At 67.1% G+C, this 48,373-nt stretch carries 45 protein-coding genes and 1 tRNA gene; 35 read left to right on the top strand and 11 right to left on the bottom strand.

Translation table 11 applies throughout. The features are described from left to right. The 8 genes from V6M37_RS10975 to V6M37_RS10940 form a co-directional block, all read left to right on the top strand. Window positions 1-342, top strand: a 342-nt coding sequence (locus V6M37_RS10975) for a flagellar hook-length control protein FliK (protein ID WP_332673174.1), incomplete at its 5' end; no start/stop codon positions are given. A gap of 6 nt (window positions 343-348) precedes the next feature. Beyond that, window positions 349-813, top strand: coding sequence for a hypothetical protein (locus V6M37_RS10970; RefSeq protein WP_332673173.1), 465 nt, complete (start codon window positions 349-351; stop codon window positions 811-813). A 2-nt stretch (window positions 814-815) separates the two neighbouring features. Continuing rightward, window positions 816-1,532, top strand: coding sequence for a FliA/WhiG family RNA polymerase sigma factor (locus tag V6M37_RS10965; RefSeq protein WP_332673171.1), 717 nt, complete (start codon window positions 816-818; stop codon window positions 1,530-1,532). Between the two features lie 12 nt (window positions 1,533-1,544). Next, a complete protein-coding gene (gene motA / locus V6M37_RS10960) occupies window positions 1,545-2,414 on the top strand; it encodes a flagellar motor stator protein MotA (protein WP_332673169.1) in 870 nt (289 codons plus the stop codon). Between the two features lie 4 nt (window positions 2,415-2,418). Continuing rightward, window positions 2,419-3,432: a flagellar motor protein MotB gene (locus tag V6M37_RS10955; protein ID WP_332673167.1), complete on the top strand. Its 1,014-nt coding sequence runs from the start codon at window positions 2,419-2,421 to the stop codon at window positions 3,430-3,432. 43 nt (window positions 3,433-3,475) lie between these two features. Further along, complete coding sequence (gene flgM / locus V6M37_RS10950; RefSeq protein WP_332673166.1) at window positions 3,476-3,757, top strand: flagellar biosynthesis anti-sigma factor FlgM; 282 nt, start codon at window positions 3,476-3,478, stop codon at window positions 3,755-3,757. Continuing rightward, a complete protein-coding gene (gene flgN / locus V6M37_RS10945; protein WP_332673164.1) occupies window positions 3,754-4,176 on the top strand; it encodes a flagellar export chaperone FlgN in 423 nt (140 codons plus the stop codon). The genes flgM and flgN overlap by 4 nt, the downstream gene beginning before the upstream one ends. Continuing rightward, complete coding sequence (locus tag V6M37_RS10940) at window positions 4,163-4,969, top strand: glucosaminidase domain-containing protein (protein ID WP_332673162.1); 807 nt, start codon at window positions 4,163-4,165, stop codon at window positions 4,967-4,969. Before flgN ends, V6M37_RS10940 begins: the two co-directional genes overlap by 14 nt. Here the strand turns inward: V6M37_RS10940 and flgA are convergent. Then, window positions 4,954-5,673 carry a flagellar basal body P-ring formation chaperone FlgA gene (gene flgA / locus V6M37_RS10935; protein WP_332673160.1) on the bottom strand — a complete coding sequence of 240 codons (720 nt, stop codon included), beginning with the start codon at window positions 5,671-5,673 and terminating at the stop codon, window positions 4,954-4,956. The two genes, V6M37_RS10940 and flgA, sit on opposite strands and share 16 nt — an antisense overlap. Here flgA and flgB point away from each other — a divergent pair. The 12 genes from flgB to V6M37_RS10875 are packed head-to-tail and all read left to right on the top strand — an operon-like array spanning window position 5,672 to window position 15,454. Beyond that, window positions 5,672-6,037: a flagellar basal body rod protein FlgB gene (flgB, locus tag V6M37_RS10930; RefSeq protein ID WP_332673158.1), complete on the top strand. Its 366-nt coding sequence runs from the start codon at window positions 5,672-5,674 to the stop codon at window positions 6,035-6,037. The two genes, flgA and flgB, sit on opposite strands and share 2 nt — an antisense overlap. Continuing rightward, complete coding sequence (gene flgC, locus V6M37_RS10925) at window positions 6,037-6,465, top strand: flagellar basal body rod protein FlgC (RefSeq protein WP_332673156.1); 429 nt, start codon at window positions 6,037-6,039, stop codon at window positions 6,463-6,465. Before flgB ends, flgC begins: the two co-directional genes overlap by 1 nt. Window positions 6,466-6,470: 5 nt before the next feature. Next, entirely contained in the window at window positions 6,471-7,133 is a 663-nt protein-coding gene (locus tag V6M37_RS10920; protein WP_332673153.1) for a flagellar hook capping FlgD N-terminal domain-containing protein, read from the top strand. 13 nt (window positions 7,134-7,146) lie between these two features. Then, window positions 7,147-8,355 carry a flagellar hook protein FlgE gene (locus tag V6M37_RS10915; RefSeq protein WP_332673151.1) on the top strand — a complete coding sequence of 403 codons (1,209 nt, stop codon included), beginning with the start codon at window positions 7,147-7,149 and terminating at the stop codon, window positions 8,353-8,355. Window positions 8,356-8,365: 10 nt separating this feature from the next. Beyond that, window positions 8,366-9,091, top strand: a complete 726-nt coding sequence (locus tag V6M37_RS10910) for a flagellar basal body rod protein FlgF (protein ID WP_332673149.1) — start codon at window positions 8,366-8,368, stop codon at window positions 9,089-9,091. A 33-nt stretch (window positions 9,092-9,124) separates the two neighbouring features. Continuing rightward, window positions 9,125-9,913, top strand: coding sequence for a flagellar basal-body rod protein FlgG (flgG, locus tag V6M37_RS10905; RefSeq protein ID WP_332673147.1), 789 nt, complete (start codon window positions 9,125-9,127; stop codon window positions 9,911-9,913). 2 nt (window positions 9,914-9,915) lie between these two features. After that, window positions 9,916-10,569 (top strand): flagellar basal body L-ring protein FlgH, encoded by a 654-nt coding sequence (gene flgH, locus V6M37_RS10900; RefSeq protein WP_332673145.1) that lies wholly within the window; start codon window positions 9,916-9,918, stop codon window positions 10,567-10,569. Between the two features lie 10 nt (window positions 10,570-10,579). Beyond that, a complete protein-coding gene (locus V6M37_RS10895; RefSeq protein ID WP_332673143.1) occupies window positions 10,580-11,686 on the top strand; it encodes a flagellar basal body P-ring protein FlgI in 1,107 nt (368 codons plus the stop codon). A 13-nt stretch (window positions 11,687-11,699) separates the two neighbouring features. Continuing rightward, entirely contained in the window at window positions 11,700-12,065 is a 366-nt protein-coding gene (locus V6M37_RS10890) for a hypothetical protein (protein WP_332673141.1), read from the top strand. Between the two features lie 52 nt (window positions 12,066-12,117). Further along, window positions 12,118-13,497, top strand: coding sequence for a flagellar hook-associated protein FlgK (gene flgK / locus V6M37_RS10885; RefSeq protein WP_332673139.1), 1,380 nt, complete (start codon window positions 12,118-12,120; stop codon window positions 13,495-13,497). 10 nt (window positions 13,498-13,507) lie between these two features. Continuing rightward, entirely contained in the window at window positions 13,508-14,419 is a 912-nt protein-coding gene (locus V6M37_RS10880) for a flagellin N-terminal helical domain-containing protein (RefSeq protein ID WP_332673137.1), read from the top strand. A gap of 15 nt (window positions 14,420-14,434) precedes the next feature. Continuing rightward, window positions 14,435-15,454 carry a hypothetical protein gene (locus V6M37_RS10875; RefSeq protein ID WP_332673135.1) on the top strand — a complete coding sequence of 340 codons (1,020 nt, stop codon included), beginning with the start codon at window positions 14,435-14,437 and terminating at the stop codon, window positions 15,452-15,454. Window positions 15,455-15,471: 17 nt separating this feature from the next. Here the strand turns inward: V6M37_RS10875 and V6M37_RS10870 are convergent, their stop codons facing one another. Continuing rightward, window positions 15,472-16,878, bottom strand: coding sequence for a PhoH family protein (locus V6M37_RS10870; RefSeq protein WP_332673134.1), 1,407 nt, complete (start codon window positions 16,876-16,878; stop codon window positions 15,472-15,474). A 276-nt stretch (window positions 16,879-17,154) separates the two neighbouring features. Between V6M37_RS10870 and V6M37_RS10865 the strand changes: the two genes are divergently transcribed. Next, window positions 17,155-19,443 (top strand): sensor domain-containing diguanylate cyclase, encoded by a 2,289-nt coding sequence (locus V6M37_RS10865; RefSeq protein ID WP_332673133.1) that lies wholly within the window; start codon window positions 17,155-17,157, stop codon window positions 19,441-19,443. Between the two features lie 36 nt (window positions 19,444-19,479). Here the strand turns inward: V6M37_RS10865 and V6M37_RS10860 are convergent, their stop codons facing one another. Both V6M37_RS10860 and V6M37_RS10855 read right to left on the bottom strand, forming a co-directional pair. Beyond that, window positions 19,480-19,947: a peroxiredoxin gene (locus V6M37_RS10860; protein ID WP_332673131.1), complete on the bottom strand. Its 468-nt coding sequence runs from the start codon at window positions 19,945-19,947 to the stop codon at window positions 19,480-19,482. Window positions 19,948-20,029: 82 nt separating this feature from the next. Then, window positions 20,030-20,404 (bottom strand): Mth938-like domain-containing protein, encoded by a 375-nt coding sequence (locus V6M37_RS10855; RefSeq protein ID WP_332673129.1) that lies wholly within the window; start codon window positions 20,402-20,404, stop codon window positions 20,030-20,032. Between the two features lie 162 nt (window positions 20,405-20,566). Here V6M37_RS10855 and V6M37_RS10850 point away from each other — a divergent pair, with 162 nt between their 5' ends. From V6M37_RS10850 to V6M37_RS10825, 6 genes are all read left to right on the top strand, one after another. After that, window positions 20,567-21,868: a pyridoxal phosphate-dependent aminotransferase gene (locus V6M37_RS10850; protein ID WP_332673126.1), complete on the top strand. Its 1,302-nt coding sequence runs from the start codon at window positions 20,567-20,569 to the stop codon at window positions 21,866-21,868. Window positions 21,869-21,932: 64 nt separating this feature from the next. Beyond that, window positions 21,933-23,243 carry a homoserine dehydrogenase gene (locus V6M37_RS10845; RefSeq protein ID WP_332673124.1) on the top strand — a complete coding sequence of 437 codons (1,311 nt, stop codon included), beginning with the start codon at window positions 21,933-21,935 and terminating at the stop codon, window positions 23,241-23,243. Window positions 23,244-23,412: 169 nt separating this feature from the next. Further along, the gene (locus tag V6M37_RS10840; RefSeq protein ID WP_332673122.1) at window positions 23,413-24,669 is read left to right on the top strand and encodes an alpha-hydroxy acid oxidase; all 1,257 of its coding nucleotides are present in this window, start codon (window positions 23,413-23,415) and stop codon (window positions 24,667-24,669) included. A gap of 82 nt (window positions 24,670-24,751) precedes the next feature. Next, window positions 24,752-26,269, top strand: coding sequence for a methyl-accepting chemotaxis protein (locus V6M37_RS10835; RefSeq protein ID WP_332673120.1), 1,518 nt, complete (start codon window positions 24,752-24,754; stop codon window positions 26,267-26,269). Window positions 26,270-26,406: 137 nt separating this feature from the next. Continuing rightward, window positions 26,407-27,858, top strand: coding sequence for a threonine synthase (gene thrC, locus V6M37_RS10830; protein ID WP_332673118.1), 1,452 nt, complete (start codon window positions 26,407-26,409; stop codon window positions 27,856-27,858). Window positions 27,859-28,003: 145 nt separating this feature from the next. Continuing rightward, window positions 28,004-28,957 (top strand): cation diffusion facilitator family transporter, encoded by a 954-nt coding sequence (locus V6M37_RS10825; protein WP_332673116.1) that lies wholly within the window; start codon window positions 28,004-28,006, stop codon window positions 28,955-28,957. A 59-nt stretch (window positions 28,958-29,016) separates the two neighbouring features. Here the strand turns inward: V6M37_RS10825 and nadC are convergent, their stop codons facing one another. The 7 genes from nadC to V6M37_RS10790 form a co-directional block, all read right to left on the bottom strand. Next, a complete protein-coding gene (nadC, locus tag V6M37_RS10820) occupies window positions 29,017-29,865 on the bottom strand; it encodes a carboxylating nicotinate-nucleotide diphosphorylase (protein ID WP_332673114.1) in 849 nt (282 codons plus the stop codon). Between the two features lie 125 nt (window positions 29,866-29,990). Then, window positions 29,991-30,884: a DMT family transporter gene (locus V6M37_RS10815; RefSeq protein WP_332673111.1), complete on the bottom strand. Its 894-nt coding sequence runs from the start codon at window positions 30,882-30,884 to the stop codon at window positions 29,991-29,993. Window positions 30,885-31,123: 239 nt separating this feature from the next. Beyond that, window positions 31,124-32,374 carry an HD-GYP domain-containing protein gene (locus tag V6M37_RS10810; RefSeq protein ID WP_332673110.1) on the bottom strand — a complete coding sequence of 417 codons (1,251 nt, stop codon included), beginning with the start codon at window positions 32,372-32,374 and terminating at the stop codon, window positions 31,124-31,126. A 77-nt stretch (window positions 32,375-32,451) separates the two neighbouring features. After that, on the bottom strand, window positions 32,452-33,957 hold the full coding sequence (locus V6M37_RS10805; RefSeq protein WP_332673109.1) for an NAD(P)H-hydrate dehydratase: 1,506 nt from the start codon (window positions 33,955-33,957) through the stop codon (window positions 32,452-32,454). A gap of 122 nt (window positions 33,958-34,079) precedes the next feature. Continuing rightward, window positions 34,080-35,618, bottom strand: a complete 1,539-nt coding sequence (locus V6M37_RS10800; RefSeq protein WP_332673107.1) for a SpoVR family protein — start codon at window positions 35,616-35,618, stop codon at window positions 34,080-34,082. After that, a complete protein-coding gene (locus V6M37_RS10795) occupies window positions 35,615-36,880 on the bottom strand; it encodes a YeaH/YhbH family protein (protein ID WP_332673104.1) in 1,266 nt (421 codons plus the stop codon). The genes V6M37_RS10800 and V6M37_RS10795 overlap by 4 nt, the downstream gene beginning before the upstream one ends. Before the next feature lie 60 nt (window positions 36,881-36,940). Next, window positions 36,941-38,863: a PrkA family serine protein kinase gene (locus V6M37_RS10790; protein ID WP_332673102.1), complete on the bottom strand. Its 1,923-nt coding sequence runs from the start codon at window positions 38,861-38,863 to the stop codon at window positions 36,941-36,943. A gap of 338 nt (window positions 38,864-39,201) precedes the next feature. On the opposite strand from V6M37_RS10790, the gene tig reads away from it, so the two are divergent. From tig to V6M37_RS10750, 8 genes are all read left to right on the top strand, one after another. Continuing rightward, window positions 39,202-40,506, top strand: a complete 1,305-nt coding sequence (gene tig, locus V6M37_RS10785; RefSeq protein ID WP_332673101.1) for a trigger factor — start codon at window positions 39,202-39,204, stop codon at window positions 40,504-40,506. Between the two features lie 18 nt (window positions 40,507-40,524). After that, window positions 40,525-41,160 carry an ATP-dependent Clp endopeptidase proteolytic subunit ClpP gene (gene clpP / locus V6M37_RS10780; protein WP_332673098.1) on the top strand — a complete coding sequence of 212 codons (636 nt, stop codon included), beginning with the start codon at window positions 40,525-40,527 and terminating at the stop codon, window positions 41,158-41,160. 17 nt (window positions 41,161-41,177) lie between these two features. After that, window positions 41,178-42,446, top strand: coding sequence for an ATP-dependent Clp protease ATP-binding subunit ClpX (gene clpX, locus V6M37_RS10775; protein ID WP_332673096.1), 1,269 nt, complete (start codon window positions 41,178-41,180; stop codon window positions 42,444-42,446). A gap of 92 nt (window positions 42,447-42,538) precedes the next feature. Continuing rightward, a complete protein-coding gene (gene lon / locus V6M37_RS10770) occupies window positions 42,539-44,965 on the top strand; it encodes an endopeptidase La (protein WP_332673095.1) in 2,427 nt (808 codons plus the stop codon). 180 nt (window positions 44,966-45,145) lie between these two features. Continuing rightward, window positions 45,146-45,221, top strand: a tRNA-Val gene (locus tag V6M37_RS10765). A gap of 418 nt (window positions 45,222-45,639) precedes the next feature. Beyond that, window positions 45,640-45,867, top strand: coding sequence for a DUF2795 domain-containing protein (locus V6M37_RS10760; RefSeq protein ID WP_332673093.1), 228 nt, complete (start codon window positions 45,640-45,642; stop codon window positions 45,865-45,867). A gap of 1 nt (window position 45,868) precedes the next feature. After that, complete coding sequence (locus V6M37_RS10755; protein ID WP_332673176.1) at window positions 45,869-47,332, top strand: DUF4254 domain-containing protein; 1,464 nt, start codon at window positions 45,869-45,871, stop codon at window positions 47,330-47,332. Then, window positions 47,329-48,373, top strand: a 1,045-nt coding sequence (locus tag V6M37_RS10750) for a glycosyltransferase family 9 protein (protein ID WP_332673092.1), incomplete at its 3' end; no start/stop codon positions are given. The genes V6M37_RS10755 and V6M37_RS10750, both read left to right, overlap by 4 nt.

Here is a 48,373-nt window from a genome sequence, read left to right as displayed (position 1 = left end):
GTCGAACTCGGCCGTGGTGGCGAGCGCGCGGTGATCCGGCTCGACCCGCCAATGATGGGTCGCATCGAGATCGTGATCCGTCACGACGGCGGATCGCTGCAGGTGCACTTGACCGCGACGCACGGCGAGGTGCTGCGTCAGCTGCAGGGCATCGGCGAGACGCTGCGTCAGGACCTCGTGCAGCGTCACTTCGGCGACGTCTCGGTCGCGGTGTTCGACGCCTCGCAGGACGGCGGCGGGCGAGCGCGACGCCAGCGCGGCGACGAGGCGGAGCGCGAGCCTGGGCGCGCGCTCGGCGACGACGCGACGCGCACCTTCGCACTGGATTCGGATCGGGAGTAAGGGGATATGAAGAAGGCGAAACGAATCGCCGTGGTGCTCGCGGGCGCGCTGCTGATGGCCGCGGCCGGCGCGGGCGGCGCATGGTGGCTGCTGAAGTCGTCCGTGCCGGCGCTGTCGGCCGAGGGGGCCGAGGAGCCGGTGCGTGACGCGCACGAGTACAAGTACCTGGATCTCGAGAAGGTCGTCGTCATGCTGCGCGGCAGCGCCGGTGAGCCGCTGTCGCACTACATGGCGATGGACCTTGTGTTCAAGACGCCAATCGAGCACGAGAAGCTCGTCCGCCAGCACCTGCCGCTGCTGCGCACCATCGCGGTGAAGGTGATGTCGGCCTACACCATGGAGAAGGCGACGCTGATGTCCGTCGAGCAGTTCGCCGCCGACATCAACGCTGCGTACGTCGCGAGCTACGCGGCCGAACGCGCATCGATGCCGTTCGCCGAGGCGATGATCGGCAAGTTGATCATCGAGTGATCATGGATCTGCAGACGGGCTACGCCGAAGTCCAGCAAGCGGCAATCGGGCTGCACGCGGCCGACGAGCAGCGCCACCTGCTCGCGTACGTGCCGCTCGTCAAGCGGATCGTGCGCCAGCTCGGGGCGCAGTGCGGCGGCGCGATCGACCGCGAGGACATGGAGCAGATCGGCCTCGTCGGCCTGCTCGACGCGCTGCGCCGCTACGGCGTGCCCGACGAGCGCTTCGGCGCGTACGCGGCGACGCGCGTGCGCGGCGCGATCCTCGACGAGCTGCGCCGCCAGGACTGGCGTCCGCGCGCGGTGCGCCAGCAAAGCCACAGGAATCGCGACGCGGTGCGCGAGCTCACGCGCCGGCTCGGGCGCGAACCGGCCGAGGCCGAGATCATGCAGGCGCTCGGCATGAGCGCGGAGGCGTACCAGGCGTACCAGCTCGCCGAGAACGCCGAGTTGCTCGCGAGCTTCGACGAGCTCGTGCAGGAGATCGGCAACATCGCGTCCGACACGCCGACGCCCGAAACGCTGTTCGTGCGCCGGCGCACGATCGAGCAGGCGCTCGTCGCGCTCGACGAACGCGAGCAGCGCGTCGTGCAGCTGTACTACGAGTTCGAGCTGAGCCTAGCCGAGATCGCGGCCGTCCTCGGACTCACCGAGGCGCGCGTGTGCCAGATCAACAAGGGAGCGCTGCGCAAGATGAACGCGCTCCTGCGGAACGCCTGAAGGACCCGGAGCATGCAACAAATCCTCGGTATTGCGATCGTTCTCGGCTGCGTGTTCGGCGGCTTCATGCTGATGGGCGGCACCTTCGAAGTCATCTGGGAGCCGGTCGAGCTGATGATCATCGCCGGCGCGGGCCTCGGGGCGATCGTGCTCGGCAACCCGCGCCACGTGTTGAACGAGATGGTGATCCAGCTTCGCAAGGTCGTACTGCGCAAGCGCCAGAGCTCGGAGTTCCAGCGCCAGCTGCTGCTGTTGATGTACGAGCTCCTGCGCACCGCCGGCGGCGGCCTCAAGGCGCTCGACTCGCACGTCGAGGAGCCGCACGCCAGCCCGCTGTTCCAGCGTTATCCGTTCGTGCTCGACGAGCCGAAGCTGCTCGCATTCATCGTCGACAACTTCCGCCTGATGGCGATGGGCAAGATCAGTGGGCACGAGCTCGAAGGCGTGCTCGAGCAGGAGCTCGAAGCGATTCACGAAGAGCTCAATCAGCCTTCGCGCTCGCTGCACCGGATCGCCGAGGCGATGCCCGGCTTCGGCATCCTCGCCGCGGTGCTCGGCATCGTCATGGCGATGAACTCGGTCGGCGACGGCATCGGGGCCGCGGATATTGCGTCCAAGGTCGCCGCGGCGATGATCGGCACGTTCATCGGCATCTTCTTCTGCTACGGCGTGCTCGACCCGATCAGCAACGTCATGAAGCAGATCGTCAAGCAGGAGATGTCGAACCTGGAATGCGTCAAGGTCGTCATCGTCACGCACGTCTCCGGCAAGCCCGCGCTGCTCGCGATCGACGCCGGCCGCCGTCTGGTGCAGCTCAACATCAAGCCGAGTTTCGCGCAGCTCGAGGCGTGGATCGACGCGCTGCAGCAGCAGGGGGCGTGACGCCATGGCATCGGCACTCGGCAAGAACGCGAAGGACCACGACGCCGTCGTCAAGCGCGTATCGCGCAAGCACGACCAGGACGACCAAGGCGGCAGCTGGAAGGTCGCGTTCGCCGACTTCTGCCTCGCGCTGATGTGCCTGTTCCTAGTGCTGTGGGTGCTCGCCGCCCGCGACAAGGAGGAGCTGCAGCATTCGCTGCGTGACGCCGGCGGGAACATGGTGCACGAAGGCGCGGGCAAGATGCCCGAGCGCATGGGCGGGCCACGCGGCAGTCTGATCTCGCGCGAGCCGATGCCGAGCCACGGCGACACGCTTGCGGCGCGCAAGACGCCGGCAAATAGCAGCGAGCTCGTCGTCCCGGACCAGAACGGCGCGCGGCTCGCGAAGACGCGCTACGAGACCGCGGCCGACATGGGCGAGCTCGCGCGCGTGATCGCCTATCTCAGCGAGAAGGCCGGGCTCGCCGCGAACATGCAGACGATCGTCACGCCGTACGGGCTGCGCGTGATGGTGCATGACACCGACGGCCGGGGGATGTTCGAGCGCGGCAGCGCCGAGCCGACCCAGCATTTCGCGCGGCTGCTGCGCGACATGGGTCCGCTGTTCGCGCAGATCGACAACCAGCTGCTCGTCGTCGGGCATACCGACTCGCTGCAGTACGCCGGTGGCGACCGCGCGGCGTACTCGAACTGGACGCTGTCGTCGAATCGAGCGATGGCCGCGCGCACGCAGCTGATGCTCGGCGGCATGCCGCCGAGCAGCGTGCTGCAGGTCGTCGGCATGGCGGACCGCGGCCCGCTCGATGCGGGCGACACCGCCGCGTCGAAGAACCGGCGCATCGAGATGTTGATCCTGACGAGCGGTCAGGCGGCGATCGTCGCCGAGATGTTCGGCACGCCGGGCGAGACCGTGCCGCTGATCGAGGGCGTCGTCGACTCGGCGCTGCCCGATCGTGGCGCGATCGAATGGCTCCGCGGCAAGCTGCGCGCGGTCGGGGTCGGCCTCGACCGGCAATAGCGGGGCGCGCAAACAGATGAGAACGAGAGCAAGGGGCGAAAGGATGAAGATCACCGGAACGTACGGCAGCGAACTGCCGGCGGTCGCGCCGACCACGAAGGCGGCGCCCACCGACGCGCCCGCTGCGGCCCAGGCGGGAGCGGGCGCGAGCGGCGCGCTGCAGTCGGCGGTGCTGCAACCGGCGCTCGACGCGCTGCGTGAGCTGCCCGCGATCGATCATGCAAAAGTCGCCGCGCTGCGCGACGCGCTCGCGCGTGGCGAGATCGCGTTCGATGCAGCGAAGCTCGCCGGCCTGATCGAGCGCCATCACGGGGGTCGTGGATGACGCGCAAGGACGCGCTCGATGCGATCCTCGCGGGCGTCGTCGCCGACGTCGCCGCCTACCGTGCACTGCGCGAGCTGCTCGATGCGCAGTTCGACGCGGCGCTGCGCCACGATAGCGCGCGGATTGCCGGCGTCGGCGACCGGATCACGGCGCTCGCCTCGACGATGCACGCGCGGCGCGCCGAGCGCGTGGGGCTTGCGGCGCGCCTCGTCGGACGCGCCGTCGAGAAGCCGGACGCGGTGTTCGCGCTGATGCCGGCGCCCGCGCGCGAGTACGCCGAGTCGTCGTGGCGCGAGCTCGAACTGCGCGTGCGCGAGTGCAGGGAGCTCAACGAGCGCAACTGCCGACTGTTGATGGACCAGCACGAGATCATGCGGCGCGTGCTCGACGGCGAGGCCGAGACCTATGCTCCGGCCTGAGTTCGCATCCCTCGCGGCGCCCGCGCCGGCCCAACCCGAGCGCATCGCCTCGCCGGTGCTGCCGGGCGTCGGCCGCGGTTTTTCGGCGCTGCTGCATGACGTGAGCGGCGAAGTGACCGAGTTCATCGAGTACGGTTCGCCCGATCTCGGGCTGAGCGCGTCCGGCCAAGCGTGGCGGATGCGCGCGCGTGCGCCGGCGCAACTGCCCGAGGATGCGGCTCCATCGACCGCCGCCGCGGTGCGCATGCTCGGCCTCGACCCTGTCGACCGCGCCGATCGTCCGACCGGGTCACGCGCGACGGCCGCGGGGATCGGCGCGCCGACCGGTGACGCGAAGCGCGACGCGTTCCTCGCAGCGATCGCGCCGTGGGCGAACGAGGCCGCGTCGCGGCTCGGCGTCGCGCCCGAGCTCGTCGCCGCGCAGGCCGCGCTCGAGTCGGGATGGGGGCAGCGGCCGGTGCGCGGGGGCGACGGTGCGGACTCGCACAACCTCTTCGGCATCAAGGCCGGTGCACAGTGGCGCGGCGCGGTCGCCGAGGCGGTTACGACCGAGTTCGACGACGGCGGCGCGGCGCGGCGCAGCGAGCGCTTTCGCAGCTACCCGGACCACGGGAGTGCGTTTCGCGACTTCACGCAGCTGCTGCTCGACAACCCCCGCTACCGCGACGCGCTCGGCGCGGGCGACGACGCGGTCGCATATGCCGAGGCGCTCGCGCGTGGCGGCTACGCGACCGATCCGGACTACGCCGACAAGCTCGCGCGCATCGCGGCGAGCCTTCAGCGGGGGAAATGAGGCATGACGTCGGTCGCAAGCTCCGCGGGTTCGACGGTGTCGCGCGCGGTCACGCGCGCGCGGATGACGCGGCCGGTCCGCGCGTTGCGCACGTCGATGACGTCGCCGTCGCGGCCGCTCGCGAGCGCCTCGCCGCCCGTCGTCACGAGCACCGTGCCGTTCTTCGCGACGATGCTGACTTCCGCACCGCGGCGCACGAGCAGCGGCTCGGCGAGCGAGCGCGGCTCGACGACCTGCCCGGCGCGCAGCGCCCGCCGGCTCGACTTGCCTACCACGGCGTCGAGGTCCGAGGTCGCCGCGTCGAGCGCGCGCAGCGCGTGCCGCGCGAGCGCGACTTCGCCCGCGCCGATCGGTTGTCCGGCGGGCACGCGCGCGGTCGCGACGACGACGCGAGCGGCAAGTTCGGCGCGCACGACGAATTCTTCGCGGCGGTCCGGCGCGGACGCGCAGCGCGCCGCGAACTTCATGCGGGTCAGATGCCGCGTGTCGAGCGGCTCGATCTCGAGCGGCCCGTCACACACGGGCGCGTCGGCGCGGACGACGCGCAGCGCGAGCTCGAGGTCGTCGAGACCGGCCGTGGTCGCAGCGTCGAGCAGGTGCGCACGCGCGGCGCGTTCGAGCGCGTCGTCGTCGGCCGCCTGCGCCGGCGTGCCGAGCGTAGCGAGCGCGAACAGGAATCCGAACAATCTGGAAGGTGAGGGCATGGCAATCAATTTCGACAAGGCGCTCGGGATACACGCGGACGCGCTGAAACTGCGCGCCGAGCGCACGAAGGTTCTCGCGTCGAACATCGCGAACGACAGCACGCCTGGCTACCAGGCGCGCGACATCGACTTCGCGGCGACGCTGCGGCGCGTCGCGGCCGGGGGCGACGCGAGTGACGGGCTCCTGCTCGACACCGGCGCGGACCGGCTGTACCGCGTGCCGCACAACCCATCGCAGGACGGCAACACCGTCGAGATCGGCGTCGAGCAGGCGGCATTTTCGCAGAACGCGTCCGATTTCCAGACGAGTTTGACCTTTCTGAACATGAAGCTCAAGGGCCTCGCGAAGGCGATCGAGGGGTAATGAAAATGGGATTTCGGAACATAGCGGAGATCGCCGGCTCGGCGATGGCGGCGCAGACCGTGCGCCTCAATACGGTCGCAAGCAACCTCGCGAATGCGCAGACGGCCGCCGGCAGCGAGGTCGAAGCGTACCGCGCGAGGAAGCCGGTGTTCGCGTCGGTCTACGAGACCGTCGCATTCGAGGAGTCGGGCGGCGGCGCACGCGTGCAGGTGCTCGATGTCGTCGAGAGCACCGAGCCGCTGCGCCGCGCGTACGAGCCCGACAACCCGCTGGCGAACGAGGAGGGCATCGTGTTCTATCCGAACGTCAATTCCGTCGCGGAGATGACCGACATGATGGCTGCATCGCGTGCCTTCGAGACGAGCGTCGAGGTGCTCGGCCGGACGCGCGCGATGCAGCAGGCGCTGCTGCGGCTCGGTCAGGATTGAGCGTGATGCAGACGAACCTGAACACGCAGGGGCAGGCCGGCCCCGCACCGGCCGCCGCGGTCGCGGCGAACGTCGCAAACGGCACGCCGTCGGAGCTCTTCACGACGCTTCTGGTTGCGCAGATCCGCAACCAGAACCCGCTTGAGCCGACCGATCCGAGCGAATTCGTCGGCCAGCTCACGCAGTTGTCGCAGATGGAGGCGCTGCAGAAGCTCGTCGCGCACGGCAACGCGAGCGCGTCGATGCTCGAGAGCCTGCAGTTGACCGCGCTCGGCGCGCAGGTCGGCTCGCGCATCGCGGTGCGCAGCGGCGGTGTCGCCGTCGGCGCGGAGCGCATTGAAGGCCGCGTCATGCTGGAGTCGGGCGCCGCGCGCGTGACGCTCGTGCTGCAGAGCCCCGGTGGCCCGGAGCACCGCATCGAGCTCGGCACGCACGGCGCCGGGGAAGTCGCATTCGCGATCGAGCCCGGACGCGTGCCACCGGGCGCGTATGCGATGCGCGTCGAGACCGACGGCGGCGACGCGCCACAGATCGACGTCTTCGGCGAGCTGCGCAGTGTGAAGGTGTCGCCGAACGGGGGCGTCGCGCTCGACGTCGGCGGCCTCGGCGCGGTGCCCGCATCGCAGATCACCGGCTTCAACGGCCGCAAATCCGAACAATCCAGCTGAAAAGGAAACCTTCATGAGTTTTGAAATCGCCCTGTCCGGCATCAATGCGATCAACTCGCAGCTGGACACGATCAGCAACAACATCGCGAACACCGGCACGTACGGCTTCAAGTCGAGCCGCGCGAACTTCGCGTCGATGTACGCGGGTGCGCAGCCCACCGGCACCGAAGTCGGCTCGCTGACGCAGAGCATCGACATCGGCGGCGGCGTCGTGACAACGGGGCGCGGGCTCGACGCCGCGATTCAGGGGCGCGGCTTCTTCGTCACGCGCGACAGCTCCGGCGCCACACTCTTCACGCGCGTCGGCATCTTCGCGGTCGACAAGGAAGGCTTCGTCGTCGACGGCTTCGGCCGCAAGGTGCAGGGCTACGCGGCAGCCCAGGCCGGCGCGCTCGGCGCGATGGGCGACATCACCGTGCCGACCGGGCAGATCCCCGCGAGTGCGAGCGGCAGCGTCAAGTACGTCGGCAACCTCTCCGCGGACTGGACGGCGCCGGCGATCGCGGCGTTCGATCCGACCGTTCCGCAGTCGTTCAACGCCTCGACGGTCACGGTCGCCTACGACTCGCTCGGCGCGCAGCACACGGTGACGCAATACTTCGTGCGCGGCGCGACGAACGAGGTGAACGTTTATCTCAGCTTCGACGGCGCGCCCGTTTCGGTCGACGCAGGGGGACAACCGCTGCCGACGGCGACGCTCGCGTTCGGCAGCGACGGCCAGCTCGTGTCGCCGGTCGGCGCGGTGCCGGTCGCGCTCGGCACGCCCGCCGGCGCGGATCCGCTGACCGTCGCGATCGATTACACCGGCACGACGCAGTTCGCCGGCGAGGCGACGACGACCGTCAACGCGGCCGACGGCTACGCGTCCGGGACGCTGATCGGCGTGCAGCTCTCGGAGGACGGCGCGGTCATGGCGCAGTACAGCAACGGCCAGAAGGTGCGCGCCGCGACGATCGCGCTCGCGACCTTCCCGAGCGAGAACGCGCTCGTGCCGGCCAGCGACACGAGCTGGACGGTGTCGAACGCGTCCGGCGACGCGCTGTACTTCGCGCCGGGCAGCGGCATGGCCGGAAAGCTCACGCCGGGCGCGCTCGAGCAGTCGAACGTCGACATGACGTCCGAGCTGGTCACGCTGATGTCCGCGCAGCGCAATTACCAGGCGAACACGAAAGTCATCTCGACCGAGAACGAGATGGTGCAGACGCTGATGCAGGCGCTGTAAGGAGCGGCCGATGGACGCGCTGATCTACACCGTCATGAGCGGCGCCGAGCGCGCCTTGCGCGCGCAGCAGGTGCACGCGAACAACCTCGCGAACCTCGAGACCGGCGGCTTCCGCACCGACCTCGAGCTCGCGACGAGCACCGCAGTCGCCGGCGCCGGTTACGACACGCGCCACCTCGCCGCGATGCAGGCGAACGCGGTATCGGACGCGCAGGGCACGCTGCGCCAGACCGGCCGCGAGCTCGACGTCGCGATCGTCGGCGACGGCTACTTCGCGGTCGAGTGGGCCGGTGGCGAAGCCTACACGCGGGCCGGCGCTTTCACGCTCGACGCCGACGGCATGCTGATGGTCAACGGCCGGCCGGTGCTCGGCGACGGCGGCCCCATCGTGCTGCCGCCGTTCGCGCGGCTCGCGATCGGTGAGGACGGGACGATCTCGATCCAGCCGCCCGGCGGCGAGGAGATGCAGCCGGTCGACCGGCTGCATCTCGTGAGCGGCGATGCCGCCACGCTGACGAAGAACGAGACGGGCCTCGTCGTCGCGCGCGACGGCATCGAGCTCCCCGAGGACGATGCGGTTGTCGTCAGGAGCGGCCACCTCGAAGGCAGCAACGTGTCGGCGGTCGGCGAGATGGTCGCGACGATGGCGCTGAACCGCGAGTTCGAAATCCAGATGAAGCTCTACCGCGCGGCCGACGCGATGGCCGAGGCGGGCAACCGGCTCGTGCGCGGCTGACGCCGTGCACGAAGCGAACGAGGAAGGAAACCCATGAATCCCGCATTGTGGATCAGCAAGACCGGCGTGCAGGCGCAGGACGCGAAGCTTCAGGCAATCGCGAACAACCTCGCGAACGTCAATACCGTCGGCTTCAAGCGCGACCGCGTCGTCTTCGAGGATCTGTTCTACCAAGTCGAGCGCCAGCCCGGCACCCAGAACGACGACAACACGGTGTCGCCGTCGGGCGTGCAGCTCGGCAACGGCACGCGGCTCGTCGGCACGCAGAAGGTCTTCACGACCGGAAACCTGCAGACGACCGGGCAGGCGATGGATGTCGCGATCGTCGGCGCCGGCTTCCTGCAGGTGCAGCAGCCCGACGGCGAGATCGCCTATACGCGCGCCGGACAGCTGCAGGTCGATGCCGATGGTCGGCTCGTGACCGCGCAGGGTCTGCCGCTCGTGCCGGAGATCACCGTGCCGGCGAACGCGACGTCGGTGACGATCGGCGAGAACGGCGTCGTGTCGGTCACGCTCGGCGGCGCGGCGGAGCCGAGCGAGCTCGGGCAGCTGACGCTCGCGAGCTTCGTGAATCCGGCCGGGCTGCTCGCGGTCGGCGACAACCTGTATCGCGAGACCGCCGCGAGCGGCACGCCGACCGAAGGCAACCCGGGTGAGGACGCGATCGGGCGGCTCAAGCAGGGCGCGCTCGAGGGCTCGAACGTGCAGGTCGTCGAGGAGATGGTCGACATGATCGCCGCGCAGCGCACCTACGAGATGAACACGAAGGTGCTGTCGGCTGCCGATAACATGATGCAGTACCTCGCGCAGGCGGTGCGCTGACCGTGAGACTGCTCGCTGCGATCGCCGCGCTGACGCTGTCCGCGTGCAATACGACGATGCCGGGCGTCGCGCCGGCGTCCGCCATGGACCCGCGCCTCGCGATGCCGCTGGCGCCGAAGAAGGGTCAGGCGGGCGGCGTGTTCGCAGCGGATGCGCCGTGGTCGCTGACGTCCGATGCGCGCGCGTTCCGACCCGGCGACGTGCTGACCGTCGTGCTGCAGGAGACGACGCAGGCGACGAAGAAGGCCGACACGCGGTTCGCGAAGGACAGCAGCGTGTCGCTCTCGCCGGCGGCGATCGGCAACAAGACGTTCGACATCGGCGCGAGCTTCGACGGGGAGCGCGAGTTTGCCGGTGCGGCGTCGGCGACGCAGCAGAACGCGCTGCGCGGCTCGATCACCGTCGTCGTCCACGCAGTGCTGCCAAACGGCTTGCTGCGCGTCGAAGGCGAGAAGAGCCTGCTGCTGAACCAGGGCGAGGAGTTCATCCACTTGAGCGGCTACGTCCGCGCGGCCGACATCGACACCGACAACCGCGTGTCGTCGCAGCGTGTCGCGAACGCGCGCATCGGCTATTCGGGCCGTGGCGCGCTCGCCGACGCGAACAGCGCCGGCTGGCTGACGCGCTTGTTCAACAGCCCGTGGATGCCTTTCTGAGGGACTTCCGATGAGTCGCCGCAATGTCACCTTCTTCCTCGCCTGCCTGCTGTTTGCGGTCGCGCCGCCCGCGCAGTCCGCGCAGGCGCTCGGCCGCCTCGTCCACGTCGAGGGTGTGCGCGAGAATCAGCTCGTCGGCTACGGCCTCGTCGTCGGCCTGCAGGGCTCGGGCGACAGCACGCAGGTCAAGTTCTCCGGCCAGTCGGTCGCGAACATGCTCAAGCAGTTCGGCGTGCGCCTGCCCGAAGGCAACAGCACGAAGCTCAAGAACGTCGCGACCGTGATGGTCAGCGCGGTGTTTCCGCCGGGCTACCGCAAGGGCCAGATGATCGACATCGCGGTATCCTCGCTCGGCGACGCGAAGAGCTTGCGCGGGGGCACGCTGCTGCTGACGCCGCTGCGCGCGGCCGACGGTGAGATCTACGCACTCGCACAGGGTCACCTCGTCGTCGGCGGCATGTCCGCGCAGGGCGCGAGCGGCTCGAGCGTGACGGTCAACACGGCGACATCGGGCCGCGTGCCGAATGGCGCGACGGTCGAGCGTGAGATCGAGACCGACTTCGACACTGCGCCGATGGTGCGCCTGAGCCTCAAGCGGCCGCATTTCCAGACCGCGACGAACATCGTCAATACGATCAACCGCAAGTTCGGCGATGTCGCGACGACGCGCGACGCGACGAGCGTCGAGGTCGCCGCCCCGGCCGACCCGACGCGGCGCGTCGCGTTCGTGGCGATGCTCGAGCGGCTGCCGATCGACATCGGCGACGCGTTGCCGAAAGTCGTGTTCAACTCGCGTACCGGCACCGTGGTGATCGCCGACGGCGTGCGCGTGCGCGCGGCGGCGATCTCGCATGGTGCGCTGAAGGTCGTGATCTCGGAGTCGCCGCAGGTGAGCCAGCCGGCGCCGTTCGGCCGCGGCGAGACGGTCGTAACGCCCGAGTCGCGCGTTGCGGTGGGCCAGGACGCGGCGCAGATGTTCAAGTGGCCGGAGGGCGCGAGCCTGCAGGCGATCATCGACACGATCAACAGCACCGGCGCGACGCCGGACGACGTGATGGCCATCCTGCAGGCGCTCGACCAAGCCGGCGCGATCGACGGCGAGCTGATCGTCATCTGACGAGGAGATGCGAATGAACGACGCGACGATCCGCGGCCTGTTGCCGCCGTCGAGCCCGAACGCCGACGACCCGGCGATCCGCCCGGCGGCCGACTCCGCATACCGCGAGAAGGTCGAGGCCGCGGCGCAGCAGTTCGAGAGTTTCTTCATCGCGCAGATGCTGCGGCAGATGCGCAGCGCGACGCGCGAGCTCTCGGCCGAGGACAGCATCTACCGGAACCGGATCAACGACGACATGCTCGACGTCGCCGACACGGCGGTCGCCGACGCGCTCGCCGGACAGCGCGCGTTCGGCATCGCCGATGCGATCGTGCGCCAGATGCTGCCGCCGGCCTCGCCGAACGAGCCGGCGCAGGGATTTAAGCCGGGCGAGCGTTAGGTCGCCTTTCTGTTTCGGTCCCACGACCGGCCCCCAACTTCCGAGCCTTCGAATGGCACTCATCGTCAATGGACTCTCCGGCGCGCTTGCGGCGCAGGCCGCGCTCAACGCGGCGAGCCAGAATATCGCAAACGTGATGACGCCGGGTTACACCCGTCAGGGCGCGCTGCTCGCGGCCGTGTCAGCGAAGCAGGCCGGCGCGCTGAATGCAGGTAGCGGCGTCGCGGTGCCGGCGCTGCTGCGTTTTTCGGACGGCTACAAGAGCCTGCAGATGTGGCAGGGCGCGTCCGCGCTCGGCGAGCGCGCGACCGTACAGCCCTATCTTTCGCAGCTCGAGCAGGTCGTCGGCAACGATGCAGCGAGCCTCAACAGCGGCCTCGATGCGTTCTTCGGCGCGCTCAACGCGGCGAGCGTCGACCCGTCGTCGGGCCCGCTGCGCCAGCAGGTGCTGACCGCCGCCGACGCGCTCGCGCAGCGCTTCAACAGCCTGAACCAGGTGCTGTCGAACCAGCGCGTCGCGGTCTATCAGCAGCGTGCTGCGACTGTCGACGGCATCAACAACCTGACCGCCGCGGTCGCGACGCTGAACCGCGAGATCGCGGTCACGCGTGCGAGCGGGATCAATCCGTCAGGGCTCATCGACGAGCGCGACCAGAAGATCGACGCGCTCGCGAAGCTCGTCGCGCTCCAGGTCGTCGAGCAGCCCGACGGCTCGCGCAGCCTGTCGCTGCGCGGCGGGCAGCCGCTCGTCGTCGGGGCGATCGCCGCGAAGCTCGCGCTGCAGGGCGAGCCGGACGGCTCGCAGACGCTCGCGCTCGCGTTCGCGAAGGAGTCGTTCACGCTCGGGGCGGGGAACCTCGGCGGCGAGCTTGGCGGCCTCGGCGACTTCGAACGGCGCGTGTTGACGCCGTTGATGGCGTCGGTCACCGACATGGCCGAAGCGCTGACCGTGCGCACGAACACGCAGCTCGCGGCGGGCTACGCGCTAGACGGCGCGGTCGGCCAGCCACTGTTCGAGTTCGACGCGACGAGCACGACGGCGCTGCTGCGCGTCGCGGACGGTCTCGTCGCGGAGGATCTCGCGTTCTCGACCGATCCGGCGCTGCCGGGCGACAGTGGCAACCTGCTCGCGCTGATCGAACTGAAGTCGCAGCCGGTCGGCCTGACTTCGCTTGGTACCGTGCTGTTCGGCGACGCGGTTACGCAGCTCGTCGGCAAGCTCGGGATGGACAGCCAGCAGAACCAGGCCGCGCTCGCGACCGCGCAGACGGTGCGCGACCAGGCCGAGGAGAGCTGGAAGTCGACGAGCGGCGTCAATAGCGACGAGGAGGCGATCGCGATCATGCAGTTCCAGCAGATGTACCAGGCGAACATGAAAGTGATCGCGGTCGCGAACGAGCTGTTCGACAGCACGCTCGCGATGATGCGCTGAGGAGGCGGCCGTGCGGATCGCGAGCACCCAGTACCATTCGACGATGAACAGCGCGCTGCAGACGGCGGCCGCGCGGCTCGAGACGACGATGCAGAAGATGGCGAGTGGCGAGCGCATGCGCGTGCCGTCCGACGACCCGATCGGCAGCGTGCGGCTCGCGCGGCTCGCGCGCGAGGAGGCCGCGCTCGATCAGTACCGCGACAACATCGGCGCGCTGCGCGCGCGCCTCACGCAGAACGAGACGCTGCTCGACGGGATCAGTCGGGACATGCTCGCCGCGCGCGACCTGCTCGTCTGGGCCGCGGACGGGGGCAACACGTCGGACGACGTGCGCGCGATGGCCGGCTCGCTGCGCACGCTCGTCGAAGGGATCCATTTCGCGGCGAACAGTAGGGATCAGGAGGGCCGCTATCTGTTCTCCGGCACCGCAAGCGCGACCGAGACGATTGTGCGTGACGACGCCGCGGCGGCCGGTTCGCGCTACGCGTTCGCCGGCAACACCAGCGAGCAGAATGTCATGGTCGGCAACGGCGTCGCGCAGACCGCGAACGTCAGCCTCGACGAGATCGCCGCGCTGCTGAATCAACTGGACCGCGCCGCCGAGACGCTCGGCACGCCGGGCGTCAACCCGAACGACCCAGCAGTGCGCGGCGAACTCGTCGCGGCACTCGATGGCGTCGATGTCGGGCTTGCGAGCGTGCTCGGGAAGATCGCAGGACTCGGCGGCACGCAGAACATCCTCGAGACGCTCGAGACCAACCACGCGAACGTCAGCCTGTCGAACAAGCACGCGGCGCTCGACATCGGGCAGCTCGACTACGGCGACGCCGCGGTCAAGCTCAACGGCTACACCGCGGCGCTGCAGGCGACGCAGAAGGCGTACGCGCAGGTCAGCAAGCTGTCGCTGTTCGACGTGCTCTGACGGCGGGACGGCGGCATGCAGATCCCTCCGTTACGCCCCGGCGCGTCCGCGCTCGAGCGACACGTCCCCGGCGTCGCCGTCGCCGATGTTGCGCGTCCTCCCGGCGACATTGCTCGACTGGACGAGGTGGGGGTCGCGCGCGACACCGCCGTTACGACGACAGCGCAGCTGACGTCCCGAGACGGCGAGCTCAACCGCAGCGTTGCGGGGGCGCAGCAGGCGCTCGATTTTCTCGACGCGCTCGCGAGCCGGCTGCACGCGGTCAAGGGCGAGCTGAGCCGAGCGCTCTCACGCAGCGAGCCGGCCGCGGGCCCCGCGCTCGACGCGCTCGGCGAGTTCGTGCGGCAGCGCAACGCGATGACCTCGGGCAGCCTCGACGGCCACCTGCGGCTGGTCGCGCCCGGCGAGGCCCGGCAGGGCTTTGCGGTGCGCGGGCTCGACCGCGCCGCGCTTGTGTCCGGCACGCGCGAGACCCTGACGTTTGCGGTCGGCGGCCGGCGCGACCTGCCGGTCGTCATCGACCCGGAACTGCCGCCGCAGGCGATGATCCGCCGCCTCGACGCGGCGCTGACGCCGGTCGGCGTGCGGGTCGCGAGCGACGCCGCCGGCGAGCCGAAATTCAGCGCACGCGAGACGGACTGGCCGCAGCTTCGCGACGGCTTCGCGGTGCGCGGTGAGGGGCGCCGCTTCCCGGCGGGAGAGTTCAACCGCGTCGCGCTCGACGCCGACCCGGACGCGATCCGGGTGCCGACGCCGGTCCGCGCATTCGAAGATCTGCGCGCGGCGCTGCACGAAGTCGTCAACGCACTCGACGTCGTGCAGCGTGCGCGGGCGGTCGTCGCCCACGCGATCGCGTCGGCGCGCGCACGCTTCGACGATCCGCACATTGCGGTCGAGACGCTGTGGGCGGCCGAATTCGTCCGCGAGTTCGGCACGCTCGCGCAGCGGTCCGGGTACGGCATCTTCGCGGCGATCGGGCCCGCGCTCGCCGCGGTCAGCCGCCCGCGCGTCGTCGCGCTGTTGCGTCTCGACTGACGCGGCGGCCGCACGCGTCAGAGCACTTCAGCGGCGTGGTCCGCGAGCCGTGAGCGCTCGCCACGCTGCAGCGTGATGTGGCCCGAGTGCGGCCAGTCCTTGAACCGATCGACGACAAAGGTCAGGCCGGAGCTGCCTTCGGTGAGGTAGGGCGTGTCGATCTGTGCGATGTTGCCGAGGCAGACGACTTTCGTGCCGGGGCCGGCCCGCGTGATCAGCGTCTTCATCTGCTTCGGCGTCAGGTTCTGCGCCTCGTCGATGATCAGGAACTTGTTGATGAAGGTGCGCCCGCGCATGAAGTTCAGGCTCTTGATCTTGATGCGGCTGCGGATCAGGTCGCGCGTCGCGGCGCGGCCCCAGTCGCCGCCTTCGCCGGTCGTGCCGTTCAACACGTCGAGGTTGTCTTCGAGCGCGCCCATCCACGGCGCCATCTTCTCCTCTTCGGTGCCGGGCAGGAAGCCGATGTCCTCGCCGACCGGCACCGTCACGCGCGTCATGATGATTTCGGAATAACGCTTCGCTTCGAGCACCTGCGTCAGCGCCGCGGCGAGCGTCAGCAGCGTCTTGCCGGTGCCGGCCTGGCCGAGCAGCGTGACGAAGTCAATCTCCGGGTTCAACAGCAGGTTCAGCGCGAAGTTCTGCTCGCGGTTGCGCGCGGTGATGCCCCACACGTTGTTGCGAGGATGCGCATAGTCGATGAGCGTCTCGATCAGCACGCTCGCGCCGTCGCGCTCCCTGACCCAGGCCTGCAACGACGATTCGCCGTCCTGATACAGGAATTCGTTGACCAGCAGGTTCGGCGCCAGGGGCCCCTTGACCCGGTAGTAGGTGCGGCCTTCCTCCTTCCACGACTCCATGCCCTTGCCGTGCGTGTCCCAGAAGTCGGGTGGCAACTCGCGCGAGCCGCTGTAAAGCAGGTCGGTGTCTTCGAGGACCTTGTCGTTGAAGTAGTCCTGCGCGTCGAGGCCCAGCGCGCGGGCCTTGATGCGCATGTTGATGTCCTTCGACACGAGGATCACCGGGCGCTCCGGGAAGCGCTCGGCCAGATGCATCACGACCGCGAGGATCTGGTTGTCGCCCTTCGCGGTCGGCAGCGCCGCGGGCAGGGCGACGTTGATCGCTTCGGTTTGCAGGAACAGCTTGCCGGTGGCGAGTTCGCGCGACGGTCCGCGCAGGGCGATGCCGGCGTGGATGTCCTCGGGGCTCGCGCTGACGATCTCGTCCATCATCCGGCTCGCCTGTCGCGCGTTGCGGGCGACTTCGGACGTGCCCTTCTTGTTGGCGTCCAGCTCTTCGAGCGTCATGATCGGCACGAAGAGGTCGTGCTCCTCGAAGCGGTACAGGCTGGTCGGATCGTGCATCAGCACGTTCGTGTCGAGGACGAAGAGCTTGGTTTGCGGGCTGCGGATCGCGCGTTTTGTCATGAATGGTCGGCAACGGGAGGAAATCGGAAAAACCGGCGCCGAACCGGACAGGAAAGGTCGTCAACGCCGGGCGTTTCCCGCGTACTGTGCCACGCGAGGGCGGAGGAACACAAACGCATGGCGCCGCGCGTCGTGACCGTGGTTCGCGCTCGATGTTCGCGCCCGGTCCGCAAGGATCGCCTCGCAATCTTCTTCAACCGACGCCGCCTGGGGCAATTTCAGCGGCTTTCCCCGGTCGAATTCAAATCGGAGAAAGATGCGCAGCGGGGAGGCAGCATGAATGAGAACCTCATCGTGAGCGGTAGCGCCCCGCCGAGGGAAGACCGGCTGCAACTCGAAAGCCTGATCGAGGTGATTCAGCAGCTTTCAATGGCGCGAGATCTGGACCGGATCATGAAGATCGTGCGGAGGGCCGCACGGCGCTTGAGCGGTGCCGATGGCGCGACCTTCGTCCTGCGGGAGGGCGATCTTTGCTATTACGCGGATGAAGATGCCGTCAGCCCGCTGTGGAAGGGTCAGCGTTTCCCGATGGAGTCATGCATCAGCGGATGGGTCATGAAACACGGGCAACCGGTCGCGATCGAGGATGTCGACGTCGACCCGCGCGTCAATGCCGAAGCGTTTCGGAGAACCGTCGTCAAGAGCATGCTGATGGTGCCGATCCGTTCGTCGGACCCGTTGGGTGCGATCGGCAACTACTGGGCGCACCGACATCGGCCGGGCGGGGGAGAAATGCGGATGCTCCAGGCGCTCGCGAACAGCACTGCCGTCGCCCTCGAAAACGTGTTGCTTTACTCCGACCTGGAAAAGCGGGTGAAGGAGCGAACCGAAGCCCTCGAGCGTGAAATCTCCGAGCGCAGGCAGGCGGAGGAGATGTTGCGCGAGAGCCGTCAACGGTTTGCGTGCGTCGTCGAGTCGGCGATGGACGCGATCATCAGCATCGACGGTGCGCAGCGCATCGTGTTCTTCAACGCCGCGGCGGAAGCGATGTTTCGCTGGCGGGCGCCGGATGTCGTGGGGCGGGCGATCGATTGCCTGATCCCCGAACGCTTTCGGACGACCCACGGCGACCGCGTGCGGGAATTCATGGCGGGAGGCGTCACATCGCGGACGGTCACGGAACTGCAACAATTGCGGGGCGTGCGTTCGGACGGCGAAGAGTTTCCGATCGAAGCCGCGTTTTCGAAGGTGGAACTGGCCGGCGGCGTGCTTTCCACGGTGATCGTGCGCGACGTCAGCCGGCGTGTCGCGACGGAAGCCGCCCTCGCGCGCAGCGAAGCGCAACTGCGCTACGTCACCGACGCGGGGGAGATCGGATACTGGGACTGGGACGTGATTGCGGACCGCCTCGAATGGTCGGAGCGCTGCAAGGTCATGTTCGGCATTCCTGTCGGAGAACCGGTCACCTACGAGCGCTTTCTGGGTGCGCTCCATCCCGATGACCGCGATCGGGTCGACGCGGCCGTTCACGCAGCGCTGGCCGGGGATTGCGACTACGACGTCGAGATTCGTACGATCGAGCCGCGTGCCTCGGCGCGCTGGGTGCACTCGAAAGGGCGTTCGACCTTCGGGCCCGACGGCGCGCCGCTGCGGATGGGCGGCATCGCGCTGGACATCACTACGCGCAAGGAAATGGAAGCCGCACTGCGCGAGAGCGAAGCGCGTTTTCGAAACATGGCCGATACCGCGCCGGCGATGCTGTGGGTGACCGAGCCCGATGGGCATTGCAGTTTTCTGAGCCGCGGGTGGTACGACTACACCGGGCAGGCCCACGACGCAGGCGTCGGCTTCGGCTGGCTCGATGCTGTCCATCCCGACGACCGCGACAAGGTCACGGCCGGCTTCCTGGCGGCGAGCGGGGAGCGCAACCCGTTCGAGCACGAGCATCGCGTGCGCTGCGCGGACGGCGAGTATCGCTGGGTTCTCGACGCCGGCCGTCCGCGCTTCGCGGATGACGGGACCTTCCTCGGATACATCGGCTCGGTCATCGACATCACCGAGCGCAAGCACGGCGAAGAAATCATGCGCAAGAGCGCGTTGCACGACCCGCTGACGAATCTCCCCAACCGCGCTCTCACGCATGAATTCGCCGATCACCTGCTGGCGGCGAGCAGGCGCGCGAGGGCTTGCAGCGCGGTGATGTTCATCGACCTCGATCGCTTCAAGCCGATCAACGACACCTACGGCCACCACGTCGGCGACGCGGTGCTCAAGGAGGTCGCGAACCGGCTGCAGCATTGCGTCAGGGGCGAGGATGTCGTCGGGCGGCTGGGCGGCGACGAGTTCGTCGCGGTGCTGTCTCATATTCATCGCATCGACGAGGCGACGAGCGCCGCAACCCATGTCCTTGCGCGGCTGAGCGAGCCTTACGAGATCCTCGGGAACGGCACCGGGGTGCGGCTGGAATTGTCGCCGAGCATCGGCATCAGCCTCTTTCCCGAACACGGAGAGGATCTCGCCTCCCTGATCGAGTGCGCCGACGTCGCGATGTACGCGGCGAAGACGGCCGGGCGGGGGACATTCCGGTTCTACCGGGACGCGGACAAAGGACGGTCGAAGGACTGAAGTCGCGCGCGGTCCCGGCGGACCGTCCGGTCGGTTTCAGGCGAGCGAGCGGACAAATTCCAGGACCTGCTCCACGTGACCGGGGACCTTCACGCCGCGCCATTCCCTCGCGACCCGGCCGTCGGCATCGATCACGAACGTCGATCGCTCGATTCCGCGGACCTGCTTTCCGTACATGTTCTTCAGCTTGATGACGCCGAAGGCGTCGCATGCGGTTTCATCGGCGTCGGAAATCAGCTCGAACGGCAGGCCGAGCTTGGCCTTGAAGTTTTCGTGCGACTTCAGGCTATCGCGCGAGATGCCGAACACTTCGCATCCGGCACTGGCGAAGGCCGCGTGCTGGTCGCGGAAGTCGGCGGTCTCGTTCGTGCAGCCGGGCGTGTTGTCCTTCGGATAGAAGTACAGCACGACCTTGCCGCCTCGCAGCGCGGAGAGCGAGACCGGGCCGCTGCCGGTCGCGGGAAGGCTGAAGTCGGGCGCGTCGGGACGGGCATTCGCGTTCATGGAGTCTCCGGCAAGAAAGGGTGGCCCCGGAGGTCGCCGTCGACGGTCGGTCGAGGGGGCGTGTCGGCGGGACGCGCAGGCGTCAGGGCGCGTCGAAAACGAGCGCGGCGACGACCGCGCGGCCCTCGGTCGCGAGAATGTTGTACGTGCGGCAGGCCGCGGCGAGATCCATGATTTCGTAGCCAATGTTGGCGTCGATCAGCGGGCGCAGGACCTGCGGCGCGGGAAAGCGCTGGCGCGTGCCGGTGCCGACGACGACGACTTCGGGCTTCAGGTCGCGCACGGCCGCGAAATCGTCGGCGCCGAGCTGCTCGACGCCGGCCGCGGTCCAGGGGATGACCCGGTCGCCGGTCAGGATCAGGTTGCCGTCATGGCGCACCTTGTTGATCAGGACGTGGTCGGCACCGTAGCCGGTGATCAGGTTGAGGGTCGGATTCTGTTCGAGATTAAGCTTCATGGACTCGCTCGGTCGTGCAAAATTGCCGGGGGGTACAGGCTTGGATAAGATACCTCCTTTTGGTTTGCCGGCCCAAAAGAAGCCGTTCCCGGCAGCCACGAGCCTCCTTCGCCGGGTCCGGCGCGGGATTTTCAGAACATGCGAACGAAAGGACGGACTGCGATGAGCGTCGAGCCGAAACTGCGCGTTGCCCCCCCGATAGCCGAAACCCCCGAACCCGGGCCGGAGGCGGCGGGGGCGAAACTCGTGCGCAAGTCCGCGAAGCTCGCCAACGTCTGCTACGACATCCGCGGCCCGGTGCTCGTCAAGGCGAAGCAGATGGAGGACGAGGGCCACAAGATCATCAAGCTGAACATCGGCAACCTCGCCGCGTTCGGCTTCGACGCGCCCGAGGAAATCCAGCTCGACATGATCCGCAACTTGCCCAACTCGGCGGGCTACTCGGATTCGAAAGGCATCTTCGCCGCGCGCAAGGCGGTGATGCATTACACGCAGCAGAAGCACATCAAGGGCGTCACGCTCGAGGACATCTACATCGGCAACGGCGTGTCGGAGCTGATCGTGATGGCGATGAACGCGTTGCTGAACATCGGTGACGAGGTGCTGGTACCGGCGCCGGACTATCCGCTGTGGACCGCCGCGGTGAGCCTGTCCGGCGGCACGCCGGTGCATTACATCTGCGACGAAACCAACGGCTGGCTCCCGGACCTCGACGACATGCGCGCGCGGATCACGCCGAACACGCGCGCGATCGTTGTCATCAACCCGAACAACCCCACCGGCGCGCTGTACCCCGACCATATTCTCAAGGGCATCGTCGATATCGCGCGCGAGCACGGCCTGATCGTCTACGCGGACGAGGTCTACGACAAGGTGCTGTACGACGGCGCGTCGCATACCTCGATGGCGTCGTTCTCCGAGGACGTGCTGACGATCGTCTTCAACGGGTTGTCGAAGAACTATCGCTCCTGCGGCTACCGCGCCGGCTGGATGGTCGTGTGCGGCGACAAGCGCCACGCGCAGGACTACATCGAGGGGCTCAACATGCTCGCGTCGATGCGGCTGTGCGCGAACGTGCCCGGGCAGTACGCGATCCAGACCGCGCTCGGCGGCTACCAGAGCATCGACGACCTCGTCGGCGAAGGCGGACGGATGCGGCGCCAGCGCGACCTCGCGCACCAGCTGATCACCGCGATCCCGGGCGTGACCTGCGTGAAGCCGAAAGCGACGCTGTACATGTTCCCGCGGCTTGACCCGAAGTTGTACCCGATCAAGGACGACCAAGCCTTCATCGCCGAACTGCTCGAAGAGGAGCGGGTGCTGCTCGTTCAGGGCACGGGCTTCAACTGGCCGCAGCCGGACCATTTCCGACTCGTCTTCCTGCCGCACGAGGACGACCTGCGCGACGCGATCGGGCGGATCGCGCGCTTCCTCGAGAACTACCGCAAGCGTTGCGGGACCTGAAAGAGCGGCCTGCCGCAGCGGGTCACGTCCCGCATCTGTCACTTCATCAACCGAAAGAGCTTTTATGAAACCGATCAATGTTGGCCTGCTGGGCATCGGTACCGTCGGCGGCGGTACCTTCACCGTTCTGAAGCGCAACGAGGAAGAAATCACGCGTCGCGCCGGTCGCCCGATCCGCATCACCGCAGTGGCCGACAAGAACCTCGAGCTCGCGCGCAAGGTCGTGGGTGCAGATGCCCGGCTGACGGATGACGCGTTTTCGGTCGTCGCCGACCCCGAGATCGACATCGTCGTCGAGCTGATCGGTGGCTACGGCGTCGCGAAGGAACTCGTGTTGAAGGCGATCGAGAACGGCAAGCACGTCGTCACCGCGAACAAGGCGCTGCTCGCGGTCCATGGCAACGAGATCTTCGCCGCCGCGCAGAAGAAAGGCGTGATGGTCGCGTTCGAGGCCGCGGTTGCGGGCGGCATCCCGATCATCAAGGCGCTGCGCGAGGGCCTGTCGGCGAACCGCATCCAGTGGCTCGCCGGCATCATCAACGGCACGACGAACTTCATCCTGTCGGAGATGCGCGACAAGGGCCTGCCGTTTGCCGACGTGCTGAAGGAAGCGCAGGCGCTCGGCTACGCCGAAGCCGACCCGACGTTCGACATCGAAGGCATCGACGCCGCGCACAAGGCGACGATCATGAGCGCGATCGCGTTCGGCGTGCCGATGCAGTTCGACGCCGCGCACGTCGAGGGCATCACGAAGCTCGACAGCATCGACATCAAGTACGCCGAGCAGCTCGGCTACCGCATCAAGCTGCTCGGCATCTCGCGGATGCGCCCGGAAGGCATCGAACTGCGCGTGCATCCGACGCTGATCCCGGCGAAGCGGCTGATCGCGAACGTCGAAGGCGCGATGAACGCCGTCGTCGTCCACGGCGACGCGGTCGGGTCGACGCTTTACTACGGCAAGGGCGCCGGCGCCGAGCCGACCGCGAGCGCGGTCATCGCTGACCTCGTCGACGTCACCCGTCTGCATACGGCCGATCCCGAACATCGCGTGCCGCACCTCGCATTCCAACCGGACCGCGTGCACGACCTCAAGGTGCTGCCGATGGACGAGGTCGTCACGTCCTATTACCTGCGCATGCGCGTCGAGGACAAGCCGGGCGTGCTCGCCGACATCACGCGCATCCTCGCCGACAACGGCATCTCGATCGAGGCGCTGATCCAGAAGGAAGCGGCCGAGGGCGAGTCGCAGACCGACATCATCATCCTGACGCACGAGACGATCGAGAAGAACGCGAACGTCGCGATCGCGAAGATCGAAGCGCTGCCGGTGCTGAAGGGCCGGATCACGCGCTTGCGGATGGAAGCGCTGCAGTAAGCCGACAGCAGCAGGCGGTCGTCCGCGCAGCTCCGTAGGTCGGACCGAGCGAAGCGATGTTCGACACCTACTGCCCGGCGCGCACCTCGGCCTCCGGCTCTCTGCGACCGGCCCGATGGCGCCGCCGCGCCTGTGCGCAGCGGCGCGACGGCCATCGGATGGACTTCGAATGAAACTGAACATCTCCGACTACCGGCGCTCGGCAAAGGGCAGGCTGCCGCGTTTCGTCTTCGACTATATCGATGGTGCGGCCGAAGACGAATCCTGTGCGCAGCGCAACCGCAGCGACTTCGACCGCGTGTCGATCGTGCCGCGGATGCTCCGCGACCTGACGCGGATCGACCCGTCGATCGAGCTTTTCGGCGACACCTGGCGGCAGCCGTTCGGCATCGCGCCGACCGGCTTCAACGGCTTCGTCCATCCGCAGGGCGACCTGATGCTTGCCCGCGCGGCGGCGGCGAGCGGCATTCCGTTCGTCCTGTCGACGGCGTCGAACATGCGCCTCGAAGCGGTGCGCCAGCCCGATGGCCTCGACTGGTTCCAGCTTTACGTGCTGAGCGAACGCAGCGTCGCGGAGCAGATGGTCCGCCGCGCGAAGAAGGTGGGCTACCGCGCGCTCGTGCTCACCGTCGACGTGCCGGTCAGCGGCATGCGCGAGCGCGACGTGCGCAACTGCTTTCGCCTGCCGTTCCGTCCGGGGCCGGCCATGCTTTTCGATCTGTGCCGCCATCCGCTGTGGCTCGCGCGGCAGATCGCCGTCGGCGGACCGGGTTTCGTCAACCTCGTCGAGCAGGAGGGGCCCGTGCCGGCGGCGGTGGGCGCAGCTGCCCTCACGCGGGACATGGACCGGAGCCTCACCTGGGAAAGCCTCGCGTGGCTGCGCCGGCTGTGGGACGGGCCGCTGCTTGTGAAGGGGCTGCTGCATCCGGACGACGCGCGGCTCGCGCTCGCGCAGGGGGTCGATGGAATCATCGTGTCGAATCACGGCGGCAGGCAGCTCGACGCCGCGCCGTCGTCGATCAGCGCGCTGCCGGCGATCGTCGACGCGGTCGCCGACCGCATCCCGGTGCTGCTCGACAGCGGCATCCGCCGGGGTTCGGACGTCGCGAAAGCGCTCGCGCTCGGCGCGCGCGCCGTGCTCATCGGACGGGCGACGCTGTATGGCCTCGCGAGCGGCGGCGAGGCCGGCGCGCGCTCGGTCATCGATCTCCTCGCCGCCGAGCTCGCCCGCGTGCTGACGCTCTGCGGCGTCGCGAAGGCGGCCGCGCTCGACCGCAGCGCACTCGCGGACGTCCGCTTTCCGCGCGCCGCACTGCCGCTCGCCGACGCGTCGCAGCGGCCGGCGCGGGCCGCCGGATCCGGACAAATAATGCGTACCGGACAGCTCCTCGCGGCTGCCGAAGCGGTCGCCGACGAGCGGTGTTGACTGCGGCGCCTCCTTGCGTCGAAGCTAGCGGCAGTTCGCCGCTCGGCGCACCGCTGAATAATGACAAGATCGAGGAGACTTCATGAGTTCGCATTCGCGCAGCGCGACCGCTGCATCGTTGTTGCCATTTCTGCGCAGGCGCCGCGACGGGGCGGAATCGACCGTCGCCGAGCTGGGCGGAGAACGCCCGGACATCGGCGAGGAGGCGACGGGTGCGCGCGGCGGCTTCGTAGCACACGTCCGGCAGACCATTACCGAGCTGCGGGCGAAAGGAACGAGCATTGCGGTCGAAGCGGCAAAGCTGAATCTGCGGATCCGTCAGAGCTCGATCAGTGCGACTCGCCAGCGCGAACTTGCCGCGTCGATCTTCGACGCGAGCGAGACGACGCGGGTGGCGGTGACGCGGGTGAGCGCGCGCGCGGACGAAATCGACGCCGCGACGGCGGCGAATCTCGAGGCCGTGCAGGCGAATTACCGCGAGCTGCTCGACGTCGCGGGGCGCATCTACGGGATCAGCGAAAAGGTGCGCTCGTTCGAACGCATCGTCACCGAACTCAACGACCATTCCGCGAAGATCCGCGACATCGGGATGCTGATCAACCACATCTCGGACCAGACCAATCTGCTCGCGCTGAACGCCGCGATCGAAGCGGCGCGCGCCGGCGAAGCGGGCCGGGGTTTCGCGGTCGTCGCGGACGAGGTGCGCAAGCTCGCCGAGAAGGTGAAGATCGCGACGGGGACGATCACCGAGAACTCCGACCAGATGCTCGGCCTCGTCGGCGCGACCGAAGCGGAGACGCGCGGCATCGCCGAGGATTCGGACCTCGCGCATCGGGTCGTGCAGAAGTCGTCTGAGAATTTCGCCGCGATGGTCGGCGAACTTCAGCGGGTCGGCGAGCAGATGAAGGACATCACGCGGTCGATCCACGAGATCCGCGACACCGACGAGACCGTGCACGGGTTGGTTCGCGAGATCAACGCGCTGTCGGGGAAGGTGTCGGCGCAGATGGGTGAATCGGAGCAATTCTCCAAGGAACTGCGGGAGCACACCGAGGGGCTTCACGCGCTGTCGTCGCGATTCCGCATCGGCGAGTCGGCGTACGACCGGCTCGCGCGCGTCGCCGAGGAAAGCCGTGCCGAAGTCGTCGCGTACCTCGAACGCAAGGCTCGCGTACTCGACCTCTTCGACACCCGCTACCGGGTGATTCCCGGAACGCAGCCGCCCAAATACCGCACGAGCTACGACGCCGCGGTCAGCAAGGACCTGCAGGATATCTACGAGCGGGTGCTCGAGAAGATCCCGGACGTCGCGTTCTGCGGTGCCTTCGACATGAACTGCTACATGCCGGTGCATAACCGGCGCTTTTCGGTCGAGCCGAACGGGGATCCGGAGCACGACCTGTTGTACAGCCGGCACAAGCGCATCTACGACGATCCGACCTGCCGACGCGCGCTCGGGAACAAGGGACCGGCGCTGTTGCAGACCTATGTCCGGGATACCGGGGAGGTGCTCTGCGACCTGTCGCTGCCGATCTTCGTCGGCGGGCGGCAATGGGGCGTCTATCGTTTCGGCTTCGCGCCCTCGCTGCTGCAGGACTGAGGCGCCTTCGCGCGTGGACGCTCCGCGGCCGGTGGCGGATAATGCCGGGCTCGCGTGCGCGCCGGAGCCGGAAAGGGCTCCCGTGCTGCCTGACCGGTCGCACGCGGTCCGACCCCTGCTGATCTGAAGGATCCCCCGTGAAGTATCTCTCGACCCGCGGCCACGCCGCCCGACCCGAGTTCTGCGACATCCTGCTCGGCGGCCTCGCGCCGGACGGCGGTCTCTACCTTCCCGAAAGCTATCCGCGGATTTCACGCGCCGAACTCGATGCGTGGCGCCAACTGTCATATGCCGACCTCGCGTTCGCGATCCTGTCGAAGTTCATCACCGACATCCCCGCGGCGGACCTGAAGGCGATCTGCGACAAGACTTACACCGCCGACGTCTATCGCTTTGCGCGCCCCGGCGACGATGCGGCCGAGATCACGCCGGTGCATTGGCTCGAGCCCGGCCGCTTCGGGCTGCTCGAGCTGTCGAACGGCCCGACGCTCGCGTTCAAGGACATGGCGATGCAGTTGCTCGGCAACCTGTTCGAGTACGTGCTCGACAAGCGCGCTCAGCAGATCAACATCCTCGGCGCGACGTCCGGCGACACCGGCTCCGCTGCCGAGTATGCGATGCGCGGCAAGCACGGCGTTACCGTGTTCATGCTGTCGCCGCACGGCAAGATGAGCGCCTTCCAGCGCGCGCAGATGTATTCGCTGCAGGACGACAACATCTACAACATCGCCGTCACCGGCATGTTCGACGATGCGCAGGACATCGTGAAGGCGGTGTCGAACGACGCCGCGTTCAAGGCGACATACAAGATCGGCGCGGTCAATTCGATCAACTGGGCGCGCGTCGCCGCTCAGATCGTCTATTACTTCAAGGGCTACTTCGCGGCAACGACGTCGAACGACGAAGAGGTCGCGTTCTGCGTGCCGTCGGGCAACTTCGGCAACATTTGCGCCGGCCACATCGCGCGCCAGATGGGCCTGCCGGTCGCGAAGCTGATCCTCGCGACGAACGAGAACGACGTGCTCGACGAGTTCTTCCGCAGCGGCGTCTATCGGCCGCGCAAGGCTGCCGAGACGCGCGTCACGTCGAGCCCGTCGATGGACATCTCGAAGGCGTCGAACTTCGAGCGCTTCGTCTTCGACCTCGTCGGGCGCGACGCGGCGAAGGTGTCCGAATTGTGGAAATCGGTCGACGCGGGCGGCGCGTTCGATCTGTCCGGCTCCGAAGCCTTCGCCCGCATCGGCGATTTTGCGTTCGTCTCCGGCCGCAGCACGCATGCGGACCGGCTCGCGACGATCCGCAGCGTGTTCGACGACTATGGCGTGATGATCGACACGCACACCGCCGACGGCGTGAAGGTGGCGCGCGACTGCGCGGCCCGGGTGCCGGCCGGTGTGCCGCTGCTCGTGCTCGAGACCGCGCTGCCCGTGAAGTTCGCCGAGACGATCCGCGAGGCGCTCGGCCGCGAGCCGGAACGCCCGGCGGAACTCGAAGGCATCGAGCAATTGCCGCAGCGGGTCGAAGTGATGGCGCCGGACGTCGATGCGGTGAAGCACTTCGTCGTCGCCCGGATCGACGCCGCCGGCTGAGCCGACGTAGGCGGCCTGCGTCGGCGTGCAGCTTCCGGCCGCACGCCGACCGGCGCTCTCGGCCGGTAGCCTTGTCTGCCGAGCGCTTCCTTCTCGCCACCTACTACTCGCCGGACCGACCCGGCACCTCGTTCCAAGTCAAGCGATGACCTCGATTACCCCGCGCCAGGCGCTGTCGCTGTCGATTCTTGCCGCGCTGGCGACGATCGGCATGAAGGCGGGTGCGTGGTGGCTGACCGGCTCGGTCGGCTACCTCTCGGACGCGCTCGAATCCATCGTGAACCTCGCCGGCGCGACATTCGCGCTGCTGATGGTGTCGTACGCGAGCATGCCTGCCGACCGGGAACATCCGTACGGGCACGGCAAGGCGGAGTATTTTTCCGCCGCGTTCGAAGGGGTGATGATCTTCATCGCCGCGCTCGCGATCATCGCCGCGGCGGTCGAGCGGCTGATCCATCCGCAGCCGCTCGGTGAGCTCGGCATCGGCACCGCGCTATCGGTCGGCGCAAGCCTGCTGAACTTCCTCGTCGCGAAAGTCCTCTTCCGCGTCGGCCGGGCGCATCGCTCGCTCGCGCTCGAAGCGGACGCGCGGCACCTGATGACGGACGTCTGGACGACCGCGGGAGTCGTCGGCGGCGTCGGCCTCGCGAGCGTTAGCGGCTGGAACTGGCTGGATCCGCTCGTCGCGATCGCGGTCGCGCTGAACATTCTGCGCGAGGGCTCGCATCTGATGCATCGCTCGGTCGACGGCCTGATGGACCGCGCCCTCGATCGCGACGACATCCGGGAAATCGAAGCGGTGCTGCAGTCGTTCGCGGTCCAGGGCTGCCGCTTCGCAAACCTCCGCACGCGGGCCGCCGGAGCGATGCGTTTCGCACATGTCGATCTTCGGGTGCCGGGCCACTGGAGTGTCGCCCGGGCGCATGATCTCGCCGATGCGGTCGAACTCGCGGTGAAGAATCGTACGGATACCGTGCTCAGCACGCATGTCGAACCGCTCGTGAGGGGCGGCAAGCCGGGGGCGATCGCGCTGGCGAGCGAGTCGCATGCAGCGAGCGCGGACATGCGCGGAGATTCCCGGGGAATCGGGAGCGAATAGGGGAGCCGGGTCGGGGTGCCGGGGGCGGTTCGCGCCGGTTGCGGTCCTGAGGGCGAGCTCTACTCCTCGACGTGGCGCAGCGACAGGTCGATCGCGCGGACGTCCTTCGTCAGGCTGCCGATCGAGATACGGTCGACGCCGGTTTCGGCGATCGCGCGCACCTTTTCGAGATTCACGCCGCCCGATGCTTCGAGTTCGGCCCGTCCCGCGGCGATCTTCACCGCTTCGCGCATCGTCTCCGGGGTCATGTTGTCGAGCAGGATCATCTTCGCGCCCGCGTCGAGCGCTTCGTGCAGTTGCTCGAGCGTCTCGACTTCGATCTCGATGAAGACGTTCGACGGCGCGATTTCCTGCGCTTGCTCGAGCACCTTCGCGACGCTGCCGGCAGCGATGATGTGGTTTTCCTTGATCAGGATGCCGTCATAGAGGCCGATGCGGTGGTTTGTGCCGCCGCCGACCGCGACCGCGTATTTCTGCGCGAGACGCAATCCCGGCAGGGTCTTGCGCGTATCGACGATCTTCGCGCCGGTCCCGGCGACCGCGTCGACGAAGCGTCTCGTCACCGTCGCGGTGCCCGACAGCAACTGCAGGAAATTGAGCGCGGTGCGCTCGGCCGTCAGCAGGACGCGCGCGCCCGCGACGACGTCGCACAGCACCTGGCCGGCCTCGATGCGGTCGCCGTCGCGCACGTGCCAGACCACGGCGGCGGCCGGGCTGAGCGCCTCGAACGCGGCCTCGAACCACGCGGTCCCGCACAGCACCGCGTCTTCGCGGGTGATGACGCGCCCGCGGGCATCGGTCTCGAACGGAATTAGTCGTGCCGTGAGGTCGCCGGTGCCGACGTCCTCGGCGAGCGACGTGGCGACGTTGCGCTGGATCTCGATGCGAAGCTGCTGTGAAAGACTCATGGATCGGGTTCCTCATGTGGAGGGGATGCATTCTAGCCGTTCCGGCGAAGCCCGGCCCGAGGGCGACGTGCATCGGTTCGTCATTCTAGCGCCGGAGAGGATCGGCGGCTCCGGCGGGCGAAGGCCTATCGCGGCTGCGGACGGAGCCGGGACGCGCGGCGGCTTTCGACCGCGATCATCAGGCCGGCGCTGCCGATCGTCAGAATCCCGACGAGAGCGAGGCCGTCCGGGAAATGGCCGAATCCGAACCAGCCGACGAGCGTCGCCCACATCAGCTGCACATAGAGGATCGGCGACAGCAAGGAGGCGGGCGCGTCGCGGAAGGCGCGGATCAGCAGGAAGTGACCGGTGCCGCCATAGATGCCGAGCGAGGCGATTAGCAGCGCGTCGACGGCGCCCGGCATCGGTCCGGCCCAATACCACGGCAGCAGCAGCGTCATCACGGCGGTGCCGACGAGCGCGGTGTAGAAAAGCATGTTGACCGGTGATTCGGTCGGCGACAGCTGGCGCGTGAGGATCTGGTACACCGCGTAGCTGACGGCCGCGCCGAGCGCGAGCGCGACGCCTTCGACGACCAGTCCGCTGCCCGGCCGCGCGATCAGCAGCACCCCGGCGAAGCCGGTCACGACCGCGATCCAGCGCACTGCGCCGATGCGCTCGCCGAGCAGCGGACCGGCCATCAACGTGACGAGTAGCGGTGCGGCGAAGACCATCGCGGTCGTCTCCGCGAGCGGCATCCGCTGCAGCGCGGCGATGTTCAGGAAGGTGACCGCGAGCAGGCAGGCGGCGCGGATGATCTGACGACCCGGCCGTGTCGTCGTGACGAGCTTGAGGCGCATCGACGGCGCGAGGAAAACCACCATCAGCACGAAATGCACGGCGTAACGCGCCCAGACGAGCATCGGTACCGGGTAACTCGCGGCGAGGCGCTTCGCGGTCGCGTCGAGCAGCACGAACAGGAACAGGGCGGCGAGCAGCAGCATGACGCTGCGCAGCGCGTGGGGATGGGAGTCGGTCATGAGTCAGGGGATGCGACGGTTATTGTCATTGGAAGGTCCGGCAGGACGATTCTAGCCGCTGCCGCTGCCGCTGCCGCTGCCGCGCCCGGCGTGCAGCGGACGATCGAAGCGCCGGGAGCCCGCGGCAGTCGTGAAAGCCGGTCGGTTTGCGTACAGCCGCGGCGCGGACGTCCATTGCGCGCAGGGGTGTCTCGCGAACGCGGAAGGCGTCCGTGCGACGCCCGGAAGCCTGCGGCGATTCAGCTCTTGCTGCTCTCGACGAAGTAATCGAGGCGGCCGCGGGGGGCGAGGTATTCGACCAGCTCGACCGGGAGCTTCGCCGGGCTCAACGCCGATTCGACGGTGAGATCGGCGTCGCGCAGGTCGATCAGCAAGGCTTCCGAACGCGGGATGTCCGGGTCGTGAAGCATCACGAGCGGGTGGAGCAGATCGGCGGGGTTCGTTTCGACGACCATGCCGACACCGCCGTTCGACAGCGCGACGAAGGTGCCGGGCGGATAGACGCCGAGCGTCTTGATGAACAACTGCAGCATCTGCGCGTCGTAGCGCGCGGCTTCGCTGCGGAACATCTGCCGCAGCGCGTCGGCCGGAGCCCTGGCCTCGCGCAGGTCGAAGGGATTGCACAGGTTGTCGTAGCGATTCGCGATCGCCGCGATGCGCGCGAGTCGGGGAATGCGCTCACCCGCGAGGCGGTTCGGGAAGCCGGTGCCGTCGGTGAATTCGTGATGGCACGCGATGACGTTCTTCACCGGCACCGGAAGGTCGGTGAAACCGCTGACCGCCTTGATGCCGTAGCCGACGTGCGCGCGATAGAAGTCCTCCTCCGGTCCGGTCCGTTTGCTGCTGCGGAGCACGCGCGGCGGGATGTCCTGCTTGCCGACGTCGTGGAGCAGCGCGCCGAGGCCGAGGTGACGCATCTCTTCCTCGGACAGGCGCAGCGTCTTGCCGAGCATCAGCGACAGTGCGGTCACGTTGAGCGCGTGAAACGCCAGGCCGCCTTCGCGGCTCTTCTGGCCGACGAGATGGACGACCATGTCGTCGGCCGCCAGCAGATTTTCGACAAGACCCCCGACGAGCGCGGACGCCTGCCGGTGGGCGTCGTGCGGGCGCGCGAGCAATGAGCGGAACACGTCGCTGGCCGCGACCGTGTTCTGCTCGAACAGCCGTTCGCGTCGCGCCAGGCCTTCGCGCTGCTGCCGTACCCGTTCGATGCGCGCACGCTTTTCGTCCTGCATCGAGGCGAGCGCGTTCGCCGTGAAATCGGGTTCGGGAGGGCGAGGCGTGCCGGGCGTCTCCGGGGGAAGAGGTTCGGCGCTGCTGCGCGACGGATCCCATTCGATCTCGGTGATGCCCATCGCGCGGATCGCCTGGATCTGCTTGCCGTTCGCCAGACAGAACCGGTTCAGTAGGAACGGGTGACCCATCCAGCCGTATTCGACGAGCGAGATGAAAATTCCGGGACGCAGGCGGTCAACACTTACTCGGGGCATCGGGATTCAGGCGGCCGGAGGAAAGCCGATTCTAACAGCGCTCGGCATGCAGGCTCGATACTGCGGGAGTGCGTAACCTAGCGCGGCCGGGCGGCCTTGACCATCCAGCCGTTGAACACGCCGCGCGACGCTTCGGCGACCTCGGTGGCGGTGAGGCCGATCGGTCCGATGCCTTCGCGCGCGAGGCGGTCCGCTGCGGCGCCGTGAAGGTGCACCGCCGCCAGCAGCGCCGGCTCCGCCGGCCAGCCTTGGGCGAGCAGACTCGCGATCAGACCCGTGAGCACGTCACCCATGCCGCCGGTCGCCATGCCGGGATGGCCGCTGTTGTTGATGAACCACCTGCCGTCCGGCGTCGCGAGCACGCTGCCGCTGCCCTTGAGCACGACTTCGGCATGAAAGCGACGTGCGAGCGCTAGCGCGGCGGCGACGCGGTCGGCCTGGACGCTCGCCGTATCGCTTCCGAGGAGGCGGCCGGCCTCGCCGGGGTGGGGCGTGATCAGGGTCGGCGCCGCGCGCGCCATCACGAGCGGCCGCAGATGCGGTGCGGCGGCGAGCAGGTTGAGGGCGTCGGCGTCGAGCACCAGCGGTTTGTCACTCGCGGCAGCACGCTCCACGAGTGACACGGCGAGCGCACTGGTCCCGAGTCCGGGGCCGAGGGCGAGCACGGTCGCCTGTTCGACGACTCGCTCGGGCCGTTTGAGCATCAGCTCCGGCTGGCCGCAATCGACCGCCGGGGCGTCGTCGTCGACCAGTCCGACCAGGACGCGGCCGCTGCCGAGCTTGAGCGCCGCCCGCCCCGCGAGCAGCGCGGCGCCGGTCATCCCGGGAGCGCCGCCGATGATGCCGACATCGCCATAGGTACCCTTGTGGGTGTTCTGCCGACGCGGACGCAGGAACGGGACGATCATTGCCGGGCGCACCTGGAGGCCTTGCGGCGGCAGGCGCGCTGCTGCTTCGATGTCGAGCCGGTGCACGTTGACGACGCCGGCATGATCCGGTCCGTCGAGGGTCAGCAATCCGGGCTTCAGCGCGATGAAGGTCAGCGTCGCGGTGGCGCGGAAGATCGTGCCGAGCACGCAGCCGGTGTCCGCGTCGAGCCCGCTGGGGACGTCGATCGCGAGGCGGGGGACGTCCTGCGCGTTCAACGCCGAGACCCACGTCGCGTATCGCCCCTCGACCGGGCGCTTCAGCCCGATGCCGAAGATCGCGTCGACGACCAGTGCCCAGCCGCCCGCCGGAGCGGCCGGAAAGTCGGAAACCGTTTCTCCGCCTGCCGCGCGCCACGCGGCGAACGCCGCGGCGGCGTCGGGCGGGAGCGCCGCCGGATCGTCGGCGAAAGCGACCGTGACGTTGCGTCCGGCCTGCAGCAGCCGCCGGGCCATGACGAAGCCGTCGCCGCCGTTGTTGCCCGGCCCGCATGCGATGAGGATCGGGCCGCTGCGGTCCTGCGTCAGGCGCACCGCTTCTTCCGCCGAAGCACGGCCGGCACGCTCCATCAGGGTCGGCTGGGCGCCGGGTGTGACCAGCGCCTCGATTGCGCGGATGCCGGCAACCGGATAGATCGGGCTGGGGGGCTGCAACATGGACGCTCCGGATGACAGGGGGAAGCGGCGATTCTACCGCCGGCGCTCTCCCGGTCCTTCATCGCGGGGGAAAAAAGGCAGCTCAAGCCCCGGCACGGCTGCGGCGCGAAAGCCCGGGTGCTTCAGTTCTCCGGGTGCCCGCGGCGCTTCTCGATCCGGGTCTCCTGCGCGAGTTCCACGGTCCCGTCCTCGTGCTGGGTCTCGAGCCGGACGGTGAAGCCCCACAGTCGCGCCATGTGCTTCATGACCTCATCGGCGGTCCCGCCGAGCGGCCGGCGGCGGTACTGCTGGTGGCGCAGCGTCAGCGAGCGGTCGCCGCGCAGGTCGACGTTCCACACCTGGATGTTCGGTTCGCGGCTGCCGAGGTTGTACTGGTCCGACAGGATTTCGCGCACGCGGCGATAGCCCGAACTGTCATGAATCGCCGAAACCTTGAGCTTCGGTTCGTGTTCGTCGTCGAGGATTGCGAACAGCCGGAAATCGCGCATGATTTTCGGCGACAGGTACTGCGCGACGAAGCTCTCGTCCTTGAAGTTTCGCATCGCGAATTCCATGGTCTCGCGCCAGTCGCTGCCCGCGATGTCCGGGAACCACGCGTAATCCTCTTCGGTCGGCGACTCGCAAATGCGGCGGATGTCCTGCCACATCGCGAAGCCGAGCGCGTACGGGTTGATGCCGTTGTACCAGCGCTCGTTGTACGCCGGCTGATAGACGACGTTGGTGTGCGACTGCAGGAATTCGAGCATGAAGCTATCGGCGAGCAGCCCTTCGTCGTACAGCCGGTTGAGGAGCGTGTAGTGCCAGAAGCACGCCCAGCCCTCGTTCATCACCTGCGTCTGCCGCTGCGGGAAGAAGTACTGCGCGATCTTGCGCACGATGCGGACGATCTCGCGCTGCCACGGCTCGAGCAGCGGCGCATGTTTTTCGACAAAGTAGAGAAGGTTCTCCTCCGGCTCGGGCGGGAAGCGCTGCACCTGCACCTTGTCGGGCTTCGTGTCGTGGACCGGCAGCGTGCGCCACAGCTGGTTGACCTGGCTCTGCAGATACTCGGTGCGCTCCGCCTGGCGCAGCTTTTCCTTCGCCAGCGACAGCTTCGGCGGTCGCTTGTAGCGGTCGACGCCGAGGTTCATCAGCGCGTGGCACGAGTCGAGCAGCAGCTCGACTTCCTCCTCGCCGTAACGCTCCTCGCATTCGGCGATGTAGTGCCGCGCGAAGATCAGGTAGTCGATGATCGCGTCGGCGTTCGTCCAGGTCTGGAAGAGGTAGTTGCCCTTGAAGAAGCTGTTGTGGCCGTAGGCCGCGTGCGCGATCACCAGCGCCTGCATCGTCAGCGTGTTCTCTTCCATCAGGTACGCGATGCAGGGGTTAGAGTTGATGACGATTTCGTACGCGAGTCCCATCTGGCCGCGGCGGTAGCTCTTCTCGGTCGACAGGAAATGCTTGCCGAACGACCAGTGGTGGTAATTGACCGGCATGCCGACCGACGCATACGCGTCCATCATCTGCTCAGCGGTGATCAGTTCGATCTGCGGCGGATAGACGTCAAGGCCGAATTCCTTCGCGACGCGGGTGATCTGCTCGTGGTACTCGTCGATCGCCTCGAAGCTCCATTCCGAGGTCGCGGGCAACTGGGTCGACTTCTTTACGGTCGCACGTTTCATACGAGGGTCTTCTTGAACAGTTCGCGGAAAACCGGGTAGATGTCGGCCGGCGCTTCGATTCTCTGCAGCGCGAAGTTCTTGTGCGCGGAGAACAGCTTTTCGTATTCGCGCCAAAGGTTCTGCGGCTCCCCGGGCGTGATCTCGATGTACGCGAAATACTGGCACCACGGCAGGATCTGCGCGCCGAGGATCTCGCGGCAGATCGGCGAGTCGTTATCCCAGTTGTCGCCGTCGGAGGCCTGCGCGCCGTAGATGTTCCAGTTGCCGTGGCCGTAGCGTTTGGCGATGACTTCATGCATCAACTTCAGCGCGCTGGACACGACGGTGCCGCCGGATTCGCGCGAGTGGAAGAATTCTTCCTCATCGACTTCCTTCGCGACCGTGTGATGGCGGATGAAGACGACGTCGATGTGCTCGTACGTGCGGTTCAGGAAGAGGTACAGCAGCATGAAGAAGCGCTTCGCGGTCGCCTTCTTCTCCTCGTCCATCGACCCCGACACGTCCATCACGCAGAACATTACCGCCTGGGTCGTCGGCTTCGGCACCTTGATGCGGTTGTTGTAGCGCAGGTCGAAACTGTCGATGAACGGAATCGCCTCGATCTTCGCGCGCAATCGCGCGATTTCGGTGCGTAGCTCGTCCGCGTGTTCGCTGTCCCCGCCGCCCGAGGCGACGAGTTCCTCGAGTTCCTGTTGCAGTGCGCGCAGCCGCGATACCGACGGCGAACCGAGCGCGAGGCGGCGACCGAGCGCGCCGCGCATCGAGCGGATGATGTTGATGTTCGCCGGCGTGCCGTCCGAGGTGAACCCGGCGCGCTGCGTCTTGAAGTCGGTGACCCGCGCGAGCTGCGTGCGGATCAGGTTCGGCAGCGCGAGGTCGTCGAAGAAGATATCGAGGAACTCTTCACGCGAGAGCTGGAAGACGAAGTCGTCCTCGCCTTCACCCTCGTTGCTCGCCTTGCCGCCGCCTTTGCCGCCACCGCCCGAAGGTGGCCGGTTGATCAGATCGCCGGTCGAAAACTGGTCGTTGCCGGAGAACACCTGGTCCCAGATGCCGCCCCGGCCGTGCTGGAACTGCGGCTCGCTGAGGTCCTTCGACGGTATTGAGATCTGCTCGCCGTTATCGAGATCGCGGATCGAGCGGTTCTGGATCGCGTCGCTCACGGCCCGGCGGATCTGCTGCTTGAAGCGGCGCATGAAGCGCTGGCGATTGACGGCGCTTTTCTTCTTGCTGTCGAACCTGCGATCGATGATGCGGGTCATGAGGCCCTCCGAAGTCGATGCGGGACGCCGCCCGGGCACGCGACCCGGGCGGCGCGACGATCACGAGGATTTGCGAACCCGCAGATACCACTCGCACAGCAACCGCACCTGTTTCTCGGTGTAGCCCTTCTCGATCATGCGGTCGACGAAGTCCTGGTGCTTCTTCTGCTCCTCGCCGCTCGCCTTCGCGTTGAAGCTGATGACCGGCAGTAGTTCCTCCGTGTTCGAGAACATCTTCTTCTCGATCACGCCGCGCAGCTTCTCGTAGCTCGTCCAGCTCGGGTTCTTGCCGTCGTTCTTCGCCCGGGCGCGCAGCACGAAGTTCACGACCTCGTTGCGGAAATCCTTCGGGTTGCTGATGCCCGCCGGCTTCTCGATCTTTTCGAGCTCGTCGTTCAACGCGGAACGGTCGAGGATCTCGCCGGTGTTCGGATCGCGGAATTCCTGATCCTGGATCCAGAAGTCGGCGTAAGTCACGTAGCGATCGAAAATGTTCTGCCCGTATTCGGAGTAGCTTTCGAGGTACGCCGTCTGGATTTCCTTGCCGATGAATTCGGCGTAGCGCGGCGCGAGGTACTCCTTGATGTAGCCCATGTAGCGCGCCTCGGTTTCGGCCGGGTACTGCTCCTGCTCGATCTGCTGTTCGAGCACGTACATCAGGTGCACCGGGTTCGCCGCGACCTCGCGGTGGTCGAAGTTGAACACCTTCGACAGCGCCTTGAACGCGAAGCGCGTCGACAGCCCCGTCATGCCTTCGTCGACGCCGGCGTAGTCGCGGTACTCCTGGAAGCTCTTCGCCTTCGGGTCGGTGTCCTTGAGGTTCTCGCCGTCATAGACGCGCATCTTTGAATAGATGCTCGAGTTCTCCGGCTCCTTCAGTCGCGACAGCACCGCGAACTGCGCCATCATCTTCAGCGTGTCCGGTGCGCACGGCGCCTTCGACAGCGAGCTCTCGACGAGCAGCTTCTCGTAGATGTGCACTTCGTCCGAGACGCGCAGGCAGTACGGCACCTTCACGGTGTAGATCCGGTCGAGGAAGGCCTCGTTGTTCTTGTTGTTCTTGAATGCGACCCATTCGGACTCGTTCGAGTGCGCCATCACGATGCCGTCGAACGGGATCGCGCCGAAGCCCTCCGTGCCCTTGTAGTTGCCTTCCTGCGTCGCCGTCAGCAGCGGATGCAGCACCTTGATCGGCGCCTTAAACATCTCGACGAATTCGAGCAGGCCGCGGTTCGCGAGGCACAGGCCACCGGAATAGCTGTACGCGTCCGGGTCGTCCTGCGAGTATTCCTCTAGCTTGCGGATGTCGATCTTGCCGACGAGCGACGAGATGTCCTGGTTGTTTTCGTCGCCCGGTTCGGTCTTCGCGACCGCGGTCTGCTTCAGCACGGACGGACGCAGCTTGACGACGCGAAAGCGCGTGATGTCGCCGCCGAACTCGTGCAGCCGCTTCACGGCCCACGGGCTCATGATGGTATTGACGTAACGGCTCGGGATGCCGAAATCGTCCTCGAGCAGACGGCCGTCCTCGTTGAGATCGAACAGGCCGAGCGGCGATTCATGGACCGGCGAGCCCTTGATCGCGTAGAACGGCACCTTCTCGATCAGCGACTTGAGTTTTTCCGCGAGCGAGGACTTGCCGCCTCCGACCGGCCCGAGCAGGTAGAGGATCTGTTTCTTTTCCTCCAGCCCCTGCGCCGCGTGCCGGAAGTACGCCACGATGTGCTCGATGACCTCTTCCATTCCGTAGAAGTCGCGGAAAGCGGGGTAGAGCTTCAGGACCTTGTTCGAGAAGATGCGCGAGAGACGCGGATCGAGGCGGGTGTCGACGAGTTCCGGGTCCCCGATCGCCATCAGCATCCGTTCTGCAGCGGTCGCGTAGGCCGAACGGTCCGATTTGCAGAGTTCGAGATACTCCTGGATCGACATCTCTTCTTCACGGGCTGCTTCGAATCGCGCTTGGTAGGCGTTGAAGATGCTCATCTGAATGTCTCCTGTCGTGGTCGAACCGTCGCGGTGGCGGTGCGGGAACCCGTCGCCGGTTCCTGCGGCTCACGGGAATTTCCCGTGATTCCGGTATTAGCGGTCGTCACCCGTCAGAGAGGGGATGGCGCTGCAAGTTCCATGCAATCCACCTGCCCCGTCTGCAAGACTCACCGGCCCATTCTGACCCCTCGAACCGCCTGGAAGGAAGGCCTGATTGCTGTGATAGAATCGAGATTTATTCGTAACATTCTGCCGTAGCAGAAACCCTTCCGGAATAACGGAAATAAGCGATCCGGATCCGCCGCGGCGCAACTTTGACTTGTCAGGAATGACCTATGCAGACCAACCAGGAAACGCAGGGCGCGCTCGAGCGCCGCATCGACATGACTGTGCCCATGGCGGAAATCGAAAAGGAAGTCGATTCGCGCCTGAAGCGTATGGCCCGCACAGTGAAAATGCCCGGCTTCCGCCCCGGCAAGGTCCCGATGAAGATCGTCGCCCAGACCTACGGCTCGCAGGCGCGCTCGGAGGCGATCGGCGCGGCGGTCGAAAAGGTATTCGGTGACAAGGTCCGGGAACAGAACCTGCGGGTCGCCGGCTACCCGCGGATCGAGCCGATACAGGGCGCGGGCGAGGGAACGTTGGAATTCAGTGCGGTGTTCGAAGTCTACCCGCAGGTGCCGCTGGGCGAACTGTCGGAGCACAAGATCGAGCGTCCGACGCTGGCCGTGGGGGACGCCGAGGTCGACAAGACGATCGACGTGCTGCGCAAGCAGCGCACGACGTTCGAAGCTGTCGATCGCGCCGCCCAGGATGGCGACCGGGTGGTCATCGATTTCGCCGGCCGCAAGGACGGTGAGCTCTTTGAAGGCGGCAAGGCGGAAGACTTCCCGTTCGTGATCGGCGCGGGCTCGATGCTGAAGGATTTCGAGACCGCGGTGACCGGGTTGAAGGCGGGCGAAAGCAAGACCTTCGACATGACCTTCCCCGAGGACTATCACGCGGCCCATCTGGCCGGCCAGCAGGTGCAGTTCGAGATCACCGTGAAGCGGGTCGAAGGTCCGAAGCTGCCGGAGATCGACGCCGATTTCGCGAAGGCGCTCGGTGTCGCCGACGGCGACGTGACGAAGCTGCGCGATGAAGTTCGTGCGAACCTCGAGCGCGAGGTGAAGCGTCGCATCCAGGCGAAGATCAAGGAGCAGGTGATGGACGCGCTGCTCGCTGCGAACCCGATCGAAGTGCCGAAGGCGCTCGTCGAGCAGGAGTCGCGGCAACTGGCGGAGAACGCGAAGCGCGACCTCGAGATGCGTGGCATGAAAACCAAGGACATCCCGGTCGAGCCGGCCTGGTTCGCCGATCAGGCGGTGCGCCGCGTCAAGCTCGGGTTGATCATGGCAGAATTGGTCAAGGCCAAGGAACTCTACGCCAAGCCGGAACAAGTTCGCGCTTTGGTGGACGAAATGGCACAGAGCTACGAAGATCCTGCCGAACTCGTGCGCTGGTACTACGCGCAGCCGGAGCGGCTCGCGCAGGCGGAGGCGGTGGTGATCGAGGACAACGTGGTCGGGTGGGTGGCGTCGCAGACCCAAACCACCGACAAGCCGGTGTCTTTTGACGAACTGATGGGTAACGCGGCCTGACGCCGCAAAGGGCGAACGATGAACAACGCAGCGCCATACGGAAGCAATTGGGACCCGGTCGCCCTCGGCCTGGTCCCGATGGTCGTCGAACAGAGCGGGCGCGGCGAGCGCGCCTACGACATTTACTCGCGGCTGCTGAAGGAGCGGGTGATCTTTCTGGTCGGACCGGTCAATGACGTGACCGCGAACCTGATCGTGGCGCAGCTCCTGTTCCTCGAGTCCGAAAACCCGGACAAGGACATTTATTTCTACATTAACTCGCCGGGCGGGTCGGTGTCCGCCGGCATGGCGATCTACGACACGATGCAGTTCATCAAGCCGCATGTCAGCACGCTGTGCATCGGCATGGCGGCGAGCATGGGCTCGTTCCTGCTCGCCGCGGGCGAAAAGGGCAAGCGCTTCTGCCTGCCGAACTCGCGCGTGATGATCCACCAGCCGCTGGGCGGTTTCCAGGGGCAAGCGTCGGATATCGAAATCCACGCGCGCGAGATTCTCAGTATCCGCGCGAAACTCAACGAAATGCTCGCGAAACATACCGGGCAGCCGCTCGAACGGATCGAGAAGGACACCGATCGGGACCGGTTCATGTCTGCGACCGAGGCGACGGAATACGGGATTGTCGACCGCGTGTTGACGACCCGCTCGGACGCCTGAATCAAGAGAGGAAGACCATGACGGAGAAAAAGGCGGGAGGCGAAAAGCTTCTTTACTGCTCGTTCTGCGGGAAGAGCCAGCATGAGGTTCGCAAGCTCATTGCGGGTCCGTCAGTCTTCATCTGCGACGAGTGCATCGAACTGTGCAACGACATCATCCGCGACGAGATTTCCGAAGCGACCGATGCCGAGGGCGCGCGGGCCAGCCTGCCGACGCCGCAGGAGATCTGCGAGATCCTGAACCAGTACGTGATCGGGCAGACGCAGGCGAAGCGCAATCTTTCCGTCGCTGTTTATAACCATTACAAGCGTCTGCGCCATCTCGCCGTCCGCAAGGACGAAGTCGAGCTGTCGAAGAGCAACATCCTACTGATCGGTCCGACCGGATCGGGCAAGACGCTGCTGGCGCAGACGCTCGCGCGCCTGCTCAACGTGCCGTTCGTGATGGCCGATGCGACGACGCTGACCGAAGCCGGCTACGTCGGCGAGGATGTCGAGAACATCATCCAGAAGCTGCTGCAGAAGTGCGACTACGACGTCGACAAGGCGCAGAACGGCATCGTGTACATCGACGAGATCGACAAGATTTCGCGCAAGTCCGACAACCCGTCGATCACGCGCGATGTGTCGGGCGAGGGCGTGCAGCAGGCGCTCCTGAAGCTCATCGAAGGCACGGTCGCTTCGATTCCGCCGCAGGGCGGGCGCAAGCACCCGAACCAGGACTTCATTCAGGTCGACACGACGAACATCCTGTTCATCTGCGGCGGGGCATTCGACGGCCTCGACAAGGTGATCCGCAATCGCACCGAGAAGATCGGCATCGGCTTCGGCGCGCAGATCAAGAGCCGCGAGGGCAGGGATGTCTCCGAGTCCTTCCGCCAGGTCGAGCCTGAAGACCTCATCAAGTTCGGCCTGATCCCAGAATTCGTCGGCCGGCTGCCGGTCGTCGCGACCTTGCAGGAACTCGACGAGGAGGCGCTGATCCAGATCCTCGTGGAGCCGAAGAACGCACTCGTCAAGCAGTACCAGAAGCTGTTCTCGATGGAGGGCGTCGAACTGGAAATCCGCCCGGCCGCGCTGCACGCGGTCGCGAAAAAGGCGATCCGCCGCAAGACCGGGGCACGTGGTTTGCGTTCGATCCTCGAGTCGGCATTGCTCGACATCATGTACGACCTGCCGGCAATGGAAAGCGTCGAGAAGGTCGTCGTCGATGAAGGAACGATCGAAGAGGGCGCTCAGCCGCTGCTGATCTACGCGGAACAGGCCAAGGTATCCGGTTCGAACTGACCGGCTGACGGCCGATCCGGTCGCGCGACGCTTGATTTTTCCTGGTCGGGCCCCCATGTGGGCTCGACACGTCTTTAGAGGTAAAAACAATCATGTCAGGCCCGCTTGACCTCCCCACCGAACAAATGGAACTGCCCCTCCTGCCGCTACGGGACGTCGTGGTGTTCCCGCACATGGTGATTCCCCTCTTCGTCGGGCGCCCGAAGTCGATCAAGGCGCTCGAAAACGCGATGGAGGCGGGCAAGGGGATCCTCCTCGTCGCACAGAAGTCCGCTGCGAAGGATGAGCCGTCTGCCGAGGATCTCTACGAGATCGGCTGCATCGCGAACATCCTGCAGATGCTCAAGCTGCCCGACGGCACGATCAAGGTGCTCGTCGAAGGCGTGCAGCGCGGCCGCGTCGACTCCGTCGAGGACCTGCGCAGCGTGTTCGTCGCGAAGGTCACGCCGGTGCCGGTGCCCGAGACGGACAACAACGAGCTCGAGGCGATGCGCCGCGCGATCATCGCGCAGTTCGACCAGTACGTGAAACTGAACAAGAAGATCCCGCCGGAGATTCTCGCGTCGCTCGCCGGCATCGAAGACCCCGGCCGCCTTGCCGACACGATCGCCGCGCACCTGCCGCTGAAGCTCGAACAGAAGCAGGAAGTGCTCGAAATGTTCGGCACCGGCGAGCGGCTCGAGCGCCTGCTGACCCAGCTCGAAACCGAACTCGACATCCTGCAGGTCGAAAAGCGCATCCGCGGCCGCGTCAAGCGCCAGATGGAGAAGAGCCAGCGCGAGTACTACCTCAACGAGCAGGTCAAGGCGATCCAGAAGGAACTCGGGGAAGGCGAGGAAGGTGCCGACCTCGAGGAAATGGACAAGAAGATCAAGGCCTCCGGTATGCCGAAGGAGGCGCTTGCGAAGGCTCAGTCCGAACTCAAGAAGCTGCGCCTGATGTCGCCGATGTCGGCCGAAGCGACCGTCGTGCGCAATTACATCGAAACGCTGATCGGCCTGCCGTGGAAGCGCAAGTCGCGCGTCAGCAAGGACCTCGGCGAGGCCCAGAAGGTGCTCGACCGCGACCACTACGGTCTCGAGCGCGTCAAGGAACGCATCCTCGAATATCTCGCGGTCCAGCAGCGCGTGGACAAGGTCAAGGCGCCGATCCTGTGCCTCGTCGGCGCCCCCGGCGTCGGGAAGACGTCGCTCGGGCAGTCGATCGCGAAGGCGACGAACCGCAAGTTCGTGCGCATGGCCCTCGGCGGCGTGCGTGACGAGGCCGAGATCCGCGGCCACCGCCGCACGTATATCGGCTCGATGCCGGGCAAGATCCTGCAGAACATGCAGAAGGTCGGCGTCAAGAACCCGCTTTTCCTGCTCGACGAAGTGGACAAGCTCGGGCAGGACTTCCGCGGCGATCCGAGCTCCGCGCTGCTCGAAGTGCTCGATCCGGAGCAGAACCACACGTTCGCCGACCACTACATCGAAGTCGACTTCGACTTGTCCGATGTGATGTTCGTCGCGACCGCGAACACGCTGAACATCCCGGCGCCGCTCCTCGACCGGATGGAAGTGATCCGCCTGTCGGGCTACACCGAGGACGAGAAGGTCAACATCGCGCAACGCTATCTGCTGCCGAAGCAGATGAAGAACAACGGCCTGAAGCGCGACGAGCTGTCGGTGACCGAGGACGCGCTGCGCGACGTCTGCCGCTATTACACGCGGGAGGCGGGCGTGCGCAGCCTCGAACGCGAAATTTCGAAGATCTGCCGCAAGGTCGTGAAATCGCTGGTGCTGCGCAACCGGTCGACGAAGATCGTCGTCAACGCGAAGAGCCTCGACAAGTACCTCGGCGTGCGCAAGTACTCGTTCGGCGTCGCGGAGAAGGAAAACCAGGTGGGGCAGGTGACCGGCCTCGCCTGGACCGAGGTCGGCGGCGAGCTGCTGACGGTCGAAGCGGTCGTGTTGCCGGGCAAGGGCAAGGTCATGACCACCGGCAAGCTCGGCGAGGTGATGCAGGAGTCGATCCAGGCGGCGCTGTCGGTCGTGCGCAAGCGCGCCCGCTCGCTCGGCATCCACGACGACTTCTACCAGAAGAGCGACATCCACATCCACCTGCCGGAAGGGGCGATTCCGAAGGACGGCCCGTCGGCCGGCATCGCGATCTCGACGGCGCTGGTTTCGGTGCTGACCGGCATCCCGGTGCGCTGCGACGTCGCGATGACGGGTGAGATCACGCTGCGGGGTGAGGTTCTCCCGATCGGTGGTCTGAAGGAAAAACTCCTCGCGGCCGTGCGCGGCGGAATCCGCGTCGCGCTGATTCCCGAGGAGAACGTCAAGGATCTCGCCGACATCGCCGACAACATCAAGAATGCGCTGAAGATTACGCCGGTACGCTGGATCGATCAGGTGCTCGAACATGCACTCGAACGCCAGCCGCAGCCGCTGACCGAGTCGGAGGTCGAGGACCACGCCCGTGCGGTGCGGGACGAGTCCGAATCGGCCGGGGGCGGGAAAGCGGTGCGCGCGCACTGAGGGCGGAGTATTGATAAGTCCTCGAAGGCGCGGCCGTTCGCACTTAAGGCATCGGCCGCGACCCGGGACGTCGGATCGCACGGACGCGGCGAAGGCGCTGAAATTCATGCTGGCAAAGCACCGGAAGATGCTTTAGAATTACCGGCTTTCCCGTCTGCCGAAAGGCGGCGCGCCGGACACGGGTGCTTAGCTCAGTTGGTAGAGCGTCGCCCTTACAAGGCGAATGTCGGCGGTTCGACCCCGTCAGCACCCACCAGTAATACGAACAAAAAGCGCAGTACGCAGCAAACTTGCAGGCCCGCCTCGTGCGGGCCTTTTGTTTTTGTGCCCCTGCCAATGCCGAACTGTCGCGGCGACAATCCGCAGCGCCCATCCGTCGCGTGGGAGGAATCCCGATGCGCGGCAGAAAATCCGCCCGGTGAAGGATTCGGCCTGCGACGAACGCAGCGCTGGCCGAAGTCTCGCAGACCGCACCCCGCTGGCGGCGTGCCACGCCCGTAGTCGTCCCGGCCGTTCCGCAGATCCCTTCAGCCGTCTCCGCCCGAGTTGTAAAAGTTGCTGCCGCCGGTAGCTTTTCCAGCCGGACCGGAGCCGATCGTTTCGGCGACGGGGACGGCGGCGGCGGGCACCGGGTTTGCACCTGTGGGCCTCGCACGGACTATCAGGAGACGGTCATGGCAAGCCAGCAGAAGCGCGAGGATTCGGAGCGCGCCGTGCCGAGACCGGTGCAGGTGCAGAAGTTTCTCGGCGGACTCGATTATCCCGTAGGCAAGAGGGCGCTCCTCGACCGTGCGCGCGGCGAAGGCGCCGACGAGAACGTGATGGAGGCGCTCGAACGCATTACCGACCGTGAGTACGACAGCCCGACGGCTGTGTCGCGGGAGGTGGGCGAACTTGACTGACATGACCGGAATGCTCGGGTCGGGCGTCGTGACGGCGCGCCCGGTGTTCGATCTCGAGGCACGCCTGATCATCGGGTTCCACGACCGTTTTCTCGCCGGCGAGGCGCCGGTTGCGCAGACCGGCTCGCCCGACCTTTGGCGCTGGATCGAGGAAAATCACCGCAGCAATTCGGCGCTGTGGCGAGAGGAGGACAAGGCTCGCCGCACCGATTTGCCGGACGCTGAGATCGTCGGCTGCAAGCGCAGCATCGACGCGCTGAACCAGTGTCGGAACGACGCCGTCGAGGCGCTCGACAACTGCATCCTGTTCGCGCTCGGCCGGCGCGGCGGCGAGGCGGCGGGGCGCCAGTCGAGCGAGACCGCGGGCGCGATGGTCGATCGGCTCTCGATCCTCGCGCTCAAGATCCATCACATGCGCTTGCAGACGCAGCGGCACGACGTGGACGAGGCGCACATGCAGCGCTGCGCCGACAAGCTCGCGACGCTGATCGCGCAGCGCAACGACCTCGCCGCGTGCTTCGACCGACTGCTGTGGGAGGCCCGCTGCGGCGCCGCGCATTTCAAGACCTACCGCCAGTTCAAGATGTACAACGACCCGTCGACGAACCCCGAGCTTTACGGTCGCCGCGATCGCGCGGACGCCGGCGGCGGCGCGGTAGACGTCCTGATCCCGACCTGCGACCGTCCGGCGGCCCTCGCGGTGACGCTCACGTCGCTGTTCGCGCAAAGCCATCCGGACCTGCGGGTCGTGATTTCGGACCAGGGCGAGGTCCGCCGCGTCGACCAGTCGGCCGAAGTCACGGGGGTGCGGCGGCTGCTCGTCGCGAAAGGCTGCGAGGTCGAGGTGCACCGTCACCTCCCGCGCCGCGGGCTTGCGGAGCAAAGGCATTTCCTGCTCGCGCAAGCCCGGGCGCCGCATGTGCTCTTCCTCGACGACGACGTCGTGCTTGAGCCGGATCTCGTCGCGCGCCTGCTGAAGGCGCTCCGCGAGCAGGGCTGCGGTTTCGTCGGCAGTGCGCTGATCGGCATGAGCCACGCGGGCGACACCCGCCCGCACCAGCAGCGCATCGAGTTCTGGGACGGCCCGGTCGAGCCCGAGGACGTCGCGCCCGGCAGCGCCGCGTGGGAGCGCCACCAGCTGCACAGCGCCGCGAATCTCTATCACGTGCAGACCCGGCTCGGCTTGCGGCGCGAGGACCAGCGCCTCTACCGCGTCGCATGGGTCGGCGGCTGCGTGCTTTTCGACGCCGCGAAGCTGCGCGCGGCGGGCGGATTCGACTTCTGGGACGAGCTTCCCGCCGAGCATTGCGGCGAGGACGTGTACGCGCAGTTGCGCGTCATGTCGCGATACGGCGGTTGCGGCGTGATCCCGTCGGGCGCGTACCACCAGGAGCTGCCGACGACCATCCCGCACCGCGACGTCGACGCGCCGTTCGCGCTGCAGCGCGGAGGTGCGGCAACGTGATCGGGCGAGCAGCTGCCGGCGTCCGCGAGCCGGTCCCCGACGTCGCATCGATCGCCGTGCTGCGCCCGAACCAGGTCGGCGACTTCATATTCGCGCTGCCGGCGCTCGCAGCGCTGCGCGAAACCTATCCGGCCGCGCGCATCGTCTATCTCGGCCGCGCGTGGCACAAGGCTTTTCTCGACCGGCGCACGCCGCTCGTCGACGAGGTCGTCGTGCTGCCGCCGGTGCCGGGAGTCGGCGCGCCGCCCGGCGTCGTGGTCGACGCGGGACCGATCGAGTCGGCCTGCGCGGCGCTGCGTGATCGTCGCTTCGATATCGCGTGCCAGTTCTACGGGGGCGGCCGCCACTCGAACCCGTTCATCAAGCGGCTCGGTGCGCGGATGACTGTGGGGGTGCGCGCCGCCGACGCGGAACCGCTCGACCGATGGCTACCGTACGTCCCGTGGCACAACGAGCGGCTGCGGCTGCTCGAGGCGGTCGGACTGGTGGGTGCGCGCCCCGCCGAACTTCAGCCGCTGCTCCCGGTGCTGCCGCGCGACCGCGACGAACTCGCCGCGAAGCTGAGGCTCCCCGGCGAACGGCCGCTCCTCGTGTTGAGTCCCGGTGCGAGCGACCCGCGCCGACGGTGGCCCGTCGAGAAGTTCGCTGCCGTCGCCGACATGTTCGCCCGCGAAGGAGCGTGCGTGGTCGTACAGGGCGGCGGGGCGGATGAGCTCGAACTCTCCGCGAGGATCGTTGCCGCGATGCGCGAACCGGCAATCGATTCGGGGGGCCTGTTGTCGCTCGATGGCCTCGCGGCGCTGCTCCAGCGCGCGCGCCTCGTCATCGCGAGCGACAGTGGCCCGCTGCAGCTCGCGCAGGCGCTGGGGACGCCGACGGTCGGCATCTTCTGGTTCGTCAACCTGCTGATCTCCGGCCCGCTGACCTCGCACCGTAACCGCTGTGCGGCGTCGCTCCGGCGCGCCTGCCCCGTCTGTGGCCGCGACAACCTCCATTCGCGCTGTGAGCACGACCCGTCCTTCGTCGAGGACGTCAGCACGG

The sequence above is a fragment of the Aromatoleum sp. genome (genome assembly GCF_036675785.1).
GTDB lineage: Bacteria > Pseudomonadota > Gammaproteobacteria > Burkholderiales > Rhodocyclaceae > Aromatoleum.
This window is presented reverse-complemented; position numbering and strand designations above follow the sequence as displayed.

Bases quoted from the DNA above. Each gene is read 5' to 3' on its own strand.
- V6M37_RS10970 (WP_332673173.1), top strand. From the start codon at position 349: ATGAAGAAGGCGAAACGAATCGCCGTGGTGCTCGCGGGCGCGCTGCTG.
- V6M37_RS10965 (WP_332673171.1), top strand. From the start codon at position 816: ATGGATCTGCAGACGGGCTACGCCGAAGTCCAGCAAGCGGCAATCGGG.
- motA (WP_332673169.1), top strand. From the start codon at position 1,545: ATGCAACAAATCCTCGGTATTGCGATCGTTCTCGGCTGCGTGTTCGGC.
- V6M37_RS10955 (WP_332673167.1), top strand. From the start codon at position 2,419: ATGGCATCGGCACTCGGCAAGAACGCGAAGGACCACGACGCCGTCGTC.
- flgM (WP_332673166.1), top strand. From the start codon at position 3,476: ATGAAGATCACCGGAACGTACGGCAGCGAACTGCCGGCGGTCGCGCCG.
- flgN (WP_332673164.1), top strand. From the start codon at position 3,754: ATGACGCGCAAGGACGCGCTCGATGCGATCCTCGCGGGCGTCGTCGCC.
- V6M37_RS10940 (WP_332673162.1), top strand. From the start codon at position 4,163: ATGCTCCGGCCTGAGTTCGCATCCCTCGCGGCGCCCGCGCCGGCCCAA.
- flgB (WP_332673158.1), top strand. From the start codon at position 5,672: ATGGCAATCAATTTCGACAAGGCGCTCGGGATACACGCGGACGCGCTG.
- flgA (WP_332673160.1), bottom strand. From the start codon at position 5,673: ATGCCCTCACCTTCCAGATTGTTCGGATTCCTGTTCGCGCTCGCTACG.
- flgC (WP_332673156.1), top strand. From the start codon at position 6,037: ATGAAAATGGGATTTCGGAACATAGCGGAGATCGCCGGCTCGGCGATG.
- V6M37_RS10920 (WP_332673153.1), top strand. From the start codon at position 6,471: ATGCAGACGAACCTGAACACGCAGGGGCAGGCCGGCCCCGCACCGGCC.
- V6M37_RS10915 (WP_332673151.1), top strand. From the start codon at position 7,147: ATGAGTTTTGAAATCGCCCTGTCCGGCATCAATGCGATCAACTCGCAG.
- V6M37_RS10910 (WP_332673149.1), top strand. From the start codon at position 8,366: ATGGACGCGCTGATCTACACCGTCATGAGCGGCGCCGAGCGCGCCTTG.
- flgG (WP_332673147.1), top strand. From the start codon at position 9,125: ATGAATCCCGCATTGTGGATCAGCAAGACCGGCGTGCAGGCGCAGGAC.
- V6M37_RS10895 (WP_332673143.1), top strand. From the start codon at position 10,580: ATGAGTCGCCGCAATGTCACCTTCTTCCTCGCCTGCCTGCTGTTTGCG.
- V6M37_RS10890 (WP_332673141.1), top strand. From the start codon at position 11,700: ATGAACGACGCGACGATCCGCGGCCTGTTGCCGCCGTCGAGCCCGAAC.
- flgK (WP_332673139.1), top strand. From the start codon at position 12,118: ATGGCACTCATCGTCAATGGACTCTCCGGCGCGCTTGCGGCGCAGGCC.
- V6M37_RS10875 (WP_332673135.1), top strand. From the start codon at position 14,435: ATGCAGATCCCTCCGTTACGCCCCGGCGCGTCCGCGCTCGAGCGACAC.
- V6M37_RS10870 (WP_332673134.1), bottom strand. From the start codon at position 16,878: ATGACAAAACGCGCGATCCGCAGCCCGCAAACCAAGCTCTTCGTCCTC.
- V6M37_RS10865 (WP_332673133.1), top strand. From the start codon at position 17,155: ATGAATGAGAACCTCATCGTGAGCGGTAGCGCCCCGCCGAGGGAAGAC.
- V6M37_RS10860 (WP_332673131.1), bottom strand. From the start codon at position 19,947: ATGAACGCGAATGCCCGTCCCGACGCGCCCGACTTCAGCCTTCCCGCG.
- V6M37_RS10855 (WP_332673129.1), bottom strand. From the start codon at position 20,404: ATGAAGCTTAATCTCGAACAGAATCCGACCCTCAACCTGATCACCGGC.
- V6M37_RS10850 (WP_332673126.1), top strand. From the start codon at position 20,567: ATGAGCGTCGAGCCGAAACTGCGCGTTGCCCCCCCGATAGCCGAAACC.
- V6M37_RS10845 (WP_332673124.1), top strand. From the start codon at position 21,933: ATGAAACCGATCAATGTTGGCCTGCTGGGCATCGGTACCGTCGGCGGC.
- V6M37_RS10840 (WP_332673122.1), top strand. From the start codon at position 23,413: ATGAAACTGAACATCTCCGACTACCGGCGCTCGGCAAAGGGCAGGCTG.
- V6M37_RS10835 (WP_332673120.1), top strand. From the start codon at position 24,752: ATGAGTTCGCATTCGCGCAGCGCGACCGCTGCATCGTTGTTGCCATTT.
- V6M37_RS10825 (WP_332673116.1), top strand. From the start codon at position 28,004: ATGACCTCGATTACCCCGCGCCAGGCGCTGTCGCTGTCGATTCTTGCC.
- nadC (WP_332673114.1), bottom strand. From the start codon at position 29,865: ATGAGTCTTTCACAGCAGCTTCGCATCGAGATCCAGCGCAACGTCGCC.
- V6M37_RS10815 (WP_332673111.1), bottom strand. From the start codon at position 30,884: ATGACCGACTCCCATCCCCACGCGCTGCGCAGCGTCATGCTGCTGCTC.
- V6M37_RS10810 (WP_332673110.1), bottom strand. From the start codon at position 32,374: ATGCCCCGAGTAAGTGTTGACCGCCTGCGTCCCGGAATTTTCATCTCG.
- V6M37_RS10805 (WP_332673109.1), bottom strand. From the start codon at position 33,957: ATGTTGCAGCCCCCCAGCCCGATCTATCCGGTTGCCGGCATCCGCGCA.
- V6M37_RS10800 (WP_332673107.1), bottom strand. From the start codon at position 35,618: ATGAAACGTGCGACCGTAAAGAAGTCGACCCAGTTGCCCGCGACCTCG.
- V6M37_RS10795 (WP_332673104.1), bottom strand. From the start codon at position 36,880: ATGACCCGCATCATCGATCGCAGGTTCGACAGCAAGAAGAAAAGCGCC.
- V6M37_RS10790 (WP_332673102.1), bottom strand. From the start codon at position 38,863: ATGAGCATCTTCAACGCCTACCAAGCGCGATTCGAAGCAGCCCGTGAA.
- tig (WP_332673101.1), top strand. From the start codon at position 39,202: ATGCAGACCAACCAGGAAACGCAGGGCGCGCTCGAGCGCCGCATCGAC.
- clpP (WP_332673098.1), top strand. From the start codon at position 40,525: ATGAACAACGCAGCGCCATACGGAAGCAATTGGGACCCGGTCGCCCTC.
- clpX (WP_332673096.1), top strand. From the start codon at position 41,178: ATGACGGAGAAAAAGGCGGGAGGCGAAAAGCTTCTTTACTGCTCGTTC.
- lon (WP_332673095.1), top strand. From the start codon at position 42,539: ATGTCAGGCCCGCTTGACCTCCCCACCGAACAAATGGAACTGCCCCTC.
- V6M37_RS10760 (WP_332673093.1), top strand. From the start codon at position 45,640: ATGGCAAGCCAGCAGAAGCGCGAGGATTCGGAGCGCGCCGTGCCGAGA.
- V6M37_RS10755 (WP_332673176.1), top strand. From the start codon at position 45,869: ATGACCGGAATGCTCGGGTCGGGCGTCGTGACGGCGCGCCCGGTGTTC.